Annotated in this window: 45 protein-coding genes, 1 tRNA gene and 1 pseudogene (1 of these 47 running past the window's edge); 24 read left to right on the forward strand and 23 right to left on the reverse strand. The window is 43.5% G+C overall.

All coding sequences use genetic code 11. The annotated features are described in order from the left end of the window. From FTV30_RS09685 to metH, 3 genes and pseudogenes are all read right to left on the reverse strand, one after another. Positions 1–141 (reverse strand): annotated as a pseudogene (locus FTV30_RS09685) (IS5/IS1182 family transposase); the annotation flags it as partial. 37 nt (positions 142–178) lie between these two features. Continuing rightward, positions 179–583, reverse strand: coding sequence for a transposase family protein (locus FTV30_RS09690; protein ID WP_180001510.1), 405 nt, complete (start codon positions 581–583; stop codon positions 179–181). 591 nt (positions 584–1,174) lie between these two features. Further along, positions 1,175–4,861 (reverse strand): methionine synthase, encoded by a 3,687-nt coding sequence (gene metH / locus FTV30_RS09695; protein WP_180001511.1) that lies wholly within the window; start codon positions 4,859–4,861, stop codon positions 1,175–1,177. 533 nt (positions 4,862–5,394) lie between these two features. On the opposite strand from metH, the gene FTV30_RS09700 reads away from it, so the two are divergent. Next, positions 5,395–7,014, forward strand: a complete 1,620-nt coding sequence (locus FTV30_RS09700) for an inorganic phosphate transporter (RefSeq protein ID WP_005096235.1) — start codon at positions 5,395–5,397, stop codon at positions 7,012–7,014. Positions 7,015–7,175: 161 nt separating this feature from the next. Here FTV30_RS09700 and FTV30_RS09705 read toward each other — a convergent pair whose 3' ends face one another. Together FTV30_RS09705 and FTV30_RS09710 are read right to left on the reverse strand one after the other, a co-directional pair. After that, a complete protein-coding gene (locus FTV30_RS09705) occupies positions 7,176–8,717 on the reverse strand; it encodes a hypothetical protein (RefSeq protein WP_180001512.1) in 1,542 nt (513 codons plus the stop codon). A gap of 219 nt (positions 8,718–8,936) precedes the next feature. Further along, the gene (locus FTV30_RS09710; protein WP_005096237.1) at positions 8,937–9,554 is read right to left on the reverse strand and encodes a rhomboid family intramembrane serine protease; all 618 of its coding nucleotides are present in this window, start codon (positions 9,552–9,554) and stop codon (positions 8,937–8,939) included. Positions 9,555–9,713: 159 nt separating this feature from the next. On the opposite strand from FTV30_RS09710, the gene nfuA reads away from it, so the two are divergent. Beyond that, a complete protein-coding gene (gene nfuA, locus FTV30_RS09715; protein WP_004279400.1) occupies positions 9,714–10,352 on the forward strand; it encodes a Fe-S biogenesis protein NfuA in 639 nt (212 codons plus the stop codon). 193 nt (positions 10,353–10,545) lie between these two features. Further along, positions 10,546–12,645, forward strand: coding sequence for a TonB-dependent receptor domain-containing protein (locus tag FTV30_RS09720; protein ID WP_180001513.1), 2,100 nt, complete (start codon positions 10,546–10,548; stop codon positions 12,643–12,645). A gap of 37 nt (positions 12,646–12,682) precedes the next feature. Here FTV30_RS09720 and FTV30_RS09725 read toward each other — a convergent pair whose 3' ends face one another. Together FTV30_RS09725 and FTV30_RS09730 are read right to left on the reverse strand one after the other, a co-directional pair. Then, positions 12,683–13,684, reverse strand: a complete 1,002-nt coding sequence (locus FTV30_RS09725) for a hypothetical protein (protein WP_180001514.1) — start codon at positions 13,682–13,684, stop codon at positions 12,683–12,685. 14 nt (positions 13,685–13,698) lie between these two features. Continuing rightward, positions 13,699–14,736 (reverse strand): alpha/beta fold hydrolase, encoded by a 1,038-nt coding sequence (locus FTV30_RS09730; protein WP_159138419.1) that lies wholly within the window; start codon positions 14,734–14,736, stop codon positions 13,699–13,701. 309 nt (positions 14,737–15,045) lie between these two features. On the opposite strand from FTV30_RS09730, the gene FTV30_RS09735 reads away from it, so the two are divergent. Then, on the forward strand, positions 15,046–15,660 hold the full coding sequence (locus tag FTV30_RS09735; RefSeq protein WP_005096244.1) for a carbonic anhydrase: 615 nt from the start codon (positions 15,046–15,048) through the stop codon (positions 15,658–15,660). Between the two features lie 43 nt (positions 15,661–15,703). Here FTV30_RS09735 and FTV30_RS09740 read toward each other — a convergent pair whose 3' ends face one another. Next, positions 15,704–16,333 carry an arylesterase gene (locus FTV30_RS09740; protein ID WP_005096245.1) on the reverse strand — a complete coding sequence of 210 codons (630 nt, stop codon included), beginning with the start codon at positions 16,331–16,333 and terminating at the stop codon, positions 15,704–15,706. An 11-nt stretch (positions 16,334–16,344) separates the two neighbouring features. On the opposite strand from FTV30_RS09740, the gene FTV30_RS09745 reads away from it, so the two are divergent. Continuing rightward, positions 16,345–17,070 (forward strand): ABC transporter ATP-binding protein, encoded by a 726-nt coding sequence (locus FTV30_RS09745; protein WP_005096248.1) that lies wholly within the window; start codon positions 16,345–16,347, stop codon positions 17,068–17,070. Between the two features lies 1 nt (position 17,071). Then, complete coding sequence (locus tag FTV30_RS09750) at positions 17,072–19,564, forward strand: ABC transporter permease (RefSeq protein ID WP_180001515.1); 2,493 nt, start codon at positions 17,072–17,074, stop codon at positions 19,562–19,564. Between the two features lie 51 nt (positions 19,565–19,615). On the opposite strand, the gene FTV30_RS09755 is transcribed toward FTV30_RS09750, so the two are convergent. Then, entirely contained in the window at positions 19,616–20,434 is an 819-nt protein-coding gene (locus tag FTV30_RS09755; protein ID WP_180001516.1) for a rhomboid family intramembrane serine protease, read from the reverse strand. 78 nt (positions 20,435–20,512) lie between these two features. On the opposite strand from FTV30_RS09755, the gene mtgA reads away from it, so the two are divergent. Further along, on the forward strand, positions 20,513–21,187 hold the full coding sequence (gene mtgA / locus FTV30_RS09760; RefSeq protein WP_005096252.1) for a monofunctional biosynthetic peptidoglycan transglycosylase: 675 nt from the start codon (positions 20,513–20,515) through the stop codon (positions 21,185–21,187). 111 nt (positions 21,188–21,298) lie between these two features. Then, positions 21,299–23,380: a polyphosphate kinase 1 gene (gene ppk1, locus FTV30_RS09765; RefSeq protein ID WP_100355284.1), complete on the forward strand. Its 2,082-nt coding sequence runs from the start codon at positions 21,299–21,301 to the stop codon at positions 23,378–23,380. A gap of 61 nt (positions 23,381–23,441) precedes the next feature. On the opposite strand, the gene FTV30_RS09770 is transcribed toward ppk1, so the two are convergent. The 5 genes from FTV30_RS09770 to rubA all read right to left on the reverse strand — a co-directional run bounded on the left by FTV30_RS09770 (position 23,442) and on the right by rubA (position 27,641). Then, positions 23,442–24,029, reverse strand: a complete 588-nt coding sequence (locus FTV30_RS09770) for a response regulator transcription factor (protein WP_180001517.1) — start codon at positions 24,027–24,029, stop codon at positions 23,442–23,444. 254 nt (positions 24,030–24,283) lie between these two features. Beyond that, the gene (oxyR, locus tag FTV30_RS09775) at positions 24,284–25,192 is read right to left on the reverse strand and encodes a LysR family transcriptional regulator OxyR (protein WP_005172010.1); all 909 of its coding nucleotides are present in this window, start codon (positions 25,190–25,192) and stop codon (positions 24,284–24,286) included. A 13-nt stretch (positions 25,193–25,205) separates the two neighbouring features. Beyond that, the gene (gene estB / locus FTV30_RS09780) at positions 25,206–26,144 is read right to left on the reverse strand and encodes an esterase EstB (protein ID WP_100357259.1); all 939 of its coding nucleotides are present in this window, start codon (positions 26,142–26,144) and stop codon (positions 25,206–25,208) included. 57 nt (positions 26,145–26,201) lie between these two features. Then, a complete protein-coding gene (gene rubB, locus FTV30_RS09785) occupies positions 26,202–27,380 on the reverse strand; it encodes a rubredoxin reductase RubB (protein ID WP_100328821.1) in 1,179 nt (392 codons plus the stop codon). Positions 27,381–27,476: 96 nt separating this feature from the next. Next, entirely contained in the window at positions 27,477–27,641 is a 165-nt protein-coding gene (rubA, locus tag FTV30_RS09790) for a rubredoxin RubA (protein ID WP_005096258.1), read from the reverse strand. A gap of 488 nt (positions 27,642–28,129) precedes the next feature. On the opposite strand from rubA, the gene FTV30_RS09795 reads away from it, so the two are divergent. Next, on the forward strand, positions 28,130–28,672 hold the full coding sequence (locus FTV30_RS09795; RefSeq protein ID WP_005096259.1) for an adenine phosphoribosyltransferase: 543 nt from the start codon (positions 28,130–28,132) through the stop codon (positions 28,670–28,672). A gap of 40 nt (positions 28,673–28,712) precedes the next feature. Here the strand turns inward: FTV30_RS09795 and FTV30_RS09800 are convergent, their stop codons facing one another. Next, complete coding sequence (locus tag FTV30_RS09800; RefSeq protein ID WP_180001518.1) at positions 28,713–29,207, reverse strand: YqiA/YcfP family alpha/beta fold hydrolase; 495 nt, start codon at positions 29,205–29,207, stop codon at positions 28,713–28,715. 382 nt (positions 29,208–29,589) lie between these two features. Between FTV30_RS09800 and lysS the strand changes: the two genes are divergently transcribed. Next, a complete protein-coding gene (gene lysS, locus FTV30_RS09805; RefSeq protein ID WP_005172002.1) occupies positions 29,590–31,119 on the forward strand; it encodes a lysine--tRNA ligase in 1,530 nt (509 codons plus the stop codon). Positions 31,120–31,471: 352 nt separating this feature from the next. Here lysS and trpS read toward each other — a convergent pair whose 3' ends face one another. Beyond that, positions 31,472–32,485 carry a tryptophan--tRNA ligase gene (gene trpS, locus FTV30_RS09810; protein WP_180001519.1) on the reverse strand — a complete coding sequence of 338 codons (1,014 nt, stop codon included), beginning with the start codon at positions 32,483–32,485 and terminating at the stop codon, positions 31,472–31,474. Between the two features lie 189 nt (positions 32,486–32,674). On the opposite strand from trpS, the gene FTV30_RS09815 reads away from it, so the two are divergent. Next, positions 32,675–33,601 (forward strand): DUF808 domain-containing protein, encoded by a 927-nt coding sequence (locus tag FTV30_RS09815; protein WP_086044017.1) that lies wholly within the window; start codon positions 32,675–32,677, stop codon positions 33,599–33,601. A 48-nt stretch (positions 33,602–33,649) separates the two neighbouring features. Further along, positions 33,650–34,555, forward strand: a complete 906-nt coding sequence (locus tag FTV30_RS09820) for a neutral zinc metallopeptidase (protein WP_100534416.1) — start codon at positions 33,650–33,652, stop codon at positions 34,553–34,555. 243 nt (positions 34,556–34,798) lie between these two features. Here the strand turns inward: FTV30_RS09820 and FTV30_RS09825 are convergent, their stop codons facing one another. Next, positions 34,799–35,353, reverse strand: coding sequence for a hypothetical protein (locus FTV30_RS09825; RefSeq protein ID WP_005171992.1), 555 nt, complete (start codon positions 35,351–35,353; stop codon positions 34,799–34,801). 229 nt (positions 35,354–35,582) lie between these two features. On the opposite strand from FTV30_RS09825, the gene FTV30_RS09830 reads away from it, so the two are divergent. After that, the gene (locus FTV30_RS09830) at positions 35,583–37,082 is read left to right on the forward strand and encodes a sodium:proton antiporter (protein ID WP_005171990.1); all 1,500 of its coding nucleotides are present in this window, start codon (positions 35,583–35,585) and stop codon (positions 37,080–37,082) included. Positions 37,083–37,269: 187 nt separating this feature from the next. Next, positions 37,270–37,566, forward strand: a complete 297-nt coding sequence (locus tag FTV30_RS09835) for an MGMT family protein (protein WP_005096272.1) — start codon at positions 37,270–37,272, stop codon at positions 37,564–37,566. 53 nt (positions 37,567–37,619) lie between these two features. Here the strand turns inward: FTV30_RS09835 and FTV30_RS09840 are convergent, their stop codons facing one another. Further along, on the reverse strand, positions 37,620–38,060 hold the full coding sequence (locus FTV30_RS09840; protein WP_005096273.1) for a universal stress protein: 441 nt from the start codon (positions 38,058–38,060) through the stop codon (positions 37,620–37,622). A 240-nt stretch (positions 38,061–38,300) separates the two neighbouring features. Next, positions 38,301–38,705, reverse strand: a complete 405-nt coding sequence (locus FTV30_RS09845; RefSeq protein WP_005096274.1) for a hypothetical protein — start codon at positions 38,703–38,705, stop codon at positions 38,301–38,303. Between the two features lie 176 nt (positions 38,706–38,881). Between FTV30_RS09845 and FTV30_RS09850 the strand changes: the two genes are divergently transcribed. After that, positions 38,882–38,958 (forward strand) — tRNA-Met (locus FTV30_RS09850). A 215-nt stretch (positions 38,959–39,173) separates the two neighbouring features. On the opposite strand, the gene FTV30_RS09855 is transcribed toward FTV30_RS09850, so the two are convergent. The 3 genes from FTV30_RS09855 to gltA all read right to left on the reverse strand — a co-directional run bounded on the left by FTV30_RS09855 (position 39,174) and on the right by gltA (position 43,102). Further along, on the reverse strand, positions 39,174–40,799 hold the full coding sequence (locus FTV30_RS09855; protein ID WP_180001520.1) for an NAD+ synthase: 1,626 nt from the start codon (positions 40,797–40,799) through the stop codon (positions 39,174–39,176). A gap of 373 nt (positions 40,800–41,172) precedes the next feature. Continuing rightward, positions 41,173–41,676, reverse strand: a complete 504-nt coding sequence (locus FTV30_RS09860) for a hypothetical protein (RefSeq protein WP_074383086.1) — start codon at positions 41,674–41,676, stop codon at positions 41,173–41,175. Positions 41,677–41,827: 151 nt separating this feature from the next. Then, a complete protein-coding gene (gltA, locus tag FTV30_RS09865; protein WP_005096279.1) occupies positions 41,828–43,102 on the reverse strand; it encodes a citrate synthase in 1,275 nt (424 codons plus the stop codon). Between the two features lie 1,008 nt (positions 43,103–44,110). Between gltA and sdhC the strand changes: the two genes are divergently transcribed. The 9 genes from sdhC (at position 44,111) to sucD (ending at position 56,156) form a co-directional block, all read left to right on the forward strand. After that, on the forward strand, positions 44,111–44,509 hold the full coding sequence (sdhC, locus tag FTV30_RS09870; RefSeq protein WP_074383085.1) for a succinate dehydrogenase, cytochrome b556 subunit: 399 nt from the start codon (positions 44,111–44,113) through the stop codon (positions 44,507–44,509). Then, complete coding sequence (gene sdhD, locus FTV30_RS09875; RefSeq protein ID WP_005096282.1) at positions 44,509–44,874, forward strand: succinate dehydrogenase, hydrophobic membrane anchor protein; 366 nt, start codon at positions 44,509–44,511, stop codon at positions 44,872–44,874. The genes sdhC and sdhD overlap by 1 nt, the downstream gene beginning before the upstream one ends. Positions 44,875–44,886: 12 nt before the next feature. Beyond that, positions 44,887–46,785: a succinate dehydrogenase flavoprotein subunit gene (sdhA, locus tag FTV30_RS09880; protein WP_180001521.1), complete on the forward strand. Its 1,899-nt coding sequence runs from the start codon at positions 44,887–44,889 to the stop codon at positions 46,783–46,785. Between the two features lie 14 nt (positions 46,786–46,799). Further along, on the forward strand, positions 46,800–47,510 hold the full coding sequence (locus FTV30_RS09885; RefSeq protein WP_005171970.1) for a succinate dehydrogenase iron-sulfur subunit: 711 nt from the start codon (positions 46,800–46,802) through the stop codon (positions 47,508–47,510). Between the two features lie 822 nt (positions 47,511–48,332). After that, positions 48,333–51,155, forward strand: a complete 2,823-nt coding sequence (locus FTV30_RS09890) for a 2-oxoglutarate dehydrogenase E1 component (RefSeq protein WP_074383181.1) — start codon at positions 48,333–48,335, stop codon at positions 51,153–51,155. An 18-nt stretch (positions 51,156–51,173) separates the two neighbouring features. Beyond that, positions 51,174–52,388 (forward strand): 2-oxoglutarate dehydrogenase complex dihydrolipoyllysine-residue succinyltransferase, encoded by a 1,215-nt coding sequence (gene odhB, locus FTV30_RS09895; RefSeq protein WP_005171964.1) that lies wholly within the window; start codon positions 51,174–51,176, stop codon positions 52,386–52,388. Between the two features lie 95 nt (positions 52,389–52,483). Continuing rightward, positions 52,484–53,914, forward strand: a complete 1,431-nt coding sequence (gene lpdA / locus FTV30_RS09900; RefSeq protein ID WP_005096288.1) for a dihydrolipoyl dehydrogenase — start codon at positions 52,484–52,486, stop codon at positions 53,912–53,914. A gap of 172 nt (positions 53,915–54,086) precedes the next feature. Further along, on the forward strand, positions 54,087–55,253 hold the full coding sequence (sucC, locus tag FTV30_RS09905; RefSeq protein WP_005096289.1) for an ADP-forming succinate--CoA ligase subunit beta: 1,167 nt from the start codon (positions 54,087–54,089) through the stop codon (positions 55,251–55,253). Positions 55,254–55,265: 12 nt separating this feature from the next. Then, positions 55,266–56,156 (forward strand): succinate--CoA ligase subunit alpha, encoded by an 891-nt coding sequence (gene sucD / locus FTV30_RS09910; protein WP_005096290.1) that lies wholly within the window; start codon positions 55,266–55,268, stop codon positions 56,154–56,156. A 64-nt stretch (positions 56,157–56,220) separates the two neighbouring features. On the opposite strand, the gene FTV30_RS09915 is transcribed toward sucD, so the two are convergent. Next, a protein-coding gene (locus tag FTV30_RS09915; protein ID WP_180001522.1) for a flotillin domain-containing protein crosses the window boundary here: on the reverse strand, positions 56,221–57,671 show its 3' portion. 112 nt of this gene lie beyond the right edge of the window; only the last 1,451 of its 1,563 coding nucleotides appear in the window; the start codon falls outside the window, past its right edge; it ends in the stop codon at positions 56,221–56,223.

The following is a 57,671-nucleotide window of genomic DNA, read 5'->3' on the forward strand; positions in this document are numbered from 1 at the left end:
TATCCCTAAATACCCCTTATCAACGATAAAAAAGGGCTTAAATTTTAATTTCCTCATGCTTTTTTTAAATATTTTAAAATCATGCATGCTTCCATGACTTCCACATACACTCAGTATTTCACCTGTTGTATAGTGTATAGATAGCTGAAATTTAAAGGTATGTCGCTTTTTTTTACCGCTATACCATTTCTTCTGTTTTTTTTGGACGTTGAACTAATATTTCAGTTGCATCAATCACAACAACTTCCCAATCCACTTCATCTCGATTAGGAAGTTGTTTTGGCAAGTTAAATTTTCCAGAACGGATTAAGGTATCTTCAATAACGCGTGTGATACGAATTGCACTCGTTTCAGATACACCGTAACTCATACCAAGATGGAAAAATGTTCGATATTCTCTCCAATATTCTATACATAAGAGCAAAAGATCTTCCAACGGTAATTTATGTGGTCGTCCTTTACCAATATGACAAGGTAACTCCTTATTTAGCTCGGCCAACATGAGGTTAAATGTAGCCCAACTAACACCGGTAAGCCTACGAAACTTAACGTCTGATAATTTTTGAATATCTTTGAATTTCATCCAAGGATTATCCCTTGGATTAAATAATTTTGCTGATTAATTTAAGATCAAATAAATTGTACGTTTTTTGATTTATGACGGAAGTCTATTATATACCAAAAAAATGTATTTTTAAGTTGACTAATATCCCAGATTTGTATTTGGTATAAGATAAATACACTTAGCAAGACATAGGTAGTAATTAATAAAATAGCAGTAATAATTTTAATTTGAAAAAATGCTTTGATAACAGTGATAAGAGAATATCTGAGCTGAACATTTTTTACAGAGTAGAATATTAAAGCCATTATAAGTATGGTTCCCCATGTAATTGAAGCTAATTCTCTGGTACTAAATTGATCCATGATTTAGAAAATTGTTTTAGTTTTAATGGTTTAGTATAGTTTAATTTACGTGATTTTTTAATCCCTCCCAACATCCCTTTAAAAATGGGAGAAGCTGTCACGTAATGAATTTGATACGTGAAAGTCCCTCTTTTTTAAAGAGGGATTTAGGGAGATTAATAACAAAAAAAAACCCTCACTTGAGGGGATTTTTTATATTCGACACGAATGGATTCTTCCCCCTTTGGAAAAGGGGGATTGAGGGGGATTACACCACTGAATCATCCAAATTCGGCGCTAACCAACGTTTTGCTTCATCCAGCGTCCAACCTTTACGCTTCGCATAATCTTCTAACTGGTCGCCAGAGATTTTACCCACGTTAAAGTATTCAGTTTCAGGATTTGCATAATAGAAACCGCTGACTGACGAAGGTGGCCACATTGCAAAACTAGAGGTTAAGTAAGTTCCAATCTTGTCAGTTGTACCTAACCAGTCAAAGAGTGGCGCTTTTTCAGAATGTTCAGGACACGCAGGGTAGCCCGGTGCAGGACGAATACCGACATACTTCTCTTTAATCAAATCTTCATTCGACAATTGTTCATCTGCTTGGTAGCCCCAGAATTCTTTACGGATACGCTGGTGCAAATGTTCAGCAAATGCTTCAGCAAATCGGTCACCTAAAGCCTGCGCCATAATTGCAGAATAATCATCGCCTTTGGCTTTGTATTCTTGCGACAGCTCTTCCGCACCAAAGATTGAAACTGTAAAACCACCCAAATAATCCTGAGCCACATCTTTCTGTGCAATAAAGTCCGCCAAAGAATAGTTGGCTTTGCCTGTCACTTTATCCGACTGCTGACGTAGATGTTCAAAAGTATGGGTCACATTGCCATTTTCATCTGCCACAGCAACAGTGTCGCTTGCCACACGGTTGGCAGGATAAATGCTGAAGGTGGCACGCGCATCGAAACGTTTATTCTCGATGATATCTTTCAGCATAATTTGTGCTTGTTCAAACAAGTCACGTGCTGCTTCGCCCACTACGTCATCTTCCAGGATTTTCGGGAATTTACCCGCCAGACTCCAAGAAATAAAGAACGGTGTCCAGTCAAAATATTCCACCAAGGTTTCAAGTGGATAATTGGTGAAAGTTTCCGAACCAATGAAGTTAGGTTTTACTGGAGTGTGTGCACCAAAATCAATTTTAAAGCCATTTTCAATTGATTTTGCATAAGACAGTTTGGCGGCTTTCGGCTGCTTATTGGCTAAACGTGTACGGATTTTTTCATAATCCGCCGCATAGTCCGTTGCCAGTTTTGGTTTCATCTCGGCAGAAAGCAATTGTGTTGCCACACCGACTGCACGTGAAGCATCAGCTGTGTAGTACACACCATCATTTTGATATTGCGGTGAAATCTTCACAGCCGTATGCGCTTTAGAGGTAGTCGCACCCCCAATCATTAGTGGAATGTTAAAGCCTTTACGCTGCATTTCTTTGGCAACAAAGACCATCTCGTCCAGAGACGGCGTAATCAAACCAGACAAACCGATAATATCGACTTTTTCATCAATTGCGGTTTGCAGGATTTTCTCGCACGGTACCATCACGCCCAGATCCACGATGTCATAACCGTTACAGCCCAGCACCACGCCGACAATGTTCTTACCGATGTCGTGTACGTCACCTTTTACCGTCGCGAGCAGGATTTTACCTTTGGCTTCAGCTTGGGTTTTCTCAGCTTCAATAAACGGATTCAGCCAAGCCACTGCCTGCTTCATCACACGCGCAGATTTCACCACTTGTGGCAAGAACATTTTACCGGCACCAAACAGGTCGCCAACCACGTTCATACCTGCCATCAATGGGCCTTCAATCACATCCAGTGGACGGGTTGATTTTAAACGCGCTTCTTCAGTGTCTTGGTCGATATACGTTGTGATGCCTTTGACCAGTGCATATTCAAGACGTTTTTCAACAGACTCATTACGCCATTCCAGGTTTTCTTCGGCTTTTTGCGTACCACTTTGACCACGATATTTTTCAGCGACAGCCAGCAGCCGTTCTGTTGCATCCTGACCACTTTCGCCTTGATTCTGGTTTTGAACCACATCTTCAACGGCAGCTTTTAATTCTTTATCAATGTCATCATAAATCGCCATTTGGCCGGCATTCACAATCCCCATGGTCATGCCTTTTTGAATGGCATGGTACAAAAATACTGAGTGAATCGCTTCACGTACTGGCTCATTACCACGGAATGAGAACGAGACGTTAGAGACACCACCTGAAATCATGGCATGGGGCAGATTTTCTTTAATCCAGCCAGTCGCTTCAATGAAATCAACCGCATAGTTATTATGTTCTACAATCCCTGTCGCAATCGCAAACACGTTCGGGTCAAAGATAATATCTTCAGCAGGGAAGCCCACTTCATTGACCAGCACATCATAAGAGCGCTTACAGATCTCTTTTTTGCGAGCGGCTGTATCGGCCTGACCATCTTCATCAAATGCCATCACAATCACTGCGGCACCGTACTGACGGCACAGGCGGGCACGTTCGACAAACTCGTCATAACCTTCTTTTAAGGAAATCGAGTTCACCACGGCTTTACCTTGCACGCATTTCAAACCTGCTTCGATAATCTCCCATTTAGAAGAATCGAGCATGATCGGCACACGTGAAATATCCGGCTCAGACGCAATCAGATTCAGGAAGTGCACCATGGCACCTTGTGAATCCAGCATGCCTTCATCCATGTTGATATCGATAACTTGTGCACCGGCTTCAACCTGCTGACGGGCAACATCGAGTGCTTCGGCGAAGTTTTCTTCACGAATCAGACGCAGGAATTTTTTCGAACCAGTGACGTTGGTACGTTCACCGACGTTCACGAACAGTGAATCTGGGGTGATGTTAAATGGTTCTAAACCGCTTAAACGACAAGCTGGCGCAATCTCAGGAATTTGACGCGGGCTAATGCCTTCCACTGCTTGTGCAATTGCGCGGATGTGATCCGGTGTGGTACCACAGCAACCACCGGTAATATTGATCAGACCGCTTTCCGCAAATTCTTTAATGAAAGCTGCAGTTTCTTCCGGTGTTTCATCATATCCACCGAAGGCATTTGGCAAGCCAGCGTTAGGATGTGCTGAAACAAAAGTATCCGCTACATCCGACACGGTTTTGACGTGTGGACGCATCGCATCTGCACCAAGCGCACAGTTAAAACCAATCGAGATCGGTTCTGCATGACGCATCGAGTTCCAGAACGCTTCTGCGGTTTGACCGGTTAAGGTACGGCCAGATGCATCGGTGATGGTGCCTGAGATCATGATTGGCAGTTCATAGCCCAATTCTTTAAAGACTTCTTTCACCGCAAAGATCGCAGCTTTGGCATTTAAAGTATCGAATACAGTTTCAATCAGGATGATGTCGACACCACCTTCAATCAGCGCTTTGGTTGATTCAATATAATCCACTTTTAAGGCATCAAAAGTGATGTTGCGGAAGGCTGGATCGTTGACGTTTGGAGAAATAGACGTGGTACGTGATGTCGGACCAATCACACCTGCCACAAAACGTGGTTTTTCTGGGGTTGAATATTTGGCACAGGCTTCTTTGGCCAGACGCGCGGCTTCACGGTTAATCTCGGGAACCAGATCTTGCATATGATAGTCAGACATCGAAACCCGCGTACCGTTAAAGGTATTGGTTTCAATAATGTCGGCGCCAGCTTCCAAGTAAGCTTCATGAATACCTTGAATGATTTGTGGTTGTGTCAAAACGAGCAGGTCGTTATTGCCTTTCAGATCATAAGCCCAATCAGCAAAACGCTCGCCACGGTAATCGGCTTCTTCCAGTTTATGGCGCTGGATCATGGTACCCATCGCACCATCGATAATTAAAATTTTCTTGGCAAGAAGTTCTTTTAAGGTGGCAAGTGTCGACATTCAAACTTTCTCAGTAGAAATCAAAAAACATCGGCCATATTAGCAGAATTAATGCTTGAATTCTGCGCCTCCTTTCTCAGAATGATGGATATGCATGATATGAAAATTTGATAAGTCAGTTAGAACAAGACAGGTTTTTGTTATCCGGTCTATGCAGTATTCAGCTTTAAAATGGGATCTGGCTAAAACTGGCAAAAATATATTTGAAAAATTAAGCTGATGCTTTTATTCATGAAATTGTCATATTTATTGACTATGCTCTGTACATAGAAATTATGGTCATCTTAAGCGTAGATGGAATTTCAAAGCTTTAAGCGCAAAAACAGGACACGTTTTTGAGTTCTGAAAAGCTGGAATTTTATCTTAAGTTGATGATTTATTGAATCAAACAGCAGTGTTTTACTCGGGATTAAACAGGACGAACAGCAGCAAGAAAATCTAAATTATTGCTTCATATGACAGCAGTTTGTCATATAATTGTCACAATTTAACTGAACAATAGGGGAATTCTTGAATCCTCTATTCCTGCTTGCATGAATCCTAATCAAACTCCCATAGATTCAGCACACGAGTCGGCTTCGCACAAGTCGACCAATGTTCACGTGCCGACACCAAAATTCTTTATGCCAGTTTTTCTAACTGTCATTATCTCTACTCTTATTTATATCGGTTTTCAATTGTCTGCCGATTTAGCGCATGTTCCTGCACTGGGTTTATATTCAATTATTCTCCTGGCGACGGCATTGTTTATTGCGCTGGGCTTTGAATTCGTCAATGGCTTCCACGATACTGCCAATGCGGTTGCCACGGTCATTTATACCAATGCACTTTCTGCGCCTGTCGCTGTAATGTGGGCCGGTTTCTGTAACTTCCTTGGGGTTATGGTGGCCAGTGGTGCGGTAGCTTACGGTATTATTGCACTGTTACCTGTTGAGCTGATCATGAATGTCGGCTCCGGAGCAGGTTTTGCCATGGTGTTTGCCATGCTGATCGCTGCGATTGTCTGGAACCTGGGAACATGGTTTCTTGGTATTCCTGCATCAAGCTCACATACCCTGATCGGTTCGATTCTGGGGGTGGGCATCATGAACTACATTCTGCACGCGAGCAGCGGTGCATCGGGTATAGACATGGAGCAGGTGATGAAAGTCGGTAAGGCGCTGTTATTTTCGCCTTTAATCGGTTTTGCATTTGCCGCTGTGCTGTTCTTGCTGGTGAAAAAAATCTTCAAGAAACAGGTGGAGCTGTTCCAGCCACCTGAAGGTAATAAACCGCCACCCCCTTTAATTCGTGCCATTTTGATCTTTACCTGTACCGGTGTCAGCTTTGCGCACGGTTCAAATGATGGTCAAAAAGGCATGGGGCTGATCATGTTGATTTTAATTGGCTGTGTACCAATGGCGTACTCACTCAACAAAAACCTAGATCAACAGCATATCCAGACTTTTGGTCAATTGTCTGCGCAAACGGCCAATGCGATTTATCCAGACCATGCGGATATTGAAGATGAAAAAGCGCGTCAGATCATCACGACTTATATCCAAACCAAAGAAATCACCCCTGAAGTGGTGCCTGCATTGGCGAGCCTCACAGATCATTTAGGTGAAAAAGTCGGTAGCTATAGCAGCATTAGGGAAGTGCCTGAAGCACAGGTTTCAGAATTCCGGAATGACATGTACTTAAGTACCACAGCTTTCAAGCGTTTGGACAAAGCAGAAGCTTTACCTGCAATGACGGCTGAACAGGACAAAACGGTAGATCAATACCGTGACAGTCTGGATTCATTCTTGCAATACATCCCGACCTGGGTGAAAGTGGCCGTTGCTCTGGCGCTGGGTCTGGGTACTATGGTTGGCTGGAAGCGTATTGTGGTGACAGTCGGTGAGCGTATTGGTAAGCAGCATATGACCTATGGTCAGGGTATGTCTGCTGAACTGGTGGCGATGTCGACCATTGCGGCTGCGGATGGTTTCGGGATGCCGGTATCGACCACTCATGTATTGAACTCTGCGGTTGCAGGTACCATGGTGGCGAATAAGTCAGGTCTGAACTTCCAGATGGTGAAAACCATTCTGTCTGCCTGGGTTTTCACTTTACCCGCCACAATTTGTTTATCAGGTACTTTGTACTGGTTGTTACTTAAAGTTTTCTAATATTATTAGATAAGTAAAAAACGCTGCTTCGGCAGCGTTTTTTTATGAAGTTTTTTAAAATCCTCTCCCTTGGAGAGGGTTGGAGAGGGTTGGGGAGAGGGGGAGAATTTTGAATAAAAATAATATTGACTCTAGAAGAAGCGTAGAGTCAAGGAAATCAATTACTTCTTAAGCTTACTCAATAATCCCTTGGGTAACTTCTCTGTCGCAAAACCATACAGGGCAGCAAAAGGTAATGCAGTTCGCGCCAGATAAGCCACTCGCCACAAACCACCATGATTCGCACCCTGCATCATCAATTCCAGTGGATGATTCAGCTTCACTTCAGGATTGGCCACAGAGGTAGCATTACGCAGATCATGAATCCACAGGGCTGCCATCAGTGCATTTGTGGTTTCAGGTGCAAAAGCTTCGACATCAAACAGACTGGCACCGTTGAACGCGGCTTTTAATAGCGGATTCTTGGTGACTGAATACGTGGTTGTAGATGGAGCGATATTGATGCTGACACGTTGACCCTGAGCGCGAGCTAAAGTAGCACGCCATTGTTGAATGCGTTTGGCTAGTGCATAGTTTGGACCTTGTTCTACCACCAGACAGTCACAAATCCCATAAGACTGGTCACCAGATTGAATCAGCTCATGCGCATTTTTCTGAAAAAAGTGTTTGCGGCTTACAGTCGATACACCTTTGGAAATCAGGGTTTGTACCTTAGAGCGCTCCGCATATTTCACTTTTGATGCTTCAATCACTTCACTTGGAACCGCATAGACATCGGTCGGGGTACACATATACATCAGGCTGGTATTGGCTTTTTGTTCGCTGACATATTTCATGATGGCATCCATCGCCATCGAAACACGGACATGCTTCTCGCCATCCAGATAGGCAATTGCGGCCAGATCCAGATCCGGCTCAAACTGTAATAGCCATTTAGCAATCTCGGGAATCTGAGTCAAAAGATTGGCACCGAGTTTTTCTTTTAGAACATCGTCAGGCGTATCTTCTGCAAGTGCTTCAGTACAGGGTGCATACAGCGTGGCATTGCCTTGGCTGATGGTATCGACAATCTTGCCCCAGACCCGGGTGCTGGGCAGGTCAATCGCCACAATATTGGCTTTCCATTTTGCCAGCCAGGTCAAAGGGCCAGCTTCAGATGCAGCACCAAACAGCACCATGGTTCGATCTGACAAATCAAACCATTCTGGGCGCGCCACACATTCACGCAGGGCATTGGCATGACTGGTTTCCATAATACCTTGGTTTTCCCAACGTTCAATCTGCTCCAATAAGGCATAGCCTTGCAGCTTCTGGCCGTGGTAGGGCACATACCATTCTGGTGCAGCCTGACTGCTTCCCGTCAATTTAAAGCTATGTAGTTGATCGGCGGGCAAGGTAAGGGCATCTTTCAGTAAATGCTTCTGGCCATCACGGTAAAATTCAAAGGTCTGATGCGCCTGTGCCAGACCATCTTCAGCAATTTTCAGGCTGGCTTCAGGCGAGCTTAGCCCTTGCTCGACCAGTTGCTTAAAATGCACGGTATATTGTTTGCGCCAGTTTTTTTCTGATTGTGCCTGTGCAGCACTGTGCTGATTCACATTGGCCAAAGCTGCTGCGATGATCGCGCGTCCTGTTTTTGAGCTACTTGGTTTTTGTTGATTGGACTGAAGTGGAAATTGAAGACCGTCTGGTGTAGTGGACATGCAAAATATCTCGTAAATGACAGTAATTAATATACAGATGTATACATTATCGCTGCAAAATTCACTCCAAGATTGGCAATAAGTGACATCATGACTTTTTAATATATTACGAGATGTTTCAAATAAATAAGAGAGCCATGGCTCTCTTATTTATTTTTAGCGGAAATATCAGACTTATCTTATATGTAGCCTTATTTCTCTAGCCTTCAATAACCCTGATTAAAACGGAACCTGCATCAGTTTATTCAGGAAATGCGGAATCAGGCGTGGCTCCAGAATAATGGTCATGATCACGCCGTAGGCTGCTCCCCACAAATGCGCGCTATGATTAATGTTGCTATTGCCTTTTTTGCCTGACCAGATGCTATAAGCCACATAGAGCACGGCAAAAATAATTGCAGGAACCGGTATAAAGAACACAAAAATCAGCTTCCACGGCTCAAACAGAATATAGGCAAACAGCACCGCAGAAACTGCACCTGATGCACCAAGGCTGGCCCAGCGCGGATTATTTTTATGGGTCAGATAACTTGGAATAATAGCTGCAATCAGACCGCCCAGATAGAACAGAATAAAACCCAGATCATATAAATACTGACGATAAAAGCTCTCGATCACACTGCCAAAAAAGAACAGGGTAATCATATTGAATAGCAGGTGAGTTCCATCGGCGTGAATAAAACCATGGCTAATAAAGCGGTCATATTGTCCACGTTGCAGTGCCGGTGGCCAGAAAATCAGGCGATTCATCACCGTCTCTTTAGAGAAGGCAATAAAGGACACAATACAGGTGATCAGAATAATGGTAACGGTGTGATTAAAAGGTAAATCAAGCATATAAAGTAATTCTAATGGTGCCTATTTGCCAATTATCATGCCATTAAAATTGAGCTAAAGTTGTACTTTTATAATAAATCCGACAATTTTAGTTGATTTTTAAAAATTACCCCGCATCTTCAGTTAAAATGGCCGCTTGAGCTTGAGGAAATTATTGTTATGTCGACTGAGAACAGCAGCACTCCAGTTGTTGGTGAAATTCCCAACTTATTGATTACACCAACAGCACAAGAGTATTTAAAGGATCTACTGGATAAACAAAACACCCCGGGTATTGGTGTGCGTGTTTTTGTAGAGCATCCGGGTACTCCTCGCGCTGAATGTTGCATGGCCTATAGTGCACCTGATGAAGTTGTACCGACAGATTATAAGCAGGAATATCCTGATTTCCCTGCTTTTATCGACTCGCCATCTATTCCGTATTTACTTGATGCCGTGATTGACTACAACAAAGACCGTTTTGGTGGTCAGTTGACATTCCGTGCACCGAATTCCAAAGTACCACGTGTAGGTCCAGATGCATCGGTAGAAGAGCGTATTACCTATGTATTACAGTCTGAAATCAACCCGGGCCTGGCAGGTCATGGTGGTAACTGTGCACTGGTTGAAGTCAAAGAAGACCCTGAAAAAGGTTTAACCGCTGTACTTAAATTTGGTGGTGGTTGCCAGGGCTGTTCAGCGATTGATATCACTTTGAAACAAGGTGTTGAAACCACATTAAAACAACATGTACCAGAGTTAATGCATGTCGTTGATGAAACGGATCATAGTCAATCTGAAGGTGCGTATATGAAATAAGCTGTTCTATATAACAGTTTATTTATCGCATTTTAAAAAACCTCGAAACTTCGAGGTTTTTTTATATCTGGCTTAAAATCTAATGAATCTTAATGATAATAATTATCAATATTAATTGCATTCAATTGAAAAGCTGTTACACTTCGCAACCGAATAAACATGATCTCTTCATAAATATTGGGGCGCACAAGGTATGAATAAGCCATTCTTAAAAACAACTTTAGCTTTTGCCGTATTCACAGCAATGACTGTTTCAGTACAAGCGCAGGACCAAGTTACTGAAGAAAAAGAAGGCGTAGTACAGTCTGAGACGACCAAGTTACAAACAATTGTGGTGACTGCGAGTGGGCAGGCAGTGGATGTTAAATCTGCCCCAGCTTCAATTAGTGTCATTACTGCCGAAGAAATTCAAAAACAACCCGTTTCAAGTCTGGCAGATATTTTAAAGCGTGTACCTGGTGTAACAGGGGGACTTAGTTCAAATGGGGCTGGCTCAAAAATTCAATTACGTGGCATGCCTGAAAATTACACACTTATCTTAATTGATGGAAAACGTGTAGGTTCGTCCAGAGATACCAACTATCGTGCAAACTTGGGTCATCAAGATCTAAACTGGGTTAGACCAGAAATGATTGAACGCATTGAGGTCGTACGTGGGCCAATGTCTTCTTTATATGGCTCTGATGCGATGGGTGGGGTGATCAACATCATTACCAAAAAAATCCCTTCAGAATGGGGTGGCTCATTGACCTTAAACCATACCATGCCAACGACATCTTCGGATTTAGGGCGAACCATTCAATCAGGACTCGTGGGATATGGCCCTTTAACCGATACATTAGGTATGCGTGCGACAGTCGGGATCACTGAACAGGAAGCGGATCAAGGCTATCAAATCTCTGACCGTAATCTTCCCGGAATGGCAGGAAGTAAAGCAACCGGACAATCGGGTAGTCGTGATCAGAATGCGAACTTAAAGTTCGATTATACGCCGAACGATATTCATAGCTTATCTTTAGAGCTGGGTTATGGCTTGCAAGAGAATAATGCCTCGACTACGCCTCAGGTGGTGGATGGTAAAGAACAGGCTTTATTAGCATGGGGCCCATCTGAGTTAGAACATCGTTCAGTGTCTCTATCACATGATGCTCAATGGGGTTTCGGTGATTCAAAAATTACGGCTTACTACAATGATTATGATCAAAGTCAGGTGACAGAGACTGGGCCGACCACACAAAAATCCAAGGAAAGCATTGTAGAAGCTAATCTCAATATTCCGTTTAAATTAGGTGTGGAGCATGTTGCGACAGTGGGAGGTCAATGGAAATCAGAAGAACTGGTTAATACCCGTAATATTGGGCTGGCTATTCCAAGTTATGACGGCAAAGAATATGGTTCAGAGCTAGAAGGAGATACCTGGGCATTGTTCGTTGAAGATAAAATTGTTTTTAATGATCAAGTCAATTTGACCCTTGGTAACCGTTTTGATCATCACGATAAATTTGGCACACATAATAGTCCACGTGCTTATTTGGTGGTGCAACCAAATGATGCATTGACCATTAAAGGTGGTGTTGCTCAGGGCTTTAGAGCTCCTTCACTCAAAGAGAATACTGCAGGTGCAGCGACGCGTTCAGGGGGGAATGGATGTACATCCTTGAAACCTTTAGGCTATGTATCGGGCGGATGTTATATGGCGGGTAATGCAGACCTGCAGCCTGAAGAAAGTACCAACTATGAACTTGGATTTAATTTTGCTCAAAATGATTTTGATCTCGGTTTAACTTATTTCCACACAGATTTTAAAAATAAAATTGAATATCGTGCTTTAGGAGAAATTAATGGGGTGTGGTGGACACAATATCAAAATGCTGAAAAAGCGCGTGTACGGGGCTTGGAAGCAAGTGTGGCATTACCACTTTTAGAGAATTTAAGCTGGAAGACCAATGCAACCTATTATTTTGAATCAAAAAACTTAGTGACTGGCAGAAATCTTTCAACGATTCCCGAGTTATCTGTTTATAGTGCACTCAACTGGACTCCCACTGATCCACTTTCATTGGAACTTGCAGCGCAATATACCGGTGAACAATATACGGCAAGTATTGAAGATACGGTGGTGATGCAAAAACCACATACGGTATTTAACTTATCTGCGAATTATGAAGTGAACGATCGAGTGACTGTTCGAGGTGGTCTCAATAATTTATTTGATAAAAAATTAGTAAATGCTTCAAATGATTATTATCTGGATCGTCAGGAAGTCTTTGTCGGACTGACCTATAACTTCTAAACAATTTAAAAGCCGCTCTCGAGCGGCTTTTTAAACTTTATACTTTAAGAATCTTCAAAGTATCTTCTGAATAATAAAACTGTTCCAGATATCTGCGTGTACGTTCACGTAAATGACCTTGTGAAACCATCTGTTGAATGATCGGGTTCAACAATTGCTGTAACTCATGCTGGATTAAGGCTTCATCAATATTCAGATCACGCAGCAAGCTGTCAAAAGTATGTTCCTGATTGCGTATATACCAGGTATGAACTCCATCATGAACTTGCTGTTTTAGATAATCCGTCTGACGCAAATGATCCCAGATCTCATGTCCTAAACCGACTGTCTGATTTAAATCCTGAAGCTCAATATAATTTTTCAATACCGATACCGGCATATCTTTAATTTTATGCCAGAGATTGGCCTGAAAATGATAGAGTTTTTCATCATCAAAGTGCTGGTTCAGCACATGTTCACTCATCTGGCTCAGTTTTAAAATATTCTTTTGCAGATAACGCGCAATAGTACTGTCCAGATCCGTATCGGTGACATTTTCCAGTACCGACTTGCCCATTTTCATAAAACGGGAAACCCCGGGCACGCTTTTAGCGATGACAGAATTATCCAGATAATCCTGAATGGAATGCTGGATCAGTTGCGTGATCATGGCCGAAAATGCCGGATTATTCACGACGGTCTTAATCAGACGCTGACGATGGCCACTTTTACTGGCAACATATTGTGCGATTTTATCCACGGTCAGGACTGGAATCACATCGGCAATTTTGGTCGTATCGTTGGCCGGATGTACCAGTGCAAAACGGATATGCTCAGCAATCTGCTCAATCAGAAAGCTGCTGGCAGCAGTATCCAGAATCTGTTTTTGTAAAAGCTGATGAATCAGATCACAGCTCCATAGATCTTTCAGGTTCTGTTTACGCAACCACAGATAAAACGCATGAAACTCAGTTTGAATCGTTTCAGATTGAGAAAATGCCTGATCGAGAAAATCAAGTTGAGCATCGATCAACTGCTCAATCATCGGGTGTTTCTGCATAACGGCTCTGAAACTTAATTTAAAGGAATGAGTTTATCAGCAAGCGGGTTTTTTAGGGTCTGGGTCTTGGCCAGAAAAGGCAAATAATGTTGTGCCACCTGTTTTTCTGCTTCCAGAATCGGCATATGCCCGACATTGTTCAGAATCACCGGCGTTTCGGCACGTTTCAACAGGGCATGCAGTTCTTTAACCACTTCGACATTGATGATCCGGTCCTGTCTGCCCCATAAAATCAAGGTCGGTGCTTCAACTGTGCGGGTCAGGCGGGCAAAGGTTTCCGGTGTGTAAATCCGGTTCAGCATCACGACCTGATCAATCGATTTACTGGTCTGCTCAGAACGTGAAATCAGCAGTTTTTCCTGTGCATACTGGAGCTGATAAGGAATCACCGGCGGGTTCTGCATCAGCTGTCTGGAGACATCTTGCAGATCACCGGGCTTGCTGACGATTAGGTCTTTTAGGGCTTGCGGGTCTTTGGTATAGGGCGTATTGCCCATTTTGTAGAGACCGGCACTATTGATTAAAAACAGGCTTTGCGTATCGAATGGATATTGTGAGGCATAGACCGTGGCAATCGATCCCCCCAGGGAATGTCCGGCAATATGTAAATTCTCGTCTACATTTAAGGTTTCAATGAATAAACGCATCTGAGAAGTCACATTGGGCACAGAAACATCGAAACTCTCTGGAACCTTGGTATCGCCGTTGCTCGGCAAGTCAGGAATAATCACATGATAATGTGGAGTCAGAAACTGTGCGACCCGATTCCAGTTATCTCGCGTTCCTGCCAGACCATGAATCAGCAGAATTGAAGGCTTGTTCTTGGCACCACCTTCACTGTAGCTCCAGGTCACATCACCGATTTTAAGTGTCTTGGATTGAAGTCCAGCCTGTGTTCGTTCCTGCAGCAGATGTTGTTGTAATATTTTGGCAGGCTTTTCATTCGGCTGGCTAAACATATATTGACTATGTGCAAAGCTCGGCAATGCCATCGTAAACGCGACTAAGGTCGAGCAGATTATTTTCGAGCGCAACTTTATTATTTTCTTCATTGGCACATTCCCCAAAAAATACACAGCGAGCAAATTGCTCAAATACTTCCATGTTGTAAATTTGCTATTTCAGTCAAATAAAAACATTATTCTTCATTCTATTTTAAATCAATCCTGGCGCTTGTCACCCATTAGTTTTTTGCTGAACAGCATTGAATGATTTGAAAATGTGATGTGCTGCACATAAAACCCCTGCTGAAATGAAATTAGATAAATGTTAAAAATTTAAGCAGCTAAGATTTTTTGCAAGTGACATTCAAAAAAACTGGCAGTAAAATATTGCAACTAAAACATCGGTGATAGAAAAGAATGCTCACAGCTCAAGAAGCTTTAGAACGTCTTAAACAAGGGAACCAACGTTTTGTCAGCGGTGATACCTCGCATCCAAAACAACTGAGCCACCAACAGCGCGCAGAAATGGCAGAGGATCAGAACCCATTTGCAATTGTACTGGGCTGTTCAGATTCGCGTGTCCCGGCTGAAATGGTTTTTGATCAGGGTCTCGGTGATCTTTTTGTGATTCGTGTTGCAGGCAATATTGTCGCACCATCACAGGTCGGGAGTGTTGAATTTGCGGCGGAACGCTATGACTGCGCTATTGTTGTAGTCTTAGGTCATAGTCATTGTGGCGCGATCCAGGCCACCATTGATACCTTAATGTGCCCAGATTGCCCGCCGTCGGCAAACCTGATGTCGATTGTAAATCGAGTACGTCCTTCTGTTGAAACCTTAATGCAAACTGAACTGAAAAATGACTTGGCAAAATTGTCCAAGCATGCCGTGCGTTCTAACGTATTTGCATCGGTTAACCAACTACGTCATGGTTCAGCAGTATTAGAAAATCTGATTGGTCAAGGACAACTCAAAGTGGTCGGTGCTGAATATTCACTGGAAACAGGTGAAGTATTGTTCTTTGATTTTTAGGCAAAATTTATTTAAATACAATCTAAAATAACTTAAAGGCGCTTTATAAAGCGCCTTTAATGTATGGATAGGCATTATTTAGCAGGATGGTTTGTGCTTTGGCATTTGGATGAATCAGATCCTTTTGCATCAGGGTTTTATTGCCGGCCACACCCTGCATAAAGAACGGTAACAATTTCACCTTATATTGCTGGCTCACTACCTTATAATTATTTTCAAAGGCCTTGCTATAGGCCTGTCCATAATTAGGCGGCATCTTCATACCAAATACCACAACTTTGGCCTTGGCTTTCTGGCTTTGCTGAATCAGGCTGGCTAAATTTTTTTGAATCATTTGCGGCGGCTGTCCGCGTAAGCCGTCATTACCCCCCAACTCAATGACCACAAGGTCTGGACGATGCGTCTGCAACAGTTTCGGCAGTCTGGCCAGCGCTCCACTGGTGGTTTCTCCACTGACACTTGCATTGACCACTTTATGCTGTTTCGGATACTGTTGCTCTAAACGTTTTTGTAATAAATGTACCCAGCCTTGTTGTGGCTGAATACCGTAACCAGCACTTAAACTATCACCTAAAATCATAATCGTCTTTGCTGATACCCCGAGCGGTAACAGGCACAGACTGAGCAAAAACAAGTAAGACAATACCCGAGTTTTCTGATTAAGATCTTTCATATAGGACACGTATGATTCAAAGTAGCAACGATTCGAACATCATGCCACAGGCGATTATTTCTGCCCAGAAATTGACACAAAAGATACAACTTTCACAAAAACAGCTGACTATTTTTGAGGATCTTGATCTGGAGATTATGGCAGGCGAGCAGGTGGCAATTACCGGTCGTTCCGGCTCGGGAAAATCCACATTGCTAGGCATTCTGGCAACGCTGGATCAGGCCAGTTCAGGCCAGCTCATCGTCAGTGGCGAGTCGGTTTCTACCTTGAATGAAGAACAACGTGCGTTGGTGCGCCTGAAAAATATCGGGTTTGTGTTTCAGTCTTTTCAGCTCTTGCCACATCTGACTGCCCTTGAAAATGTCATGTTGCCACTGCGTTTACAGCCCAGTTTCAAATATGCAGAAGCTGAACAAAAAGCCTTGGCGCTACTGCATAAAGTTGGTCTGGATCGGCAGGCACAACAAACCCCGAAAGTCCTGTCTGGCGGGGAGCAGCAGCGTGTCGCGATTGCCCGGGCATTGGTCAGTGAACCGAAAATTATTTTTGCCGATGAACCCACAGGCAATCTCGACGGTGAAACTGCCAAGGAAATTGAACAGCTTTTGTTTCAGTTGAATCGGGAACTGGGTACGACCTTGGTGCTGGTGACGCATGACCGCAAACTGGCACAGCAATGCCAGCGACATTTTGAACTGCTGAATGGCCAGCTGATTGAACATCCGAGTGGAGGATGAGATGACCCCTTTATTTCGTCCTCTACTCACACAAAGTTTTAAAAGTACCGGAATTTATCTGTTAATTATTGCCTTAACGCTGGCGATCAGTGCAACAACAGCACTCAAGTTTAGCAATGAACAGATTCAAAATGCAGTGGCCTTGCAGGCCGCAGAAATGCTGGCCGGTGATCTGGTACTTTCGGACAATGAGCCTCTACCAAAAGAATGGCGTGATCAGGCCAAACAGCTGGATTTACAGCAGTCAGAAGTCACTTTCTTTAGCACCATGGCCTATACCGATGAACAGTTTGTCATGGTCAATGTCAAAGCCATTGATCAGGCTTTTCCCTTGCGTGGCGAGCTGCAGGTGCAACCTGCAAAAACGAAGATTCAATCGGGTGAAATCTGGCTCAGTCCACGGGCTATGGACCTGCTCAAAGTCAAACTGGGCGATCAGCTGAATATTGCCGATGCGGCGTTTAAAGTTACCGCCAAGATTGAACAGGACTCCAATCAGGAGCTTGGATTTTCCGGATTTTCACCAACGGTGATTATTTCTCAGGCGGATGTGGCACGAACTAATGCCATTCAGGTAGGGAGCCGGATTGAATATCGCTTACTCATGGCGGGTTCTCCAGACAATACGCAAGAATATGAAGCTTTATTTAAGCAGCAGGTCAAGTCAGCAAACGGCTCGGCTGAAACGCCAGCAGAAGTGCAGGGGCAGGAGTTTGAGGAGCAAAGCAGTCTCAGGTTACGCAATGCCAGTGAAGGCAATACCCGCTTGATGAAGCCAATTGCCAATCTGGACACTTTCCTGCAACTGGCCAATATTCTGACCATTCTATTATGTGGGATTGCCATTGCCTTAACTGCACAGCGTTATGTGCAGCAGAATCAAGATCATATTGCCTTGATGCGTTGTATCGGTGCCACCAAACAGCAGATTTTATCGGCTTATCTGGCCTTGCTCGGTACAGTACTGCTGATTGCCATGTCGATTGGTACGGTGGTCGGCATTGGTCTGGGTTATGGGTTATTACAGTTAATGCTGCAACTGATTCCCAACTTAGAAATTGAATTCTCTGCTATGGCGATGCTGCTCGGGCCATTACCAGTCGCGATGCTGACCAGTGCGGTGGTGCTGTTGGGCTTTGTCATGCCGAGCCTATTGCAACTGTTGAACACGCCACCAATTCGAGTAATCCGCCAGCAGGAAAAATCAGTGCAATCCATGCTGTGGATGCTGCTGACCGGAACGCTGAGCCTGATTATTTTTAGCGTGATTCTAACCGAAAATCTGCTCCTGACTGCCTGGGTGATTGGCGCGATTATTGTGTTATGTGCAGTGTTGTATCTGACGGTATGGTTGATCTTAAAACTGCTGCGCAATCAGAAATTGAATCTGTCAGCCTATGTACGAACACCATCTCAAACAGCCTTACAGATTACCGCTTTGGCCTTGGGTCTTAGTCTGATTACAGTATTAGCCGTATTGCGCACAGACCTATTAGAGCGTTGGCAGCAACAGTTGCCGCAAGGTACACCAAATCAGTTTGTGTATGGTTTGCCGCCGTTTGACATGCCAGATCTAAAAGCTCAAATTGAGCAAAATGGCTGGAAAAGTACACCGCTTTATCCGAACGTTCGTGGGCGTCTGGTGGCCAAAAATGATCAGCCTTTTGCTCCAGAATTAGTCAAAAGCAATAATACTTTAAAACGTGAGCTGAACCTGACCCAGTCCGACAGCTATCCACAGGATAATGTGATTATTCGTGGTGACGCAGCTTTGCAACAGGTCGGCACGGTATCGGTCGAAGCCAATACTGCTGAAGAATTAGGCATCAAGATTGGCGACAAGCTCAGTTTCAGTTTGCCCGAAGGTGTGCTGGAAGCGAAGGTTATCAATTTAAGAACGGTCGAGTGGGAAAGTTTTAGTCCGAATTTCTTCTTTATTTTTGCCCCGAATAGCATGGATGCTAATGCCGGAAGTTATCTGGGCAGTTTCTATGTGCCGGAACAAGATAAGGACAAACTGGTGTCTGTGATCCAGCAATTTTCCAATACGGTGTTTATTGATGTCAGCCTGATTCTGGAAGAGATCAAGCGTATTGTGAATGTACTGGTGCAGATCGTGACGATTCTGGCCGTGTTGGTTAGTATCTCCGGTTTTCTGGTACTGATGGCTTGTCTGAACCTGCTCATGGATGAACGCAAACGTGAAGTGGCCTTGCTACGGTCATTTGGCAGCTCCAAACAAAAACTGAAAACCATGATGAGTCTGGAAATTGGTTTTATCGGACTGTTTGCCGGAGTGGTTTCCTGTCTGTTTGCCGAAGTGATTAGCGCAATCGCCAGTTATCGTATGGATTTAATGATTCAGCCACACTGGGAAATCTGGATTATCCTGCCGATTTTCATGACTGTGTTATGTGCGCTGATTGGCCGTTATCGTCTGAGCTATCTGTCGGACATTCCGCCCTTACAAAGCTTGCGTGAGATGAATCAGTAAGATTCATCTCCATGGCTTTTTAAATTCGCTGGCATTTAAAGCGGCAATGATTTAAAGCTGCAATTGTTGTCGCATCAGGTCGAGAATATCTTGCCACAGTGGGCGAATTGCTTCGATCAAGGCCAAGTTATGTTGATAAAGCAGCACACAGAGGCCGAAACCAATCACTAAAGCGATCAGATTGATCATGCGGCTATGCTGCATTTTTTGTCCGGCGTACCACAGCAAGGTTAAAAAAGCGCCCATCAACATGCCACCAATATGTGCGGCATTGTTGATTCCGCTGATCATAAAGCCCATGGCCAGGTTCAGACCCATCACCATCACCAAGGTCTTTTTATCTAGAATAAAACGTTGCTGGGGCAGCATCGGCAACAGGGCCAATACCGTCAGTGAAGCGCCGAGTCCCATCACCGCACCGGATGCACCGGCACTGACCGCCGGCAATAAACTTGGGTTGGCCACACCCCCTGCAATCAGATCATAGCTGTCCTGAATGTTCATATAGCCACTGAGCAAACTGCCCATTAAGCCGGCACACAGGTATAAGCCAATAAAATACATCCGGCCAAACAGTTGTTCGGCAACACTACCAAAAATATACAAGGCCCACATATTCAACATCAGGTGAATCAGGCCAAAATGGAAAAACATGCTGCTAAACAAACGCATGGGTTCCGCTAAATAGGTTAAAGGTGCATAATCGGCACCCCAGAGAATCGCATCTCGGGTACTCGGCTGGCTGATATCCATACCATTGATGGCCTGCCAGCCAAATAATCCGACATTAATCGCGATTAAAATGGCCGTGATCCACCAGAGCTGTATTTCAAGTTTGCGGTGTACGACAGGGGGAGCGTATTTAGACATGCTATTTTTTTTGCTGTGATTGTATATTTCGAATAAGCTTAACACGAAAAATCAAATTTTCAGGAGTAACGCACTGACATGAAAGCCTTTCTGATCCGCACGATATTAGTCATCGTCAGTGTGATTTTACTGATTCAATTGTGGATCTTTGCCAGTCTGGCCTGGTGGCGAACCAATCCGGTCAATACCACCATGATGATGCGGATTGATTACTGGACGGAACCTTCCAAAGCCATTCAACATCAATGGCGTCCCTATGATGAGATCAGCCTGAATCTGAAACGTGCCATTGTCACTGCAGAAGATGGAAAATTCATTCATCACCATGGTTTTGACTGGGACGGCATTCAAACTGCGCTGAATAAAAACCGGGATCAGGGCCGGGTGGTGGCTGGGGGGTCTACCATTTCCCAGCAATTGGCGAAAAACCTATTTCTGGTTAATAAGCGTTCATTTGTACGTAAAGGCCAGGAAGCGGTGGCCACCTGGATGATGGAACGCATGTGGTCGAAACAGCGGATTCTGGAAGTCTATTTAAACTCGATTGAATTTGGTGACAATATCTATGGCGTAGAAGCCGCAGCCAAACATTATTTTGGCAAAACTGCGCAAAGCCTGACTCAGGATCAAGCGATCTTTCTGGCGGCCATTCTGACCAATCCAAAATATTTTCAGGATCATCGCAACTCCTCTGCCTTAAATGCACGCAAGCGCATGATTCAGCGTTATATGCGTTATGCAGAATTGCCTTAAATAATTATTTAAAGAAAAAGCCCAGTTTTTGGGCCTTTTTTTATGAAATTGTCATCAATTTGAAGCATACTTGAACTGATAAGCACAATTTTAAATCCGCATAGGTTTGATATGAATACGGCAGCCAGCACTACTTCAGCACAGCCCGAATATACATATAATGATCGTTATATAAATCGTGAACTGTCTATTTTAGACTTCCATTTACGCGTCCTGGAACAGGCTGTCGATCCTTTACATCCCTTGCTTGAACGCATGAATTTCCTGTTAATTTTCTCGCGTAATCTGGACGAATTTTTTGAGATTCGGGTCGCAGGAATGATGGAACAGTTAGATTTGGACAATGAAAGTCGCAGTCCGGATGGCCTGACCCCAAAGCAGGTGCTGGAACAGATTTCCAAAACTGCACATGCTGCGATTGAACGCCAGTACCGTATTTTAAATGAAGAAATTTTGCCAAAACTGCGTGAGGAAGATATCTGTTTCTTGCGCCGTGGTGAACTGACTCCGGCACAATCGGCCTGGGTGAAAAAATATTTTCAGGAACAGGTTGCGCCCGTCCTGACGCCAATTAGCCTAGACCCTGCACATCCGTTTCCACGTCTGGTGAATAAATCACTGAACTTTATTGTGACTCTCGAAGGTAAAGATGCCTTTGGCCGTCAGATTGATCTGGCTGTGGTGCCAGCGCCACGTTCGTTACCACGCGTGGTACGTCTGCCAGATGAATTAACCGATGGCAAAGAGCATCATGTGATGCTGTCCGCGATTATTCATGAACATGTTTCGGATCTGTTCCCGGGCATGACAGCGACCGGTTGCTATCAGTTCCGTGTCACGCGTAATGCCGATCTGGCCCTGAATGAAGATGTTGAAGATTTGGCTAAGGCGCTTAAAGGCGAACTCAGTTCACGCCGTTTTGGCCGTGCTGTACGTCTGGAAGTGACAGAAAACTGTCCGCAGCATATTTATGAATATCTGCTGAATGAATTTGATCTGGAAGAAGAGCAGCTTTATAAAGTCGCAGGCCCAGTTAATCTGGCGCGCTTATTGTCTAATTTCAAGCGCCCGCATTTACGCTATGATTCACATACCCCGATCATTCCCAAAGTACTAAAAAAATCTGAAAATATTTTTAGTGCCATGCAAAAACAGGATATCTTGCTGCATCATCCGTTTGAGTCTTTTGCACCGGTCATTTCATTGTTGCGTGAAGCTGCACGTGATCCACAAGTGCTGGCGATCAAACAGACCTTGTACCGCAGTGGCCCGGATTCTGAAATCGTGCAGGTGCTGGCGGAAGCTGCCCGCAATGGCAAGGAAGTCACGGCCGTGATTGAATTGCGTGCACGTTTCGATGAAGAATCCAATATCGAAGTGGCCAATGTCCTGCAAGAAGCCGGTGCGGTAGTGGTCTATGGCATCGTTGGCTATAAAACCCATGCCAAAATGATTCTGGTGGTACGCCGGGAAAATAATAAACTGGTGCGCTATGTGCATCTGGGAACCGGCAACTATCATGCCGGCAATGCGCGAATCTATACCGATTATGGTTTGCTCACCACGGATAAAGACCTGTGTGAAGATGTGCACCGTATCTTTCAGGAGCTGACCGGTATGGGAAAAATGGCCAAGCTGAAAAAGCTGTTACATGCGCCATTTACCTTACATACCCAACTCATTAATTATATTGATAATGAAATCGTGAATGCCAAGGCAGGCAAGCCGGCGCAGATTATTGTCAAAGTTAATGCGCTGACCGAGATGCAGTTGATCAATAAACTCTATGAAGCTTCTCAGGCGGGGGTACAAATTGACCTGATTATCCGCTCGATTTGTAGTTTGCGTCCGGGATTGCCAGGTTTGTCTGAAAATATTCGGGTACGTTCGATTGTCGGGCGTTTCTTGGAACATACCCGCGTGTATTATTTCAGCAATAACGGTAATGCACGGGTTTACTGTTCAAGCGCAGACTGGATGGATCGTAACCTGTTTAACCGGGTCGAAGCCTGCTTCCCAGTAGAAGATGAAGCGTTGAAAAAACGCATCTATCAACAGGGGCTACTTAACTATCTGAAAGATAATCAGCAATCCTGGTTATTACAAGGGGATGGAACCTGGCTGCGGGCACAGCTGCAAGAAGGTGAAAAGCCACATAATGCTCAACGCATTTTATTGGACTTGTTTAAATAAATGCTCTCAAGAGGCTGAAAATTCAGCCTCTTTTCTATCCAGAAAATAGCATTCAAGGGTTTTAATCAGAGGATATCAGCATTTTGCGATAGATCTGTTTGACCTGGGCATACATTTGATAATCAGTCAGCTGGAGCTGGTGCTGTATGTCTACTGGGGGTTTTTGCTGGCTGAGTAAGCGTAAGAGCTGCAATTCGGTTACCTTGAGACAGGGTTTCCCAGTGAGCTGGTACAGGATATGTTCTGCCAGTTCAGCATGGATATAGGCACCGCCGCGCAAGACAATTTTCAGGCTTTCAGCAAACTGGATGAATGAAGCCTGAGGTTGGATATAGCTATTTGCACCAGATAAGATTGCTGAATAAATGAGTGCTGTGGATTCACTCTTGAGTACGGCAACTACAGGTGTATTTGGGTTATGCCGTTTCATCTGGCCGATGAAATGAATCTGTGAGGCTTCTGTCAGGTGATAAAGAATCAAGTTAGGTAGATGTTCGGCAATCATCTCTTGTGCAGATTGGAAATTGTCTGCATACAGCAGCATATCTGGTTGATAGCCCAGTTGTTGTAGCACAGTCTGAGTTTTGGACAGGTCCAGGTCAGTAGATGAAGCGATGACTAAAACCGGTGCAGGCAAGAGGGCAGCCAATAAGCTCAATCCTGTTGATTCTGAGAGAAGGCTATACTGTGGATGAAGCAAAATAAAATGAATATCCCAAAAAATAGGGATTTAACGATAATTACCTCATCTTCGTCTTAAATAGCATTTATTACAGATTAAAACCGATGACATTAACAGTCAGCTTGAGACTTTAGCAGGTCTATGATGGTTGGTTATATCCACTTTGAGATATAAAAAAAGGAGCAACGGGTGTGCTCCTTTTAATCATCTAAAATTTTAGCTCAAGCAGCATTGTGCTGAGTGATTTTTTGGAAAATCTGTAATAACACATCAAACTCGCTTTGTAGCGGCGTACTTTTACGCGTCACCAATGCCAGGGTGCGACTTGGCGCAGAGTTGATTGGCTTGACCAGAATCTCAGGGTTGGCTTTGATCATATTGGTATAAATCGCAATTTCTGGCAATAAAGTAAAACCAAGATTTGCAGAGACCATTTCGATTAAAGTCGGCAAAGAGCTGGCTTTTAAACGATGATCATTTTTACGCTCACCAATCGGGCAGGCACTCAGGGCATGATCACGTAAGCAATGACCTTCCTCAAGTAACATCAGGCGAGACAGATCAAGATCTTCCAGAGAATTCGCTTGTGCAGCGTGTTGGTCTGATTTTTGATAAACCAGATACAGATTCTCTTTGGCAATCTCGGCCACTTTCAGGCCACGTGTATCGAAAGGTAGCGCCAAGGCCACCATATCCAGGTTGCCATGTTCCAGTTTTTCTACAATTTTCTCGCTTTGTGCTTCATGCAGATGCAACTGGATTTTTGGTAATTGTTTATGCACTTCTTCTAGCAGCTGTGACAGCAGGAAGGGAGCAATCGTAGGAATCACGCCAAGATGTAAATCACCGGTTAAGGGTTCACTCATCTCACGACTTAAGCGCATCAAGTCCTGGGCATCAGCCAGTAGAACACGTGCGCGTGCAACCACTTGTTCACCAAGAGGCGTTAAACGAACATTCTGGCGGTCGCGTTCAACAAGTACGCCACCGAGTAAACGCTCCAGCTCCATAATGCCGCCAGACAAAGTTGACTGGGTGACAAATGAGCGGCGAGCAGCTTCTGTAAAATGTAGCGTCTCTGACAGTGTTACGAGGTATGACAGCTGTCTTAAGGAGGGTAGTGCAGCCATAGTGTCCTAATGTTTATGATTTAAAATGATCAGCAAATAATTCGCTAAGATATGGAATAAAATGCGGTGGGATATCATGCCCCATTCCATCAATTAATTCAAATTTAGCCCCTGGAATCGCTTTTGCAACGGCCTTGCCATGACTAGGAGGCAGCAATCGATCACGAGCACCATGAACCACCAGGGTCTCTTGCTTGATTTGCTTGTTCAGTTGCAGCAATGAACCTGTACATAATATTGCTAAAAACTGTTGAAGTACACCGGCAGGATAGTAACTTCGTTTATATAATTTACGTGCGGTCTGCACCGCTTCCAGATGATTGACATAACCTGGCGAACCGATGATGTTAAACAGTTTTAGACTATGATCTACAATACCATCTTCATCTGTTGAAGCCGGTTTGTCAATCAAACTAAAGAGTTGCTTGGGAAAGGGCGGTGGCAACAGCGGCTGATTGTTGCTGGTAAACAGTAAACCCAGTTTTTTGACTTTGTCCGGATAGCGTGCCGCCAGAATCTGGGCAATCATGCCACCCATGGATGCACCCAATACATCAACCTGATCCAGCCCCATTTTTTCAATCAGCAGACTGACATCTTCAGCCATATCATACAGGTCATAAGGTGCCCCCTGATTGCCCAGACCGAGCACAAAACGGCTCATCATTTTCAGGGTGTTCAAGCGTGGGCCCTTGTTATGGATTTTTGAAGACAGGCCAATATCGCGATTATCAAAACGTACCAGATGGAAACCTTGATCAATCAATGATTTACAAAAAAAGTCAGGCCAGTACAGTACCTGCGCACCTAGTCCCATAATCAGGAGCAGCGTAGGATGTTCCGGATTTCCGCCCACCTCGACATGTAATTCCACACCATTACCCAGATCAACTCTGGTTTCACGCATGAAAGAACTATATGGAGAAAGATTAAACTGTAATGCGCTGTGCATAATTGCTGTCCTAATTAAAGGATATTTTGTTTAAAAAATATCCTGAGTATTAAACCTCTAAACCACAGCAGGAATCAAGTCAGGAACCTGCTTGGTCAAAGACAGACGTTGTTTGCCCGCAGTTGCACCCAAGAGTACAAAGCCACGTAAAGTGCCGCTACCGTCGATGGCTTTGGCCAGCATGCCATCTTCCAGCTCTTCAGTTTCCCAGGTGACCTCAACATCGACTGGTGCAGGCAGGACAGTTAAAGGTGCAGCAGGCGTTTTCACTGCCACTGGCATAGCCGGATAATGTACAGCCGTATGTTCGCCATTCAGGGTTTTTGCCAGCGCGCGCGCCTGTTGCATGATGGGCATGACATAAGGCAATAAGGTACCATTCACTTCAGCACAGTCACCTACGGCATAAATATCGGCATGATTGGTTTCCAGTTGCGCCGTGGTTAAAATTCCACGACTGGTATGAACATCTGCCTGTTTGGCCAAAGAAATATTCGGCTGTAGACCTACCGCAGACAAAACCACATCAGCAACGAGAGACTGACCATTGGCCAGCATGACCAAATAGTCACCATTTTCAGCACGAGAGACCTTCTCGACCGTGGTGCCCAAGACGAAATGAATGCCGGTTTCTTCAAGGTTTTTCTGGAAGGCCGTTGCAACATGTTCAGGTAATAAACGGCCCAGCGGTTGAGGTGCCAGATCGATCACTGTGACCTGATGCTCGGTATTTTGCAGGTCATTGGCAAATTCGCAGCCAATCAGGCCTGCGCCTAAAATCACCACGCGTTTATCTTCACGTGCCGCCAGATTGCTGCGGAACGTCTTATAGTCACTTAAATTATTTACCACATGAATGTCATCACTGGCATCACCGGAAATGGCTAAACGTACCGGGTTGGCACCGACCGCCAAGACCAGTTTGGAGTAATTCTGGGTGCTTTCCTGACCATCTTTCTCAAGTACCAGCTGATGGTCTTCCGGATGAATGGCTTTGACCCAAGTCTGCTGTTCAATCCGCATATTCAGTTGTGCCGACATTTTTGCAGCATCGCCCAATGCAATCTGTTCAGGCGCTTTCTTGCCAACCAAAGCATTGGAAAGGGTAGGTTTGGCATAATTTATCGCATCATCCGCGCAAATCATCCGCAGTTCATGCTCTGGATTAAGTTTGCGAAATTCACGTGCTACAGCATAACCTGCCATACCTGAACCAATAATAACGATAGGATGCATAGTCGTTTCCATGCTGTAGGGCTCCATGCTGTTTTATATGAGGATAAAAAGGACATAAAAAAAGACCATATCGACATGGTCTTTAACTGGGCGTGCTCAGACTTCGATCATTTCGAAATCGACTTTAGACACGCCACAATCTGGACAGGTCCAGTCATCCGGGATATCTTCCCATTTGGTTCCCGCCACGATGCCGTCTTGAGGCCAACCTTCCGCCTCGTCATAAATCCATCCACAAACGATGCATTGATACTTTTTCATGTAACTCTCCAAAACTGAGCAAGTGTAACCGTCAGCTTAAAATCCATAAAATGGCAAGACTCTAAAAGAATATGACTTTTTAACAGTGAACATATTTGGCTAAATTTTTACGCAGTTCTATTCAGAAAGTAAAGTGAATAAAAGCTTAATCAGCGAAATTAGCAGCAGAATGACTTTGGGATTCAGTATTTCTCTGAAAATGAGTCAAATCGGCTTTGCTGGCAAATGCTGTGGAGTGATGAAGCGGCTGCTGTGGCAAAATTTAGCTTAAATGAGGCGTTATAGACCAAAGTCGTGCAGTAAAAACTGAGGTTTTTATATAATTTAGAATCAGTAAAGTCTGGATTAAATATTTTTATAATAAATGAATTTAATAAAATCAATAACTTGTGCTTAAATATTGAGTTTTTATTATACAGCTCGGCTTGTTCATTGGCTGGAAATAGGTTTAAAATTCGCATATTCCTTTTCTTTTTTTAAGATCTCCCATGAGCAATTTATCTACTTCTTTGTGGTCTCACATTCGTACGGTCCAAGATTTTCCAAAACCAGGAATTTGCTTTTATGATTTGACCCCACTTTTCATGAGCAATATTGGTCCATTGACTGATGCCCTGATTGCCAGCATTCCTGCTGACAAACTGGCAGAAGTAGAAAGCTTTATCGCAGTGGAAGCGCGTGGTTTTGTGTTGGCAAGCCTGTTGGCACAACGTACCGGAAAAGGTTTGTTATTGGTGCGTAAAGCAGGAAAATTGCCGCCTCCAGTCGTGGGTGTCGGTTATAGCCTGGAATATGGTCTGGATCGTTTAGAAATGTCTGCGGAAGTTCAGTCTCAGAAAGTCATCATTGTTGATGATGTTCTGGCAACAGGCGGAACTTTAAAAGCGGTAAATGAATTGGCACTCAAATGTCAGCATGAAGTACTAGGTGCAAGTATCTTTCTTGATCTTCCTGATTTGCATGCTGAATTAGGTCTGGATATCTGGTCAGTACTGGATGATAAATCCCAGCCTGAAGCTGCAGTAGCCTAAGCTTAAAGCATATAAAGAAGCCCCGGATATTGGGGCTTTTTTATTGTCGGATAAAATGATATTCGATTTCCTGAATCAGCTCGTTCACCTGTTCTGGGTGTTCCAGACGATGATGTCCGCCATCAACTGCCTGAATCTGCATATAATCTTCCAGCTGTGCCTGAACCGCATGCATATCCAGAATTTCATCGCCCAGTTCTAGATAGGCAAACTGCGGAATATCATGCTGTAAATCGCCATGACAAATTGCCGGATAATCATCTCTGAAATTGGGTTGCAAAATGGGATTCGCCACCACACAGGGAAGGTGATAAGCCTGCGACATTTTCAGTGCCCAATAGCCGCCAAGATTATGACCCACCAGAATATCCGGTTTGATGGTTTCAATCATCTCATGATAAAAACTGGCGACCGAATTATAGCTCAGATTACGATAATCGACATCAATACAATATTTATGCACGACATCAATTGCATGAAACTTGGTGGATTCTCTGGAGGAATCTAAGCCATGTAAAAACAAAATCTTAGACATAATCTTACTCATTTTTATGGGGCATGCCATATTGGTATTTATTGATTGGCACATCATCTTCAATCTGAGCATCATTGTAGAACGTGTGGACATTCAAGGCAGTTAGCTATTGGTCTAAGCCAGCATTTTTCTGTGCAGTAATTTGCTCTACCTCATCACACACTAGGACTTTCATCTAAGTAATCGCATAATCGGCTCCAAATCGAGCTGAATTGTATTGGTAGAGTGGATTAGATTGACGGGATAAGGTTGGGAAAATGCCGAGATAGTGGATTTTTCCAAAGAAAAGCCGCTTCCTGAGAGTGTTTAAGCTACGATTCGGGTAGGATTTCTGCTATCCTATGCAACTTCTATTTTTTAACTAATCTTATTCGAGGCAGAGATGACGCAAACTAACGCTCAATCGACTTCTGAACAAATCATTTCCGAAAACGATTTAATTGCACAGCGTCATGCCAAGTTAAAGCAAATCGAAGCTCAGGCACAAGAAACTGGTAAAAGCCCATGGCCAAATACCTTTAAGCGTGAGCATTATGCCCAAGATTTACAAGACCAGTTCGCTGATAAATCTAAAGAAGAAATTGAAGCAGGCGAAAAGGTCTACGTCAAAGTTGCCGGTCGTGTGATGTTAAACCGTGGTTCATTTATTGTGATCCAGGACATGACAGGTCGTATTCAGCTTTATGTCGCCCGTAAAGAACTCGCTGCAGATGTACTTGCGACCATCAAAGGTCTAGACCTTGGCGACATTATTGCAATCGAAGGTTATATCGGTCGTTCAGGCAAAGGCGATCTGTATGTACACATCGAACATTTTGAATTATTAACCAAATCATTGCGTCCGCTGCCAGACAAGTTCCACGGTCTGAATGATACTGAAGTGAAGTATCGTAAACGTTATCTTGATCTGATCGTGAACGAAGAAACCCGTAAAACGTTTGAAATTCGTGCCAAAGTGGTTGCAGGTATTCGTGCCTTCCTGACTGAAAAACGTTATATGGAAGTTGAAACGCCAATGATGCATGTGATCCCAGGCGGTGCTTCTGCGCGTCCGTTTGAAACGCATCATAATGCACTAGATATGCCATTGTTCTTGCGTATTGCGCCAGAGCTTTATTTAAAACGTTTGGTGGTGGGTGGTTTTGAACGTGTGTTCGAAATTAACCGTAACTTCCGTAACGAAGGGGTATCTACGCGTCACAACCCAGAATTCACCATGATTGAATTCTATCAAGCCTATGCAGATTATAAAGATCTGATGGAATTGACCGAGCAGATGCTGGAAAAACTGGCGCTGGATATCTTGGGTTCGACCGATGTACCTTATGGTGATGAAGTGTATAGCTTCAAAGGGCCATTCAAGAAAATTTCAATGTTTGATGCAATTCTGGAAAATAACCCGCAATTTACTCCGGAAAATGTCAATGACCGTGAGTTCCTGGCAAAATTCCTTCAAGAAGAATTGAAAGAGCAAGTGAAGCCAGGTTTTGGTCTGGGTAAACTGCAAACGATTGTGTTTGAAGAAACAGTTGAAACCAAACTGCGTCAACCAACATTCATTACGGAATATCCAGCGGAAACTTCTCCATTGGCACGTCGTAATGATGATAATCCGCACATCACCGACCGTTTTGAATTCTTTATTGGTGGTCGTGAACTGGCAAATGGCTTCTCGGAATTAAATGATCCAATCGACCAGGCGGAACGTTTCCAGGCACAGGTTGCGGAAAAAGATGCGGGTGATGATGAAGCGATGCATTATGATGCAGACTTTGTAGAAGCACTGGAATATGGCCTACCGCCAACAGCCGGTGAAGGTATTGGTATTGACCGTCTGGTGATGATCTTTGCTAATGCAGCAAGTATCCGTGATGTGATCTTGTTCCCGCATATGCGTCATAAAAATGCATAAGTGCTGAATTTTAGAAAACCCGCTTAGGCGGGTTTTTTTATGCTTTAAATCGCTATACTAAAAAATTAAAGACAAAAAAAACGCAATGATTGGGGTGATCATTGCGTAGAAAAAGGAATGTTTTTTTCAAACTACATCAAGATTAACTGTGGAGAGAGTTAAATCTGATTCCTTACTGTATGTAGCTATATTACGACCCGATAAGGCTTGACTCAGCAGTATTCATGTTAATAGATGTTAATTAAGGTTAAAACTATGGAGATTCTATGGGCGAGTTTGCTGCTTTATCGTGCATAAACACCTCGCAATAAAAAAGCCCTTCATATGAAGAGCTTTAGGTGATCAGTTTATGTTAGAAACGGAATACACCTAAACCGGTTTTCACTTCATCTAAAGTCGCCTGGGTAATATCACAACATTTATCTGTTCCGGTCTTTAAAATATCCATAATATAGTCAGGGTCTTTAGCCAGTTCAATACGGCGCTCACGGATTGGACCGATCAGTTCTTTGAGAATGCCTTCCAGACGTTTTTTCACCGTACCATCGCCCAAGCCACCGCGACGATAATGAGCTTTGAGTTCTTCCAGTTCTTCTTTATTTGGATCAAAGGCGTCCAGATAAGTGAATACTACATTGCCTTCAACCTGACCTGGGTCTTCCACACGAAGATGATTCGGATCGGTATACATGGCGTTGACGGCTTTTTTAATATCTTTATCTGTCGCATCCAGCACAATGGTATTGCCCAAAGATTTTGACATTTTCGCCTTGCCATCAAAACCAGGAAGGCGGCCGACATTAGACAGTAGCGCTTTACATTCTGGTAACAGGTCATGACCGATTTGACGGTTCAGACGACGCACGATTTCATTGGTCTGTTCGATCATTGGAATCTGATCTTCACCCACAGGAACAACAGTGGCCTTGAATGCCGTAATGTCTGCTGCCTGAGCCACCGGGTAGCATAAGAAACCCGCTGGAATATCGCGCTCAAAACCACGCATCTGGATTTCAGATTTAATGGTCGGGTTACGCTCTAAACGTGACACCGTCACGAAATTGAGGTAAAGCATCGTCAGTTCGTTTAAGGCAGGTAAACATGACTGAACACAAATTGTAGTTTTAGTTGGATCAATACCGACAGCCAGATAATCCGTTGCCACTTCAATAATGTTACGACGTACTTTTTCAAAATTATCGGCATTATCGGTGAGTGCTTGAGCATCAGCAAGTAACAAGTGTTGATGGTGAGAATCTTGCAGGCCTACACGAGAGCGTAATGAACCGACAAAGTGGCCGAGGTGAAGTTGTCCGGTAGGACGGTCGCCCGTCAAGATCACTGGACGATTATCTTGATTACTCATTATTTATTCCAAAGGGTAGTCAGTACTACAGCTGTATTTTAACGAATGGCAATATTGTACGGTATTCTGTTTTTGATTGTCAGCCAGAAAAAAAGCTGTATTAAAAAAATCTTATTAATTAAACAAGTGAATACAATATTTTTAAGAATTTTGATTAAAATAAACTGAAATATGATAAGGATAATAAGTATGGCGAGCAGTTTATTACTATTATTAGATGATATTGCGACGGTCTTGGATGATGTGGCTGTGATGAGCAAAATGGCAGCCAAAAAAACAGCAGGCGTCCTCGGTGATGATCTGGCTTTAAATGCACAGCAAGTGTCAGGCGTACGGGCAGATCGTGAATTACCAGTAGTCTGGAAAGTGGCCAAAGGTTCTTTTGTCAATAAGCTGATTTTAGTGCCGCTGGCCTTGTTAATCAGCTTTATTGCCGGCTGGCTGATTAACCCCTTATTGGTGCTGGGTGGTTTGTTTCTGTGTTATGAAGGCGTGGAAAAAATCGTACACACCTTGTATACACCGAAGGCCAAGGATGCTGAACAGGCCCGTGAGCAACTGATCCAGACTGAAACAGATTTGCACCAGTTTGAAAATGAAAAAGTCAAAGGCGCGATTCGCACCGACTTTATCCTTTCGGCTGAAATTATCGTGATTACCTTGGGGACGGTGGCAGCAGCCTCTATGCTGACCAAAGTTACCGTTTTAAGCCTGATCGCGATCGTGATGACCATCGGGGTCTATGGTTTTGTTGCCCTGATTGTCAAACTGGATGATATCGGTCTGCATCTGACCGAGCAGCAGTCCGATTTTAAACAACAAATAGGACGCGGCTTGTTGGCATTTGCCCCGATTCTGATGAAAATTTTATCAGTTGTTGGAACTGCTGCGATGTTCCTGGTCGGTGGGGGAATTATTAATCATGCTATTCCTGTTATTCACCACTTTACTGAAGATAGTGTTAGCTATGTACAGGATATTCCCAGTATCGGAAATATTGTAGGTGCCCTGACACCGACCTTGATTAATTTCGCCGTGGGAATTTTAGCGGGTCTGCTGGTGATGCTGGTCATCAGCCTGATTAAAAAAATCTGGCCCAAATCATCAAAAGCTTAAGATGCAAAAATATCTGCAAATTGAGCAGATGAAGAAAAGGAAAAAACTATGCGTTGGAAAGGTCGTCGTGTCAGTAGTAATGTAGAAGACCGTCGCGGTGGTGGTGCCAAAGCTGGCGGAATCAGTATTATTGGGTTGATTGTGGCTTTTGTGGCCTGGAAATTCTTCGGCGTCGATCCACAGCAAGCTTATCAAACCACCAAACAGGTCACCCAAGGCGTATCGGGTACGGCGGAAACACGGGGGCTGGAAAATCCGACACCGGAACAGCAGGAGTCGATTGATTTTGTCGGCACCGTACTGGCAGATACTGAAGATACCTGGACTCAGGTGTTTCAGCAGCAGTTAAATCAGCAGTATGTTCCCCCGAAACTGGTTTTGTTCAATGGCATTGTGAATTCGGGTTGTGGTACGGCTCAGGCGGCGATGGGACCTTTCTACTGTCCGGCAGACCAGAAAGTTTATATCGATACCGCATTCTTTAAAGATATGCGTACTCAGATGGGGATTAGTGGGGAACAGAATGCCACCGAGCTCTCCCGTAATGATCAGGCCGGAGATTTTGCGCAGGCTTATGTGGTGGCCCATGAAGTAGGTCATCATATCCAGACGATTTTGGGGATTTCCTCTCAAGTACAGCAGGCACGTCAGCAGGCAAGCGAGGTACAGAGTAACCAGCTTTCAGTGCGCCAAGAATTGCAGGCAGACTGTCTGGCTGGAGTCTGGGCCTACCATAATCATCAGCGCACCCAGTTTCTAGAACAGGGAGATGTGCAGGAAGCTATGGATGCCGCACATAAAATTGGTGATGACTATTTACAGAAACGTGCTCGCGGGCAGGTGGTACCGGACAGCTTTACCCATGGCAGCAGTGCGCAGCGCGTACAGTGGTTTAATACCGGCTTGAAATCGGGTCAGGTTTCGAATTGCGATACCTTTAACCAAAATATTTAGCTTGTTTCCAGATAAAAAAGGAGCAGGTGCCACTGCTTCTCATCATTTTAACTTTGGTTATAGTTTGAATCTATGACGTCATGAAATCCTGCTTTTGACAGGTCAAAAGCAGGCAAAAGTCTTTTGTTCGCCATACACAACATGCTTGTCGTGATGGCTAAGGTGTGACCTCCTTGTCACACTCGCATCTCCAAAATCTACTTAATTCAATTGTGGGGCACCTGTGGAGCAGGCAATCCTTTTTTATTTATGCAGAAAACGCCGGAAATTTCTTAATATCTTGATACTGACAAATAAGGCGGCCAAAGCAAATAAGGCAATGGCAAAGACCGTATATTTGAGATTGTTGATGTCATTTTGATAGAACTGCTGCATATCATGGTTGGTATATTCGAGAGCCGTGACTTTGCCAGTCCGGCTATCTCTAAATTGAATTTTTTCAATATAAAACAGATTTCCCGCTTTAATTAGGTGGACGCTCTGGATTTGACGGGTATGTGATTGATTGTCCTCATCACTACATAAAGCACTGTAATGCTCACAATTGATTTTGGCCACATAACCATTTCCTGCAATCAGAATAAAAATGGCATTGTCCGGTCGCTGGTTATTAGATACCAAAACATACTGTTCGCCAGTTGTACTTTTCAAGGGAATACGGGTTGCCTGCTGATAATGCTGTTCTGCCTGCAGAATCTCCTGAATTTTAGCGAAGCAGGTAAAACATAAGGATAAGGTGATCAGAAAAATCACGCTCGCAAAACAAAGACGAAAAATGGTTTTGACAGTTTGGTGCATGGGAGAAAAATTCAAAATAGAAAGATGGGAAAGCAAAAGCCGAGTGCTGATCTGTATGTTAAATCATCATTCGGAAATACTGAAAAGAAACTTAACTCAATTCGATAAAAAGAGGATTAAACTTGTTTTGCTAGAATGCCTTTTTACTAATGCTCTGCTATTCAAATCTCTATTTTGACCATGCCGCTCGGCGCATATTGCTCCATCTCGCCCGACTTTAGGAAACCGAATGGGAAATTTCTTTTTTCTTCAGCTACTCACGGTGGTCTTTGCACTTTCCATTGCCACCACTATGTTTAATAAGCGTGTTTTAGGTTTTCCGCAAGCGATCGGTGTTCCGATTGTTTCGGCCATCTTTGTTTTTATTTTGCAATGGGGCGCCAGTTTATTACAAGGTAATCCATTCTTTAGTATTAATATTGACAATATCGAGCAGGCTGTTCGTAATATCGATTTTTATGACTTTCTGATCAATGGGGTGATCTGCTTTATTCTGACCTCATCTGCACTGAAGTTTAAGGTTTCAGATTTACGTAATCATTGGCGACCGATTGGTATTTTGGCAAGTTTAGCGTTGGTCTTTTGCGCGGTGTTCTTTGGTGCAGTTTTATATGGCTATCAGTTCCTGATTGGTAATCATGTGGATTTACTGGTGTTGTTATTACTTGGTGCGGCTTTGGGGGCGACTGATCCGATCGGCATTAAAGGTGTATTGAGTTCAGTTCGCGCACCGCATCATCTGATTGTCAAGCTGGAAGGCGAATCGTTATTTAATGATGCCATGTGTATCGCCTTATTTATGACCTTGCTCAATGTTCTGCAAGGCGAAAACTTTACGGTACTGGCTGTCATGCAAACTTTATTGTATGAGATTGTGGTGGCCGTACTGATTGGTCTGGGATTTGGCTTTGCAATATTAAGAATTTTGCGTGGCAAGCATGAAATGGAGTCACTGATTCTGACCACTGCTTTATTGGCATGTGGCTCTTATCTTATTGCTTTATTGGCCCATGCTTCAGCACCGATTGCCTGTGTCATTGGTGGCTTAATTGTCGGTAATAAATGGAAAGAAATTCTGGCCGATGCCGATATTGGTGACGTGAACCATTTCTGGCATACGGTTGAAGGGATTATTAACTCCTTCCTGTTTACTCTGATTGGCTTGGAGTTGTTTATTCTTGACCTGAGTACCAGTCTGGTCTTGGGCGGGATTGTGGCATTTATTATTTTACATTTAGCGCGCTTTGCTGCCAATCACTTGGCATTTGCCATGTTCCCCAAAATACGCCGAAAAAGCTATAACGGCAGTTTAACGATTTTGTCCTGGGGCGGTGTGCGTGGCGGGATTTCCCTGGCGCTTATTCTGGCGGTGGCCAATATTCCTCAGCTAGAGGCTTATAGCAGTATCTTGGTGGGCTATACCTTTATTGTGGTGCTCTTGTCGGGTCTGGTGTGTGGTCTGGGCTTACCTGCAGTGATGAATGCTTTTTACTATAATCCCGAGGAAGACACACAGGGCTTTAAAGGCTGGTACCAGCGTATGTGCCACAAGCTGAACCGTAAGGGTTTTCAATATATTGTCGGAGAAGATGTCAAAGGAAATGAAACCATCACTATTTTTCAGCCAGAGATTCTGATTGATCAGAAAGATATCGATGGTGTTGCTACCGTACATCATCCAGACAAAGTTCAAGAGGTAAAACGGCTGGAAAATCCAGATAATTTCTAAAGATAAAATCCAGAAGATAAAGCGCTACTGGATTATGTTTAATAGTGAAATGAGATTGTTTGAATCAGGCTTGCTCATTTTCTTATAGCTGTTAATAGGGGGATCAGGGCGTGATCTTTTATTTACAGGTACTATTGAACAGATGAAATGCAGCAAGACAAGTTCAGCCAGTCAGGAAATGGCAGAGATGATTTTGACTGTGGTCAGTCAGATCCCTTATGCAAAAGTTGCAACCTATGGGCAGATTGCCAGACTGGCCGGTTTACCTCAACATGCACGTTTAGTGGGTCGGGTTTTAAGTCATCTGGAAGAAAATACCGACATTCCCTGGTATCGGGTGATCAATGCACAAGCTAAAATCAGTCTGAACAAGCTTGATTCATCTGGCCAGAATATTCAGCAACAAAAGCTGATACAGGAAGGGATTGTACTTGACGGTGATCGTGTGGATTTAAAACGCTATCAGTGGGATGGTTGGGTCTAGATATAAAAAATCCCCGCTTTTAGAAAGTGGGGATTTTAAGTTTGATGCACGGATTACTTGCGAATAACCATCACTGGAATATCGGCCTGACCTAGAATGCTTTGAGCTACGCTGCCCAGGAACAGTTTCTTGAAGCCAGTACGGCCATGTGAACCAATTATGATCAGGTCAGAATTTAAATCTTTCGCTGCTTTGACAATCTCGCTATAAATCACCTGGCCTTCAAGTAGCTGGGTATCTACTTCAACACCTGCACCAGAGAATTTTGCTTTGGCTTCATCCAGAGTTTTTAAGATCGAGGTGCGGGCACGTTCAATCAGGTCGTTGGTTTGCGCTGCAGAGATATATTCCGCAGCAATATAAGGGTCGAGTGTCAGTACCTGTACCACTGTCACTTTACTGTTAAATGCTTTGGCAACTTCGACTGCTTTATCAACGGCAGCATAAGATGTTTCCGAACCGTCAATAGGGACTAAAATATGTTCAAAAGGCATTAGAATTCTCCTGTTGGGAATTAAGTGTTATAAAAATGATGACACGTTAAACCGAGTACGAATAGTTGTTTATACTTTGATCATAGCCTGTATTGTATAAAAATAAAACCAAGTAAATACATAGGTATAATGTCTAATAGATTAAACAGTTAAGCGCAGGTTTCTGAGTTTTAAGTTTCATGGTTTATTGATTTTAAATAATTGAATTATATGAATTTACAGGAATATTCAAGCTGATTGTCAATCACATTGAATGGATGCCGGGTCCAATTTGATTTGTGGTGCCAGTTGTTCATATTGATTTAAAATCGAATGCGTCTCAGGTGCGAAAATTTGTTGTTGCAGTTGCTGGATTTTATGTTCGTTCACATGCAAACGTGCACAATAGAATGCAATCTGATTTTCTTTGGCAATGGCCAGTCGTTGAGTCTGATCATATTCCGGATAACGCTTGATTTGCTGTTGAGCCCGACTTAATTGCGCCAAGGTGCGTTTCTGTTGCATGCTCATGAATTGTTGATGATTAATCCACTGTGCCACATCGCGACGTACTCCATTATAGTTGACAAAAATAGGAGAAATCACTTGGCAGGCGGTGATTGCTAAAGTGCTGAGCAAAAGAATCAGTATGTTAATTTTGTACATCGGTGAAAGCTCCAAGCATTAAAGTTCTTCATAAGAATATGTGAAATACCAAATAAAAAATCTAATATTGTTTAAAGTTTAAGAGTTTATTCTTCATTTGCATAAAGACTGAACATTTGTGTTTTAAAATGCTTGACGATAGCACCTGAAATTACGATAATGCGCACACAGTTTACGGCTATGTAGCTCAGTTGGTTAGAGCACCGCACTCATAATGCGGGGGTCACAAGTTCAAGTCTCGTCATAGCCACCATTTTAAAAGACCAAGCTCTCAGCTTGGTCTCTTTTTTTGTCTTTTAAAAAGTATGGCGCATGATAAAAATTATTTGAAGCATCCAGTAAATTTTCAGATATTTCCAAAATTATTTTTCTGTGATTGTTGATTAATTTTCTACTTTTAGCGTCGATATAAAAAAATCGCCCCAGTATTCACTCGGGCGATTCGATTTAAATAACTAAGAAAAGGGCTTAGTTACCTGCTTTCCAGCCATTGACGATTGGATAACGACGTTCGCGCCCATAAGAACGTGAACTGATTCGTGGTCCAATTGCACCTTGGCGGCGCTTGTATTCATTCATGTCGACCAGACGGATGACTTTTTTCACCACCTCGGCATCAAAACCTTTGTCAATAATATCGTCTTGACTCATGTCTTCTTCGATGTATGAATACAGGATGGCATCCAGAATGTCATACGAAGGTAAAGAGTCTTGATCGACCTGATCTGGACGCAATTCTGCTGATGGTGGGCGAGTAATGACACGTTCTGGAATCACGGGTGTTTCTGAAATACTGTTACGATATTTCGCCAGTTCAAACACAATGGTTTTGTACACATCTTTCAAGACGGCATAGCCACCGACCATGTCACCATACAGCGTGCAATAACCCACAGCCAGTTCAGATTTATTTCCGGTCGCAAGCACCAGATTGCCGAACTTGTTGGAAAGCGCCATTAATAAGGTGCCACGCGAACGTGCTTGCAGGTTTTCCTCAGTCGCATCTGCCGGGGCGCTTCCAAAGAACGGGAAGAGTACCTGCATAAAGCCGTTTACTACCGGATTGATTTCGGCAATACCAAAGGTTACCCCCATATTTTTTGCTTGTTCAGCCGCATCTTCTACGCTGATTTGTGCGGTATAGGTATAAGGCATCATGACCGCCTGAACTTTGTCTGCACCAATGGCATCTGCAGCAATCGCAAGGGTCAGGGCAGAATCGATCCCACCCGATAGGCCCAGAATCACGCCGGGGAAGCCAGAACGCTGTACATAATCACGGGTTGCCATCACCAGGCTCTGATAGATCTCAGCCATGGTGTCCAGCGCAGGTGTAATTGTACCTTTGCTAAATTGAAGCTGTTCAGCATCATATTCTGCGATAGAAAGGCTTTCCTGGAAACTTGGGGCCTGTAGCGCGACTTCGCCAGATTTATTTAACGCAAAGCTGGTACCGTCAAAGATCAGATCATCCTGACCACCGACCTGGTTACAATAGACCAGATTGATATTCAATTGTTTTACCAGAGCTGCCATGGTCTCGATACGGTGTTGTGGTTTACCCACTTCATATGGAGAGGCATTCAGTACCAGAGCAGTTTCGATATTGAGTTTTGCCAGCTGCTGTACAGTAGCTAAAGACCATGCGTCTTCACAAATCAGCACACCAAATTTGTGTCCGAGATATTCAAATACCAGATGTTGATGACCTTCACTGAAATAACGCTTTTCATCAAATACACCATAGTTTGGCAACACCTGTTTGTTATAAATACCCAGCACCTCACCATCTTTCATGACGGCTGCTGAGTTATAACGCTGGCCATCTTCAGTTTGATTTACAAAACCGAAGACCATCACAATATCTTTGACTTCAGTCAGTTTTTCAAAAGCAGCTTTGGTGCGTTTGGCCAGACTTGGACGAATTAATAGATCTTCTGCAGGGTAGCCCAAGATTGCAAGCTCAGGGAAGATAATCAGATCAGCCTTATCTTTTTTAGCCTGATTGGCCTGATCAATCATTTTTTGAGTATTTGCATCCAAATTGCCCACATGTGGAGAGAGCTGAGCAATCGCAATTTTAAAACTTTTCATTCCAATTAAATCCTATTCCTATAGGTTAATACACTAAATCACTGATTTTTATAATTCTAATTATCCAGCTGAGTGCATTTTGATACTTAAAAAAAATGCCAAATGGCAAAAGAAAAAACGTCTTTATCACATGATCGTTAAATCTTGATCTGCGAGCTAAAATATCATACTTGGGTTATTTTATCGAAATTTAATCCAGAAGCTAGAGCTGTTTTGCGAGAATGAATGTTGAAATGAAAAGTTATTATCCAAAAATAAAGAATATGTAGGTTTTCTGCACATGAATAAATCTCAGGATTTAAATCATTTATTCATGGCCTTAATTTTCAAAATGCCAAATCAAGATGATATTTTGAATAAAAATGATTATATATCAAACAATTGTTTGGCTATCTAAAATAATATTGGGTATTTTTTTAAGAAAAATATCTCGGGCAATATCACCTTGTTGTTCAATATTATACTGTGAAAATGATTTGTTGGGATTAAATTGATATTTGTAAGGATTATATTTCCCTAAGCTTAAAAAATAAGCACTTTGTAGAAATGCGCCTTTTAAAACCACATTAATCTGCTGTTGGTATTGATAAATATGGGTCATCTCATGAATAAACAGTGCTTGATAGGCCAAGCTTTCACATGAATAGTCTTCCCGATAATTTAAATTTCGTGCATGGATATAACCACTGGGCGCCATAATCACATGGCTGGATTGCCAGGGTAAATAAGGGTGATTCATGATTCTGACTGCCGAATAGTCAATCAGATTGCCAAATACCTGCTGACAGATTCTGATTTCACCGGCCGTTAAGTTACGGCACTTAAACTGTTCAAAACGGATGAATCTTAAAATAAACGGTAGGGCATACAACAACATCAAGCACAGATCCTGTTCAAGTTTTCAATCTATGAATATGGTTGAGGTTCATGCATTTTAAAATGGATTAAAGAGGCTATATGTAGGATTTTGTCAGCACTAAAAAAACCACCCCAAAGGGTGGTTTTTCTGTCTTGCAACGCCGTTCGAATTAACGAGCGATATCGCGTTGAACTTCACCAGTATAAAGCTGACGAGGACGACCGATCTTGTAAGGACCGCTGTGCATTTCTAACCAGTGGCTGATCCAGCCAACAGTACGTGCAAGCGCGAAGATCACAGTAAACATTTCTGTCGGGATACCAATCGCTTTAAGGATGATACCTGAGTAGAAGTCTACGTTCGGGTATAGGTTACGTTTGATGAAGTATTCGTCAGAAAGCGCAATACGTTCAAGTTCCATAGCCAAAGCAAGTTGTGGATCGTTGATGCCAAGCGCACCAAGAACTTCGTCACAAGTTTCTTTCATGACTTTCGCGCGTGGATCGAAGTTTTTGTAAACTCGGTGACCGAAGCCCATCAGTTTAACTTCTTTAGTCTTCACTTTTTCCATGAAGCCAGCAACGTTTTCTACAGAGCCGATTTCATCAAGCATCTTAAGAACAGCTTCGTTCGCGCCGCCATGAGCAGGGCCCCAAAGTGCCGAGATACCAGCAGCAATACATGCATACGGGTTAGCACCAGTAGAACCAGCTAAACGTACTGTAGACGTAGAGGCATTTTGTTCATGGTCAGCATGAAGCGTGAAGATACGATCCATTGCTTTAGCAAGGATAGGATCAACTTTGTAATCACGATCAGCAGGAGTCGCGAACATCATGTGAAGGAAGTTTTCAGCGTAGTTCAAGTCGTTACGTGGGTAAACAAACGGTTGACCGATTGTGTACTTGTAGCTCCAAGCCGCTAAAGTAGGGATCTTCGCAATTAAACGGATCGCTGTGATTTCACGGTGATCAACATTTTCGATGTCCAGATTGTTGTGGTAGAACGCAGATAACGCACCAACAACACCCACCATAATCGCCATAGGATGCGCATCACGACGGAAACCGTTATAGAAGCGGCTAACTTGGTCGTGAACCATTGTGTGGTTACGTACTTTAGCGTCGAATTCTTCTTTTTGCTCAGCAGTCGGAAGTTCGCCATTAAGAAGTAAATAGCAAGTTTCTAGGTAATCAGCTTTAGTCGCCAATTGATCAATTGGGTAGCCACGGTGTAAAAGTACACCTTTGTTACCGTCGATGAAGGTGATTTTAGACTCGCACGCCGCTGTTGCCATAAAACCAGGATCAAAAGTAAAGTGACCTGCAGCCAACACATCTTTAACGTCGATTACATCTGGGCCCAATGTGCCGCTGTAAATTGGTAGTTCAATTTCTTTGCCATCAAGCTGTAAAACGGCTTTCTTGCCAGTTGCTTCAGACATTCAATAGATCTCCTGTCCTGGTGAATGTATATCCGAGTTGTCTATCAATCTTTTAATGCACAAAACGGATGGATCAAAAATTTGCTATAAGATTAGTGAGTACTGAAATTTTGTCAATTATACTTATGGATGAAAAAATGACGCTTGCACAGCGGCTTAGTCACACCATCTTGGTATAAAAAGTTCAGTAAAATCACAGCATCAAACCTCTATAATAAGTCAAATTTAAACAGAGGTGCAGAAAAAAATAGAGGGCCTGAATTATTTGTAAGCGTTTTTTCAGACTAAGAAATGCTGCGAAAAAGTATCGCTGATCTTATTGGGAGTTGTTAAAACTATATAAATCTCATAACTTACATGGTTTTTACTCATTTCCTTTGCACATGCAGAATTATAAATAAAAGCAATTAATTAAATTTTTGACTTGATTCAATTGATTAAAAAATAGCTTAATAAATGGCCAACTTTGCAGCAAAGATCCCCAGTCTAAAAATAAATGAGTGATTTTTCGAATCCAAATCCTCTAAAGCGATCAAAAAACCCATCATCGAGTGCAGTCTAAGTGACTCTTTAAGCTCAGGTTATAATTATACCTGAAAGCAGACCCATCTTAATAACTGCTGCACTACCTGTATGAGCTTGATTTCCATTTAAATTAAATCGAGATTTTAAATAAGATTTGTGCTGTAACTGTGCATCTTTAGTCTAAATAGCGGTAATTGGCTTTAAAAAGAATAACAGAGTAAATTGATCAAGTTAATTATTTAAAAACAATTATATAGATGAAAATTAGTGGATTCTTAGTCACTAAAGAACCTCACATGTTGTTGTTAATGATTCTTATTTAAAGGGTTTTTCTTGAAAAAGCCAAATCCATCTGTTTGTGTTTTAATAGTTGACGTTTTATAATTCAGTGTCGTTTTGATTTTAGGCATGTATTTGCCTAAGAATGCCAGCTTTCCTTCGAATTAATTCCAACAAACTCCGGATGGAGTTTTTACTTACAGGATGCCCGCTGTGAAAAGCAACAGACCTGTCAATTTGTCCATGGGTCAAGTTTTAGAAGTAAACTTAAAATCACCCGTGGCTATTGCATCAATTCTACACCGTCTTTCAGGTGTTATCGTATTCTTACTCGTACCGGTCCTTCTCTGGATTTTAGACAAATCACTGTCTTCACCTGAAGGTTTTGCGCAAGTTCAAGAAATCATGAATGGTTTCATTGTTCGCTTCATTGTATGGGTATTTGTCGCCGGCTTGATTTTTCACTTTATTGCGGGTGTTAAGCATTTACTTGCTGACATTGGCGTTGCTGAAGAATTAGAAAGTGGCCGTGTCGCATCTACTATCGCATTAATCTTGTCTGCAATCGGTATTGTTGCAGCATTTGTATGGATCGTACTCTAATGAAAAGCGCTACTGGTTTAACAGGTTCAGGTTCTCGCGATTGGTTTCTCCAACGTGTTAGTGCTGTTATTTTGGCTGTTTATACCGTTGTTATTTTGGGTTGGATCCTGTGTAACAGTGGATTCAGCTATGAACAATGGTATGGCTTCATGATGACAACTCCAATGAAGATTCTATCTTTATTGTCAGTCTTATCTCTTGTTGCACACGCTTGGATTGGTATGTGGCAAGTTTTCACAGACTATGTGACGACTCGTCAAATGGGTCCTTCGGCGAATGGTTTGCGTATTGTACTGACTTCAGCAGTGATTATTGCTGTGTTGGCATATGCAATCTGGGCGATCCAGATTTTTTGGGCGAATTGATAGGAAACAATCATGGGCGCTATAAACCCTAAAGAAGATTACACAAATATTCCACACGAAACCTTCGATGCAGTCATCGTGGGTGGTGGTGGTTCAGGTATGCGTGCGTCTTACCAACTTGCTCAAGCTGGTTTGAAAGTTGCGGTACTGACCAAAGTTTTCCCAACCCGTTCTCACACTGTGGCAGCGCAGGGTGGTATTGGTGCATCTCTTGGTAATATGCAAGAAGATAACTGGCACTACCATTTCTACGACACAGTAAAAGGTTCGGACTGGTTAGGTGACCAAGACGCAATCGAATTTATGACGCGTGAAGCACCTCAAGTGGTATACGAATTAGAACACTTGGGTATGCCATTTGACCGTAACGCTGATGGTACAATTTACCAGCGTCCATTCGGTGGTCACTCTGCGAACTACGGTGAAAAAGCGGTGCCACGTGCATGTGCTGCTGCCGACCGTACAGGTCACGCACTTCTTCACACGCTTTATCAAAGCAACGTGAAAATGGGTACGCAATTCTTCGTAGAATGGATCGCACTTGATTTGATCCGTAACGAAGCAGGCGACGTACTTGGTGTCACTGCAATTGACCAGGAAACTGGTAAAATTGCCGTATTCCAAGGTAAGGCCACATTGTTTGCTACCGGTGGTGCGGGTCGTGTTTACCGTGCATCTACCAATGCCTATATCAATACTGGTGACGGTCTTGGCATGGCGGCGCGTGCAGGTATTCCATTGCAAGATATGGAATTCTGGCAGTTCCACCCTACGGGTGTTGCGGGTGCAGGTGTATTGCTGACTGAAGGCTGTCGTGGTGAAGGTGCAATCCTTCGTAACAAAGATGGCGAACCGTTCATGGAGCGTTATGCTCCAACTTTGAAAGACTTGGCGCCACGTGACTTCGTATCACGTTCTATGGACCAGGAAATCAAAGAAGGTCGTGGTTGTGGTCCTAAGGGTGACTATATCCTGCTTGATATGACGCATTTAGGTGCGGATACGATCATGAAGCGTCTGCCATCGGTATTCGAGATTGGCAAGAAATTCGCGAACGTGGATATCACCAAAGAACCAATTCCAGTAGTACCAACAATCCATTACCAAATGGGTGGTATTCCAACCAATATTCATGGTCAGGTTGTTGTGCCTGAGTCACGCGAAACTGAAGCGCTGGCGGCACATTACAACAAGGATGCCGATGTTTATTCGACCAATGCAGCCGAACGTGATTTCACTAAGCCAGTGAAAGGTTTCTATGCAATTGGTGAATGTTCATGTGTATCTGTACATGGTGCAAACCGTTTAGGTACCAACTCACTGCTTGACTTGGTGGTATTTGGTAAGGCTGCGGGTAAACACATCATCGATTATGTGACTAAACATCACGGTGATGAGTACGAGCCACTACCAACAACGGTACTTGAGCAAACGGTTGCGCGTATTCGTAAACTTGACGAATCCACAACAGGTGAGAATGCTCAGGAAGTTGCAGATGCGATTCGTGACATCGTTCAAGATCATGCAGGTGTATTCCGTACATCGGCACTACTTGAGGAAGGTGTAAAGCAGATTCTTGCAATTGAGCCACGTGTTCGTAATATTCATTTGAAAGACAAATCTAAAGTATTTAACACTGCACGTGTTGAAGCATTAGAAGTTGAAAACTTGTATGAAGTTGCAAAAGCGACCTTAATTTCAGCTGCTGCGCGTAAAGAATGTCGTGGTGCGCATACTGTGGTAGATTTCGAATTGTCACCGGATCATGCGGATTATCCATATGGTCGTCGTGATGATGAGTGGATGAAGCACACATTATGGTTCTCTGTGGACAACCGTCTTGAGTACAAGCCAGTTCGTTACCGTCCATTGTCGGTTGACGCGATTCCACCTAAACCACGTACATTCTAATCAGGAGAATTCAGATGAGTAGAGGTACTCGTACATTTCATATCTACCGCTATGATCCTGACAAGGATAAAGCACCGTACATGCAGACTTTTAAACTGGAATTGACTGACAAGCACCGTATGTTGCTTGATGCACTTCTAGCATTAAAAGTACAAGACGAATCTTTAACGTTCCGTCGTTCATGTCGTGAAGGTATTTGTGGTTCTGATGGTGTAAACATCAATGGTAAAAATGGTTTGGCGTGTCTTTGGAACCTGAACGATTTACCAAATGAAATTACTGTTCGTCCATTGCCTGGTCTTCCTGTAGTGAAAGATCTGGTGGTTGACATGAACCAGTTCTACGATCAGTACAACAAGATCCATCCATTCTTGATTAACAACCAGCCTGCGCCTCCAAAGGAACGTTTACAGTCTCCTGAAGAGCGTGAGCATCTTGATGGTCTGTATGAATGTATTCTATGTGCATGTTGTTCAACCTCATGTCCGTCATTCTGGTGGAACCCGGACAAGTTCCTGGGTCCTTCAGCATTGTTGAACGCTTACCGCTTCATCATTGACTCGCGTGATACTGGAACACAAGAGCGTTTGGCTCGTCTTGACGATCCATTCTCATTGTTCCGTTGTAAAGGCATCATGAACTGTGTATCTGTGTGTCCTAAAGGCTTGAACCCAACTAAAGCAATCGGTCATATCCGTAATATGCTTTTAGATATGGCAGGTTAATAGGCTGCTGATAGCAGTTTGGAAAAAAGCACACCACAAGGTGTGCTTTTTTTGTGCAAACCATTGAAGCAAAATAAAAAATCATCAGATAAAAATAAAGATACTATACTTAAAATGTATAAAGTTGAGTCAGGTAGTCAGGAAATGACGGGTGATGTTAAGTGCCATAGAAGAAGAACATGTAATTATTTGGGGTATTTATGATTTTTAGCTGTAAAACTGACCTGAAAAATAACAAGAACGATGTTATTATATAACGGAAATTTAAGGAGGGAGTGGATTGAAAGGTTTGCTCTCTTTTTATTTATCGGAAATGCTTAGGACTTAAGTCTACATTGAATCTATTTTTGAGATAAAGCACCATAGGTTAGAGTAAAATATCTGAACTGTATTTAGCCAATTTATGAAAGGTATGTGTCAAAAAAATCAATTGAAAACTTGAGAACATGTTAGCATTTAGCCTATGACTATCTTTAGAAAATGCCATTTCAGGTACATTTTTTAAACATTGCATAACCAGGGACTGGTATATAAAGGTAGGCTTGAGTCGCTTTAGAAAAAATCTTTGTTCCTACTTGTTTTTTTCTAAGTCGATTTGCAAAAAATTGCCCGGTTTCGATCGGGTATTCAATGAGTAATGATACCGCTGAGGGGTGTTATTGTTCATTAAACATATCAAGATTTTCTTGGTGTGGTGATAACGCCTCATGGCTTATGCCTTATGGGGGACTAGTGTCATATTACCAATCTGACGCTAATAATCCTGGGTTTTGCTTAAAAAGCATCCTGAAAATGTTTTTGCAATAGGAAATGGGTCCACAAATGCAAGAAGTTGCTGACGCTCTGCGTCTTGACACTGAACTTAGCGCTGATAGTGCAGCGTATATTGAAGAACTTTATGAGCAGTATTTGACGGCTCCGGATTCAGTAGGTGCTGACTGGCAAGAATACTTCGGTAAATTCCCAAAAGGTGATCAACCACACAGTAATGTACGTGAGCAATTCCTACTTTTAGGTCGTAATTCAAGCCGTATTCAGCCTGTTGTTCAATCAACTGTCAGCTCAGAGCATGAACGTCGCCAAATTGGCGTGTTACAGCTGATTGCTGCATACCGTAATCGTGGTCACCAGAAAGCAAAACTGGATCCATTAGGTTTGGCGAAACGTGAAGTTGTGCCTGATCTAGATCTTGCTGCGCATGGTTTAACTCAGTCGGACCTAGATACGGTATTCAATACTGGCAACCTGGCGATCGGTAAAGAAGAAGCGACTTTGGCTGAGATGGTTCAGGCAATGGAAGCCACTTACTGTGGTTCAATCGGTGCTGAATACATGCACATCGTGGACACCAAAGAGAAACGTTGGATTCAACAACGTCTGGAAAGTGCACGCGGTCAATATGGTTTTAATGCTGAACAAAAGAAACATGTCCTTGAACGTTTAACCGCAGCTGAAGGCCTGGAAAAATATCTAGGTAATAAGTTTGTTGGTGCAAAACGTTTTGGCGTTGAAGGGGGTGAATCATTCATCCCGATGGTTAACGAAATTATTCAGCGTGCAGGTTCTGTTGGCTGTAAAGAAGTTGTAATCGGTATGCCTCACCGTGGCCGTTTGAACCTTTTGGTTAACATCATGGGTAAAAACCCGGCTGACCTGTTTGGTGAATTTGAAGGTAAATCGATTCACAAGAAAGGTTCTGGTGACGTTAAGTACCATCAAGGCTTCTCTTCAAACGTGATGACCCAAGGTGGCGAAGTTCACTTGGCATTGGCGTTTAACCCGTCACATTTGGAAATCGTTGGCCCTGTGGTTGAGGGTTCGGTACGTGCACGTCAAGTACGTCGTAAAGACATTGGCGGCGATGACGTATTGCCATTAATCGTACATGGTGATGCTGCATTTGCAGGTCAGGGCGTCAACCAGGAAACTTTCCAGATGTCACAAACTCGCGGTTATACCGTGGGTGGTACAGTGCACATTGTGATTAATAACCAGGTGGGTTTCACCACTTCTGATCCACGTGATGCGCGTTCTACAGAATACTGTACTGATATCGCGAAAATGATCCAGGCACCGATCTTCCATGTCAATGGTGATGATCCTGAGGCTGTGGTATTCATTTCACAATTGGCTCATGACTTCCGTCATACTTTCCGTAAAGACGTTGTGATTGACATGTTCTGCTACCGTCGTCGTGGTCATAACGAAGCGGATGAGCCGGCTGCAACTCAACCAATGATGTATCAAGTGATTAGCAAGAAAGCGACCACGCGTACGCTTTATGCGGATCAACTGGTACAACAGGGTGTTCTTGATCGTGCAAATGCAGATCAAATGGTTGAAAATTACCGTGCAGATCTGGAAGCGGGTAATCACGTTGCCAATGCGCTGGTACTTGAACCGAACAAGAAAATGTTTGTGGACTGGACGCCTTACTTGGGTCATGACTACACAGACGAATGGGATACGACTTTCCCGATCGAGCGTCTAAAAGAACTTGGCGCGAAAATGCGCGAACTTCCTGAAGGCTTCGTGATGCAGCGTCAGGTTGCGAAAGTGATCGATGACCGTCTGAAAATGCAAACGGGTGAAATGCCACTGAACTGGGGTGCTGCTGAAACTCTGGCGTATGCAACTGTACTAGATGATGGTTACTTGCTTCGTTTAACCGGTGAAGACGTAGGTCGTGGTACCTTCTCGCACCGTCATGCAAAACTGCATAACCAGGTCGATGGTTCAACTTATCTTCCGCTGTGTAACCTGAAAGAAAACCAGCCGCGTACTGCAATCTATGACTCATTGTTGTCAGAAATGGCGGTATTGGCATTTGAATATGGTTATGCGACGACTCTTCCTAAGAGCTTGATCATTTGGGAAGCGCAATTCGGTGACTTCGCGAACTGTGCACAGGTTGTGATTGACCAGTTCATCTCGTCTGGTGAAACCAAATGGGAACGTGTCTGTGGTTTGACCATGCTTCTTCCACACGGTTTTGAAGGTCAGGGTCCGGAACATTCATCTGCACGTTTAGAGCGTTTCTTACAGCTATGTGCTGAAGACAACATGCAAGTGATCACACCGACCACACCTGCACAGATTTATCATGCTTTACGTCGTCAAGCGATTCGTCCAATCCGTAAGCCATTGATCGTGACTTCACCGAAGTCTCTTCTTCGTCACAAACTTGCAACGTCTACGCTAGAAGAACTTGCAAACGGTAGCTTCCAGACCGTGATTGATGAAGTGGATAACATCAACAAGTCAGATGTAACCCGTCTGGTTCTGTGTGGTGGTAAGGTGTATTACGACCTGATTGAAAAACGTCGTGAAAAAGAATTGAACAATACTGCGATTGTGCGTATTGAACAATTATATCCATACCCAGAAAAACGCCTGACAGAAGTCCTTGCACAATATCCAAATGTGAAAGAACTGGTTTGGGCACAAGAAGAGCCTAAAAACCAAGGTGCTTGGTTGTTCATCGCTCCGCGTCTATATGACGATGTGATGAAAGCGGATAAACAAGTCCGTATTAGCTACGCTGGCCGTGAAGCATCTGCTGCACCGGCTTGTGGTTCACCATATTTGCATGCAAAACAACAAGCTCAGCTCATCAACGACGCGCTTGCGATCGACGCTGAATAATCCAGGAGATTCTAAGTAATGGCAACCGAAATTAAAGCACCGGTATTCCCAGAGTCAGTTGCGGACGGTACGATCGCAACTTGGCACAAACAACCAGGTGAAGCAGTATCACGTGATGAAGTGATCTGTGATATTGAGACTGATAAAGTTGTTTTAGAAGTTGTTGCTCCTGCAGACGGTACAATTGCCTCTATCATTAAAAATGAAGGCGACACTGTACTTTCAGCTGAAGTCATTGCACAGTTTGAAGAAGGTGCTGTTTCTGGCGCTGCTCAAACTCAAGCAGTTCAGTCTGAAGAGAAAGTTGAACAAGCTGCGGCGAATACTGAAGCAGGTAATTCACCAATCGTTGAACGTCAGCAAGTACAAGACCAAGCGCCAGCAGTGCGTAAAGCATTGACTGAATCTGGTGTTGCAGCAGCTGATGTTGCGGGTACAGGTCGTGGCGGTCGCATCACCAAAGAAGATGTGGCAAACCACCAAGCGAAACCAGCTGCTCCTGCTGCTGCGCCATTAAGCGTTGCTGTGGGCGAACGTATCGAAAAACGTGTTCCAATGACACGTCTTCGTAAGCGTGTTGCTGAACGTTTACTTGCAGCGACTCAAGAAACTGCAATGTTGACCACGTTCAACGAAGTGAACATGAAACCAATCATGGAAATGCGTGCTCAATACAAAGATGCGTTTGAAAAACGTCATGGTGCACGTCTTGGCTTCATGTCATTCTTTGTTAAAGCAGCAACTGAAGCGCTAAAACGCTATCCGGCAGTGAATGCATCAATCGATGGCGATGACATTGTTTATCACGGTTACTATGACATTGGTGTTGCAGTTTCATCTGAGCGTGGTCTGGTGGTTCCTGTACTTCGTGATACAGACCGCATGAACTATGCCGAAGTTGAAAACGGTATTCGTGCATACGCTGCGAAAGCGCGTGATGGCAAATTAGGCATCGAAGACATGACTGGCGGTACATTCACGATTACCAATGGTGGTACTTTCGGTTCATTGTTATCTACTCCGATCTTGAACACGCCACAAACTGCGATTCTGGGTATGCATAAAATCCAGGAACGTCCGATGGCAGTGAATGGTCAAGTAGAAATCTTGCCTATGATGTACCTTGCATTGTCTTATGACCACCGTCTAATCGATGGTAAAGAAGCAGTCGGTTTCCTTGTAACAATCAAAGAATTGTTAGAAGAGCCAGCGCGTCTTATCCTTGATCTGTAATTTATTTATTAAGAATCTTCCCTAATCCCTTTTTAAAAAGAGGGCTTAGGTCTCCCTTTTGAAGGGAGATTAAAGGGGATTATTTGGAGATAAACATGTCTCAATTCGATTTAGTCGTAATTGGTGGTGGCCCGGGCGGCTACGAAGCAGCAATTCGTGCAGCTCAACTTGGTTTCAAAGTTGCGTGTATCGAAAAACGTATTCATAAAGGCAAGCCATCTTTAGGTGGCACCTGCTTAAACGTGGGTTGTATCCCGTCTAAAGCTTTGCTTGATTCTTCTCACCGTTACGAAGATACAGTGCAGCATCTAGATGATCACGGTATTACCACGGGTGAAGTGAAATTTGATCTTGCTAAACTTTTAGCGCGTAAAGACAAAATCGTTGACCAATTGACCATGGGTATTGATGGCTTGCTGAAAGGCAATGGCATTGAATGGTTAAAAGGTACAGGTAAATTACTTGCCGGTAAAAAAGTTGAGTTCGTTTCTCATGAAGGCGAAACTCAAATTTTAGAACCAAAATACGTGATTCTTGCGACTGGTTCTGTGCCAATCAATATCCCATCTGCACCTGTTGATCAAAACATTATTGTTGACTCAACTGGCGCACTTGAATTCCAAGAAGTACCTAAACGATTAGGCGTAATTGGTGCGGGCGTTATCGGTCTTGAATTAGGTTCAGTTTGGCGTCGTCTGGGTGCTGAAGTTGTTGTATTTGAAGCAATGGATGCATTCTTACCAATGGCTGATAAAGCCTTGGCAAAAGACTACCAAAAACTGTTGACTAAGCAAGGTCTTGATATTCGCGTTGGTGCGAAAGTTTCTGGTACTGAAGTGAACGGTTCTGAAGTGACTGTGAAGTACACTCAGGGCGGTGAAGACAAGACTCAAACTTTCGACAAGTTAATCGTATGTGTAGGCCGTCGTGCTTATGCTGAAGGTTTATTGGCGGATGATTGCGGCATTAAACTGACTGAGCGTGGTCTGGTTGAAGTGAACGATTGGTGTGCAACGTCTGTGGACGGCGTATACGCAATTGGTGACTTGGTTCGTGGTCCTATGCTTGCGCATAAAGCCATGGAAGAAGGCGTAATGGCCGTTGAACGTATTCACGGTCATGCCGCTCAAGTCAACTACGACACGATTATTTCTGTCATCTATACCCATCCGGAAGCGGCGTGGGTTGGTTTAACAGAACAGCAAGCCAAAGACAAAGGTCACGAAGTGAAAACCGGTCAATTCGGTTTTGCTGCAAACGGCCGTGCAATGGCTGCTGGCGAAAATGCTGGTTTTGTGAAGTTTGTTGCTGATGCGAAAACAGATCGTCTATTGGGTATGCACGTGATTGGACCTGCTGCGTCTGACATCGTACACCAAGGTATGATTGCACTTGAGTTTGTATCTTCAGTTGAAGATCTACAGTTGATGACTTTTGGTCATCCAACTTTCTCTGAAGTGGTACACGAAGCTGCACTTGCGGTCGATGGTCGTGCGATTCATGCGATTCAACGCAAACGTAAATAAAATTAAAAAAAGAGCGGCTTAGGTCGCTCTTTTTACATTTCATGGTTGTTTTTATGGGAACAATCATCTAAAAATAAAGATAACGATTTTAAGAAATGCTGGTACTGCTTTGACGGACGTCTGGGTACTGGTGGGTTTATAACAAGGCAAAGAAGTAATAAAAGGTTATTGAATGAATTTACATGAGTATCAAGCAAAAGCGCTATTAAAAAAATATGGTATGCCGGTACAGGAAGGGATACTTGCCACCAATGCCGATGAAACGGTACATGCTTTTGAGCAGTTAGGTGGAAAGTTCGCAGTACTGAAAGCTCAGGTGCATGCAGGTGGTCGTGGGAAGGCCGGTGGTGTAAAAGTCGTTAAATCGGCTACCGAGGCTGCTGAATATGCCAACCAGATCATCGGTTCAAACCTGGTAACTTATCAGACCGATGCCAATGGTCAGCCGGTAAATAGCATTTTAGTATCTGAGGATGTTTATCCTGTTGAGCGCGAACTTTATTTGGGTGCGGTGGTCGATCGTTCAACCCGCCGCATTACTTTTATGGCATCGACTGAAGGCGGTGTTGAAATTGAGAAAGTGGCCGAAGAAACCCCTGAAAAAATTATTAAAGTTGAAGTTGATCCTTTAGTGGGGCTCATGCCATTTCAGGCTCGCGAAGTGGCTTTTGCCCTAAAACTCAAAGATGGCCAAATTAATCAATTTGTTAAAGTCATGACTGCTGCTTATCAGGCATTTGTAGACAATGATTTTGCACTTTTTGAAATCAATCCGCTGTCGGTACGTGAAAATGGCGATATTCTGTGTGTGGATGCCAAAATCGGGATTGATTCGAATGCACTGTACCGTTTGCCTGAAGTGGCTGCGCTACGTGATAAGTCTCAGGAAAATGAACGTGAACTCAAAGCATCTGAATTTGATCTGAACTATGTGGCATTGGAAGGGAACATTGGCTGTATGGTGAATGGTGCCGGTCTTGCGATGGCAACCATGGATATTATCAAGCTTTATGGTGGTCAACCTGCCAACTTCCTCGATGTCGGTGGTGGTGCGACCAAAGAGCGCGTGATTGAAGCTTTTAAAATTATTCTGGCAGATCACTCTGTGCAGGGTGTGTTGATTAATATTTTTGGTGGAATTGTACGTTGTGACATGATTGCAGAAGCAATTATTGCGGCGGTTCAGGAAGTAAATGTGACCGTTCCTGTGGTTGTTCGCCTCGAAGGCAACAATGCGGAACTGGGTGCAAAATTACTGGATGAATCAGGTTTGAAATTGATTTCTGCAAATGGTCTTGCTGACGCTGCAGAAAAAATCGTTGCTGCTGTAAAAGCTTAAGGAGTATCAATCATGAGCGTATTAGTGAATAAAGACACCAAAGTATTGGTACAGGGCTTTACAGGAAAAAACGGCACATTTCATTCTGAGCAGGCTTTGGCTTACGGCACCAAAGTTGTCGGTGGTGTAACACCGGGTAAGGGTGGTCAAACCCATCTGGAATTACCAGTATTCAATACCATGCGCGAAGCGGTGAAAGAAACTGGCGCAGATGCTTCGGTGATTTATGTTCCTGCACCATTTGTGCTGGATTCTATTGTTGAAGCGGTTGATTCGGGCATTGAGTTAATTGTGGTGATCACTGAAGGTGTACCGACCATCGACATGCTTAAAGCCAAGCGTTATCTGGAAACCAATGGTAATGGCACGCGTTTAATCGGGCCAAACTGTCCGGGCATTATTACGCCGGGTGAATGTAAGATCGGGATCATGCCGGGTCATATTCATCAGCCGGGTAAAATTGGAATTATCTCGCGCTCAGGGACTTTGACCTATGAAGCCGTAGCGCAGACCACCAAGCTTGGACTGGGTCAGTCTACTTGTATCGGGATCGGGGGAGATCCGATTCCGGGCATGAACCAGATTGACTGCTTGAAACTGTTCCAGGACGATCCTCAGACTGAAGCCATTATTATGATTGGTGAAATTGGTGGTACCGCAGAAGAAGAGGCAGCGGAATATATTCAGGCTCATGTCACCAAGCCTGTGGTCGGTTATATTGCAGGTGTTACCGCACCTAAAGGCAAGCGTATGGGGCATGCGGGTGCAATTATTTCAGGTGGTAAAGGAACTGCTGAAGAAAAATTTGCTGCCTTTGAGCGTGCGGGTATGGCATATACCCGCAGTCCTGCGGAACTTGGTTCAACCATGTTGCAAGTATTGAAAGATAAAGGTTTGGTTTGATTTATAGATTAAACATGCACTAAAAAGCTCCCAGTTGGGAGCTTTTTTATATCTCATTCTATTTTTAAGTTTTAGCCTTCAGACTCTGGGTCATACCATTAATATCACCACCCTGAATACCAAGTTCATTCATTAGGCTGTCAATTAAGGGTGCTTGGCTGCGATAACGCAGGGCGCTATTTACCACCTGATCTGACAGGGCAACATTGCCATTTTCATGATGTGCATCTGTCTGACAGGAACCGGCATGACTGCCATGCAGGCCATTGACCTGAAGAATCTTGATGTCATCAATATTTTCCATCGGTTTAACACTTTCCCGGATAATTTCAGGCAAGTATTTCAACATGGCTAGGCGAATCTGCATTTCGACCTGTTCAGGTGACAGCACATTATTGGCTTCGTTGACTGCACGGGTACCTTCTGCATCGACCTGATACTGTTTTTCCATCGCCTGAGCCAGTAGAATTTTTGCGTCCGCTTCACCTTTGGCCTTAAGACGAACCTTTTCGGCTTCAGCTTCAGCAGCAATACGTACTGCTTCGGCATCATCTGCTGCGGCTTGTTTTCCGGCTTCAGCGGCAACCGTAATCGCAATTGCATCTTTTTCCGCGTGTTCTTTGGCTGCGACCAGCTCAACCGCTTTTTGACGCTCTGCCTGCTGGATTTGGCGTACAGTGATGACTTCTTCTTCCGCTTTTACCGCTTGAGCACGTGCCTGATCGGCTTGCGCTTTGGCTTCAGATTCGGCGCGAGATTTTTCTGCAATGGCAATGGCACGATCCTGTTCGGCCAGCTCAATAGTTTTCTTTTGTTCGACTTGGGCTTTTTGAATCAGCTGCGCTTTTTGGATATTCTCATTTTCTACATCACGGGCCGCTAAAATACGCTTGAGGTCGACTTCTCGTTCAGCAGCAATTTGTGCTTCTTCTGCTTCACGTTTTTTACCGGCTTCCTGAGCAGAAATTTCAGCCAGTTGCTCGGCACGGCGAATGGCAATTTCGCGTTCCTGTTGCAGCTTGGCATATTCTTCTTCACGAATGATTTGCAGGCGCGCCTGTTCTGCTTCCAGATTTTTAGTTTTGATCGCCAGGTCGGTATCCTGCTCGATATGATTTCGCTTGCGACGACGATCTTCAATGGTTTCAGTGAGCTTGGTCAGGCCTTCAGCATCAAAGGCATTTTGTGGATTGAAATATTTAAATCCAGTTTGATCCAGGCCAGTCAGGGAAACGGTTTCCAATTCCAGACCATTTTTATGCAAATCTTCTGAAACCACTTGCTGTACTTTTTGTACAAAGTCGACCCGTTTTTCATGCAGTTCTTCCATGGCCATTTCTGCTGCTACTGCGCGTAGTGAATCGACAAATTTGCCTTCGACCAGATTTTTTAATTCATTCGGTGACATGGTCTTTTGCCCGAGCGTTTGTGCAGCTGTTGCAATTGAATCAGCAGTAGGTTTGACCCGCACATAGAATTCGGCCATGACATCCACGCGCATACGGTCACGGGTAA

This window comes from Acinetobacter sp. YH12255 (assembly GCF_013417355.1).
In the GTDB taxonomy this organism is placed as follows: Bacteria; Pseudomonadota; Gammaproteobacteria; order Pseudomonadales; family Moraxellaceae; genus Acinetobacter; species Acinetobacter pseudolwoffii.

Bases quoted from the DNA above. Each gene is read 5' to 3' on its own strand.
- sucC (WP_005096289.1), top strand. From the start codon at position 54,087: ATGAATTTACATGAGTATCAAGCAAAAGCGCTATTAAAAAAATATGGT.
- FTV30_RS09845 (WP_005096274.1), bottom strand. From the start codon at position 38,705: ATGTACAAAATTAACATACTGATTCTTTTGCTCAGCACTTTAGCAATC.
- FTV30_RS09700 (WP_005096235.1), top strand. From the start codon at position 5,395: ATGAATCCTAATCAAACTCCCATAGATTCAGCACACGAGTCGGCTTCG.
- rubA (WP_005096258.1), bottom strand. From the start codon at position 27,641: ATGAAAAAGTATCAATGCATCGTTTGTGGATGGATTTATGACGAGGCG.
- FTV30_RS09795 (WP_005096259.1), top strand. From the start codon at position 28,130: ATGAGCAATTTATCTACTTCTTTGTGGTCTCACATTCGTACGGTCCAA.
- FTV30_RS09725 (WP_180001514.1), bottom strand. From the start codon at position 13,684: ATGCAGAAACACCCGATGATTGAGCAGTTGATCGATGCTCAACTTGAT.
- ppk1 (WP_100355284.1), top strand. From the start codon at position 21,299: ATGAATACGGCAGCCAGCACTACTTCAGCACAGCCCGAATATACATAT.
- lpdA (WP_005096288.1), top strand. From the start codon at position 52,484: ATGTCTCAATTCGATTTAGTCGTAATTGGTGGTGGCCCGGGCGGCTAC.
- metH (WP_180001511.1), bottom strand. From the start codon at position 4,861: ATGTCGACACTTGCCACCTTAAAAGAACTTCTTGCCAAGAAAATTTTA.
- FTV30_RS09735 (WP_005096244.1), top strand. From the start codon at position 15,046: ATGCTCACAGCTCAAGAAGCTTTAGAACGTCTTAAACAAGGGAACCAA.
- lysS (WP_005172002.1), top strand. From the start codon at position 29,590: ATGACGCAAACTAACGCTCAATCGACTTCTGAACAAATCATTTCCGAA.
- FTV30_RS09885 (WP_005171970.1), top strand. From the start codon at position 46,800: ATGAGTAGAGGTACTCGTACATTTCATATCTACCGCTATGATCCTGAC.
- FTV30_RS09860 (WP_074383086.1), bottom strand. From the start codon at position 41,676: ATGTTGTTGTATGCCCTACCGTTTATTTTAAGATTCATCCGTTTTGAA.
- sdhC (WP_074383085.1), top strand. From the start codon at position 44,111: ATGCCCGCTGTGAAAAGCAACAGACCTGTCAATTTGTCCATGGGTCAA.
- oxyR (WP_005172010.1), bottom strand. From the start codon at position 25,192: ATGGCTGCACTACCCTCCTTAAGACAGCTGTCATACCTCGTAACACTG.
- FTV30_RS09855 (WP_180001520.1), bottom strand. From the start codon at position 40,799: ATGAAAAGTTTTAAAATTGCGATTGCTCAGCTCTCTCCACATGTGGGC.
- FTV30_RS09840 (WP_005096273.1), bottom strand. From the start codon at position 38,060: ATGCCTTTTGAACATATTTTAGTCCCTATTGACGGTTCGGAAACATCT.
- FTV30_RS09820 (WP_100534416.1), top strand. From the start codon at position 33,650: ATGCGTTGGAAAGGTCGTCGTGTCAGTAGTAATGTAGAAGACCGTCGC.
- nfuA (WP_004279400.1), top strand. From the start codon at position 9,714: ATGTCGACTGAGAACAGCAGCACTCCAGTTGTTGGTGAAATTCCCAAC.
- FTV30_RS09750 (WP_180001515.1), top strand. From the start codon at position 17,072: ATGACCCCTTTATTTCGTCCTCTACTCACACAAAGTTTTAAAAGTACC.
- FTV30_RS09835 (WP_005096272.1), top strand. From the start codon at position 37,270: ATGATTTTGACTGTGGTCAGTCAGATCCCTTATGCAAAAGTTGCAACC.
- FTV30_RS09890 (WP_074383181.1), top strand. From the start codon at position 48,333: ATGCAAGAAGTTGCTGACGCTCTGCGTCTTGACACTGAACTTAGCGCT.
- sucD (WP_005096290.1), top strand. From the start codon at position 55,266: ATGAGCGTATTAGTGAATAAAGACACCAAAGTATTGGTACAGGGCTTT.
- FTV30_RS09740 (WP_005096245.1), bottom strand. From the start codon at position 16,333: ATGAAAGATCTTAATCAGAAAACTCGGGTATTGTCTTACTTGTTTTTG.
- FTV30_RS09830 (WP_005171990.1), top strand. From the start codon at position 35,583: ATGGGAAATTTCTTTTTTCTTCAGCTACTCACGGTGGTCTTTGCACTT.
- gltA (WP_005096279.1), bottom strand. From the start codon at position 43,102: ATGTCTGAAGCAACTGGCAAGAAAGCCGTTTTACAGCTTGATGGCAAA.
- mtgA (WP_005096252.1), top strand. From the start codon at position 20,513: ATGAAAGCCTTTCTGATCCGCACGATATTAGTCATCGTCAGTGTGATT.
- sdhD (WP_005096282.1), top strand. From the start codon at position 44,509: ATGAAAAGCGCTACTGGTTTAACAGGTTCAGGTTCTCGCGATTGGTTT.
- FTV30_RS09800 (WP_180001518.1), bottom strand. From the start codon at position 29,207: ATGTCTAAGATTTTGTTTTTACATGGCTTAGATTCCTCCAGAGAATCC.
- rubB (WP_100328821.1), bottom strand. From the start codon at position 27,380: ATGCATCCTATCGTTATTATTGGTTCAGGTATGGCAGGTTATGCTGTA.
- FTV30_RS09825 (WP_005171992.1), bottom strand. From the start codon at position 35,353: ATGCACCAAACTGTCAAAACCATTTTTCGTCTTTGTTTTGCGAGCGTG.
- odhB (WP_005171964.1), top strand. From the start codon at position 51,174: ATGGCAACCGAAATTAAAGCACCGGTATTCCCAGAGTCAGTTGCGGAC.
- FTV30_RS09705 (WP_180001512.1), bottom strand. From the start codon at position 8,717: ATGTCCACTACACCAGACGGTCTTCAATTTCCACTTCAGTCCAATCAA.
- FTV30_RS09745 (WP_005096248.1), top strand. From the start codon at position 16,345: ATGATTCAAAGTAGCAACGATTCGAACATCATGCCACAGGCGATTATT.
- FTV30_RS09690 (WP_180001510.1), bottom strand. From the start codon at position 583: ATGAAATTCAAAGATATTCAAAAATTATCAGACGTTAAGTTTCGTAGG.
- estB (WP_100357259.1), bottom strand. From the start codon at position 26,144: ATGCACAGCGCATTACAGTTTAATCTTTCTCCATATAGTTCTTTCATG.
- trpS (WP_180001519.1), bottom strand. From the start codon at position 32,485: ATGAGTAATCAAGATAATCGTCCAGTGATCTTGACGGGCGACCGTCCT.
- sdhA (WP_180001521.1), top strand. From the start codon at position 44,887: ATGGGCGCTATAAACCCTAAAGAAGATTACACAAATATTCCACACGAA.
- FTV30_RS09710 (WP_005096237.1), bottom strand. From the start codon at position 9,554: ATGCTTGATTTACCTTTTAATCACACCGTTACCATTATTCTGATCACC.
- FTV30_RS09730 (WP_159138419.1), bottom strand. From the start codon at position 14,736: ATGAAGAAAATAATAAAGTTGCGCTCGAAAATAATCTGCTCGACCTTA.
- FTV30_RS09815 (WP_086044017.1), top strand. From the start codon at position 32,675: ATGGCGAGCAGTTTATTACTATTATTAGATGATATTGCGACGGTCTTG.
- FTV30_RS09755 (WP_180001516.1), bottom strand. From the start codon at position 20,434: ATGTCTAAATACGCTCCCCCTGTCGTACACCGCAAACTTGAAATACAG.
- FTV30_RS09720 (WP_180001513.1), top strand. From the start codon at position 10,546: ATGAATAAGCCATTCTTAAAAACAACTTTAGCTTTTGCCGTATTCACA.